Origin of the sequence: Avibacterium volantium, from assembly GCF_049366555.1 — a bacterium.
GTDB lineage: Bacteria > Pseudomonadota > Gammaproteobacteria > Enterobacterales > Pasteurellaceae > Avibacterium > Avibacterium volantium_A.
The window spans coordinates 1-41,796 of the sequence record NZ_JBMMGT010000024.1 but is presented as its reverse complement, the minus strand read 5'-3'; the positions used below and the strand labels follow the sequence as shown (position 1 = coordinate 41,796).

Annotated in this window: 48 protein-coding genes and 1 other annotated feature; of the genes, 33 read left to right on the top strand and 15 right to left on the bottom strand. The window is 43.5% G+C overall.

Features of this window, described 5'->3' with window-relative positions; translation table 11 throughout:
* Window positions 1-75: 75 nt before the first annotated feature.
* The 4 genes from mglC to ACLS0A_RS08500 form a co-directional block, all read right to left on the bottom strand.
* Entirely contained in the window at window positions 76-1,086 is a 1,011-nt protein-coding gene (mglC, locus tag ACLS0A_RS08515) for a galactose/methyl galactoside ABC transporter permease MglC (RefSeq protein ID WP_103853904.1), read from the bottom strand.
* Between the two features lie 18 nt (window positions 1,087-1,104).
* Complete coding sequence (mglA, locus tag ACLS0A_RS08510) at window positions 1,105-2,622, bottom strand: galactose/methyl galactoside ABC transporter ATP-binding protein MglA (RefSeq protein WP_416083085.1); 1,518 nt, start codon at window positions 2,620-2,622, stop codon at window positions 1,105-1,107.
* Window positions 2,623-2,674: 52 nt separating this feature from the next.
* Entirely contained in the window at window positions 2,675-3,667 is a 993-nt protein-coding gene (gene mglB / locus ACLS0A_RS08505; protein ID WP_115248999.1) for a galactose/glucose ABC transporter substrate-binding protein MglB, read from the bottom strand.
* A gap of 145 nt (window positions 3,668-3,812) precedes the next feature.
* Window positions 3,813-4,814: a substrate-binding domain-containing protein gene (locus ACLS0A_RS08500; RefSeq protein WP_416083084.1), complete on the bottom strand. Its 1,002-nt coding sequence runs from the start codon at window positions 4,812-4,814 to the stop codon at window positions 3,813-3,815.
* A gap of 220 nt (window positions 4,815-5,034) precedes the next feature.
* Here ACLS0A_RS08500 and galT point away from each other — a divergent pair, with 220 nt between their 5' ends.
* The 3 genes from galT to galM all read left to right on the top strand — a co-directional run bounded on the left by galT (window position 5,035) and on the right by galM (window position 8,322).
* The gene (gene galT / locus ACLS0A_RS08495) at window positions 5,035-6,078 is read left to right on the top strand and encodes a galactose-1-phosphate uridylyltransferase (protein WP_416083083.1); all 1,044 of its coding nucleotides are present in this window, start codon (window positions 5,035-5,037) and stop codon (window positions 6,076-6,078) included.
* Window positions 6,079-6,142: 64 nt separating this feature from the next.
* Window positions 6,143-7,300: a galactokinase gene (galK, locus tag ACLS0A_RS08490; protein WP_416083082.1), complete on the top strand. Its 1,158-nt coding sequence runs from the start codon at window positions 6,143-6,145 to the stop codon at window positions 7,298-7,300.
* A complete protein-coding gene (gene galM / locus ACLS0A_RS08485; protein ID WP_416083081.1) occupies window positions 7,294-8,322 on the top strand; it encodes a galactose-1-epimerase in 1,029 nt (342 codons plus the stop codon). The genes galK and galM overlap by 7 nt, the downstream gene beginning before the upstream one ends.
* 112 nt (window positions 8,323-8,434) lie before the next feature.
* On the opposite strand, the gene proB is transcribed toward galM, so the two are convergent.
* Complete coding sequence (proB, locus tag ACLS0A_RS08480; protein ID WP_416083080.1) at window positions 8,435-9,538, bottom strand: glutamate 5-kinase; 1,104 nt, start codon at window positions 9,536-9,538, stop codon at window positions 8,435-8,437.
* 158 nt (window positions 9,539-9,696) lie between these two features.
* Here proB and ACLS0A_RS08475 point away from each other — a divergent pair, with 158 nt between their 5' ends.
* The 3 genes from ACLS0A_RS08475 to folA are packed head-to-tail and all read left to right on the top strand — an operon-like array spanning window position 9,697 to window position 11,476.
* The gene (locus ACLS0A_RS08475) at window positions 9,697-10,485 is read left to right on the top strand and encodes a threonine/serine ThrE exporter family protein (protein WP_416083079.1); all 789 of its coding nucleotides are present in this window, start codon (window positions 9,697-9,699) and stop codon (window positions 10,483-10,485) included.
* Complete coding sequence (locus ACLS0A_RS08470) at window positions 10,482-10,946, top strand: threonine/serine exporter family protein (protein WP_103853895.1); 465 nt, start codon at window positions 10,482-10,484, stop codon at window positions 10,944-10,946. Before ACLS0A_RS08475 ends, ACLS0A_RS08470 begins: the two co-directional genes overlap by 4 nt.
* 32 nt (window positions 10,947-10,978) lie before the next feature.
* On the top strand, window positions 10,979-11,476 hold the full coding sequence (folA, locus tag ACLS0A_RS08465; RefSeq protein WP_416083078.1) for a type 3 dihydrofolate reductase: 498 nt from the start codon (window positions 10,979-10,981) through the stop codon (window positions 11,474-11,476).
* 77 nt (window positions 11,477-11,553) lie between these two features.
* On the opposite strand, the gene mutM is transcribed toward folA, so the two are convergent.
* The 4 genes from mutM to radC all read right to left on the bottom strand — a co-directional run bounded on the left by mutM (window position 11,554) and on the right by radC (window position 13,824).
* Window positions 11,554-12,369: a bifunctional DNA-formamidopyrimidine glycosylase/DNA-(apurinic or apyrimidinic site) lyase gene (gene mutM / locus ACLS0A_RS08460; protein WP_416081405.1), complete on the bottom strand. Its 816-nt coding sequence runs from the start codon at window positions 12,367-12,369 to the stop codon at window positions 11,554-11,556.
* Window positions 12,370-12,522: 153 nt separating this feature from the next.
* A complete protein-coding gene (gene rpmG / locus ACLS0A_RS08455; protein ID WP_005542835.1) occupies window positions 12,523-12,693 on the bottom strand; it encodes a 50S ribosomal protein L33 in 171 nt (56 codons plus the stop codon).
* An 11-nt stretch (window positions 12,694-12,704) separates the two neighbouring features.
* Complete coding sequence (rpmB, locus tag ACLS0A_RS08450; RefSeq protein WP_011608297.1) at window positions 12,705-12,941, bottom strand: 50S ribosomal protein L28; 237 nt, start codon at window positions 12,939-12,941, stop codon at window positions 12,705-12,707.
* A 226-nt stretch (window positions 12,942-13,167) separates the two neighbouring features.
* A complete protein-coding gene (gene radC, locus ACLS0A_RS08445) occupies window positions 13,168-13,824 on the bottom strand; it encodes a RadC family protein (protein ID WP_416083077.1) in 657 nt (218 codons plus the stop codon).
* A 173-nt stretch (window positions 13,825-13,997) separates the two neighbouring features.
* On the opposite strand from radC, the gene coaBC reads away from it, so the two are divergent.
* From coaBC to crp, 5 genes are read left to right on the top strand one after another with little or no spacing between them, the layout of a single operon-like run.
* Complete coding sequence (gene coaBC, locus ACLS0A_RS08440) at window positions 13,998-15,209, top strand: bifunctional phosphopantothenoylcysteine decarboxylase/phosphopantothenate--cysteine ligase CoaBC (protein ID WP_416083076.1); 1,212 nt, start codon at window positions 13,998-14,000, stop codon at window positions 15,207-15,209.
* 19 nt (window positions 15,210-15,228) lie between these two features.
* A complete protein-coding gene (dut, locus tag ACLS0A_RS08435) occupies window positions 15,229-15,684 on the top strand; it encodes a dUTP diphosphatase (protein ID WP_126371489.1) in 456 nt (151 codons plus the stop codon).
* Window positions 15,685-15,691: 7 nt separating this feature from the next.
* Entirely contained in the window at window positions 15,692-16,390 is a 699-nt protein-coding gene (gene slmA / locus ACLS0A_RS08430; RefSeq protein ID WP_416083075.1) for a nucleoid occlusion factor SlmA, read from the top strand.
* 21 nt (window positions 16,391-16,411) lie between these two features.
* The gene (locus ACLS0A_RS08425) at window positions 16,412-16,636 is read left to right on the top strand and encodes a YheU family protein (RefSeq protein WP_103853888.1); all 225 of its coding nucleotides are present in this window, start codon (window positions 16,412-16,414) and stop codon (window positions 16,634-16,636) included.
* 18 nt (window positions 16,637-16,654) lie between these two features.
* Window positions 16,655-17,299 (top strand): cAMP-activated global transcriptional regulator CRP, encoded by a 645-nt coding sequence (gene crp, locus ACLS0A_RS08420; protein WP_103853887.1) that lies wholly within the window; start codon window positions 16,655-16,657, stop codon window positions 17,297-17,299.
* Window positions 17,300-17,373: 74 nt separating this feature from the next.
* Here crp and ACLS0A_RS08415 read toward each other — a convergent pair whose 3' ends face one another.
* The 4 genes from ACLS0A_RS08415 to ACLS0A_RS08400 form a co-directional block, all read right to left on the bottom strand.
* Window positions 17,374-18,888, bottom strand: a complete 1,515-nt coding sequence (locus tag ACLS0A_RS08415) for a DHA2 family efflux MFS transporter permease subunit (RefSeq protein ID WP_416083074.1) — start codon at window positions 18,886-18,888, stop codon at window positions 17,374-17,376.
* A gap of 1 nt (window position 18,889) precedes the next feature.
* Window positions 18,890-20,056: an EmrA/EmrK family multidrug efflux transporter periplasmic adaptor subunit gene (locus ACLS0A_RS08410; protein WP_416083073.1), complete on the bottom strand. Its 1,167-nt coding sequence runs from the start codon at window positions 20,054-20,056 to the stop codon at window positions 18,890-18,892.
* 12 nt (window positions 20,057-20,068) lie between these two features.
* Window positions 20,069-20,572 (bottom strand): transcriptional repressor MprA, encoded by a 504-nt coding sequence (gene mprA, locus ACLS0A_RS08405; protein WP_416083072.1) that lies wholly within the window; start codon window positions 20,570-20,572, stop codon window positions 20,069-20,071.
* A 146-nt stretch (window positions 20,573-20,718) separates the two neighbouring features.
* The gene (locus ACLS0A_RS08400) at window positions 20,719-21,729 is read right to left on the bottom strand and encodes a YeiH family protein (protein WP_416083071.1); all 1,011 of its coding nucleotides are present in this window, start codon (window positions 21,727-21,729) and stop codon (window positions 20,719-20,721) included.
* Between the two features lie 187 nt (window positions 21,730-21,916).
* On the opposite strand from ACLS0A_RS08400, the gene ispF reads away from it, so the two are divergent.
* From ispF to ACLS0A_RS08365, 7 genes are read left to right on the top strand one after another with little or no spacing between them, the layout of a single operon-like run.
* The gene (ispF, locus tag ACLS0A_RS08395; protein WP_416083070.1) at window positions 21,917-22,393 is read left to right on the top strand and encodes a 2-C-methyl-D-erythritol 2,4-cyclodiphosphate synthase; all 477 of its coding nucleotides are present in this window, start codon (window positions 21,917-21,919) and stop codon (window positions 22,391-22,393) included.
* A gap of 3 nt (window positions 22,394-22,396) precedes the next feature.
* Window positions 22,397-23,404 carry a tRNA pseudouridine(13) synthase TruD gene (truD, locus tag ACLS0A_RS08390; protein WP_416083069.1) on the top strand — a complete coding sequence of 336 codons (1,008 nt, stop codon included), beginning with the start codon at window positions 22,397-22,399 and terminating at the stop codon, window positions 23,402-23,404.
* A gap of 8 nt (window positions 23,405-23,412) precedes the next feature.
* On the top strand, window positions 23,413-24,153 hold the full coding sequence (gene surE, locus ACLS0A_RS08385) for a 5'/3'-nucleotidase SurE (protein WP_416083068.1): 741 nt from the start codon (window positions 23,413-23,415) through the stop codon (window positions 24,151-24,153).
* Between the two features lie 33 nt (window positions 24,154-24,186).
* Window positions 24,187-24,762, top strand: a complete 576-nt coding sequence (locus ACLS0A_RS08380) for a YqaA family protein (RefSeq protein WP_416083067.1) — start codon at window positions 24,187-24,189, stop codon at window positions 24,760-24,762.
* Between the two features lie 14 nt (window positions 24,763-24,776).
* Window positions 24,777-24,965: a hypothetical protein gene (locus ACLS0A_RS08375; protein WP_115248990.1), complete on the top strand. Its 189-nt coding sequence runs from the start codon at window positions 24,777-24,779 to the stop codon at window positions 24,963-24,965.
* 13 nt (window positions 24,966-24,978) lie between these two features.
* Window positions 24,979-26,166: a murein hydrolase activator NlpD gene (nlpD, locus tag ACLS0A_RS08370; RefSeq protein WP_416083066.1), complete on the top strand. Its 1,188-nt coding sequence runs from the start codon at window positions 24,979-24,981 to the stop codon at window positions 26,164-26,166.
* 1 nt (window position 26,167) lies between these two features.
* Entirely contained in the window at window positions 26,168-26,551 is a 384-nt protein-coding gene (locus ACLS0A_RS08365; protein WP_416083065.1) for a hypothetical protein, read from the top strand.
* A 73-nt stretch (window positions 26,552-26,624) separates the two neighbouring features.
* Here ACLS0A_RS08365 and ACLS0A_RS08360 read toward each other — a convergent pair whose 3' ends face one another.
* Both ACLS0A_RS08360 and ppa read right to left on the bottom strand, forming a co-directional pair.
* Entirely contained in the window at window positions 26,625-27,395 is a 771-nt protein-coding gene (locus tag ACLS0A_RS08360; protein WP_416083064.1) for a M48 family metallopeptidase, read from the bottom strand.
* A 71-nt stretch (window positions 27,396-27,466) separates the two neighbouring features.
* Window positions 27,467-27,994, bottom strand: coding sequence for an inorganic diphosphatase (ppa, locus tag ACLS0A_RS08355; protein WP_103854223.1), 528 nt, complete (start codon window positions 27,992-27,994; stop codon window positions 27,467-27,469).
* Between the two features lie 159 nt (window positions 27,995-28,153).
* Between ppa and ACLS0A_RS08350 the strand changes: the two genes are divergently transcribed.
* From ACLS0A_RS08350 to hda, 15 genes are all read left to right on the top strand, one after another.
* Window positions 28,154-29,404: an aromatic amino acid transporter gene (locus ACLS0A_RS08350; protein WP_416083063.1), complete on the top strand. Its 1,251-nt coding sequence runs from the start codon at window positions 28,154-28,156 to the stop codon at window positions 29,402-29,404.
* Between the two features lie 76 nt (window positions 29,405-29,480).
* Complete coding sequence (locus ACLS0A_RS08345; protein WP_416083062.1) at window positions 29,481-30,224, top strand: class I SAM-dependent methyltransferase; 744 nt, start codon at window positions 29,481-29,483, stop codon at window positions 30,222-30,224.
* A gap of 85 nt (window positions 30,225-30,309) precedes the next feature.
* Window positions 30,310-30,439 (top strand) — a sequence feature (His leader region).
* A gap of 37 nt (window positions 30,440-30,476) precedes the next feature.
* The gene (hisG, locus tag ACLS0A_RS08340; protein ID WP_110479096.1) at window positions 30,477-31,376 is read left to right on the top strand and encodes an ATP phosphoribosyltransferase; all 900 of its coding nucleotides are present in this window, start codon (window positions 30,477-30,479) and stop codon (window positions 31,374-31,376) included.
* Window positions 31,377-31,417: 41 nt separating this feature from the next.
* Entirely contained in the window at window positions 31,418-32,716 is a 1,299-nt protein-coding gene (hisD, locus tag ACLS0A_RS08335; RefSeq protein ID WP_416083061.1) for a histidinol dehydrogenase, read from the top strand.
* A 70-nt stretch (window positions 32,717-32,786) separates the two neighbouring features.
* The gene (gene hisC / locus ACLS0A_RS08330) at window positions 32,787-33,842 is read left to right on the top strand and encodes a histidinol-phosphate transaminase (RefSeq protein WP_416083060.1); all 1,056 of its coding nucleotides are present in this window, start codon (window positions 32,787-32,789) and stop codon (window positions 33,840-33,842) included.
* Window positions 33,843-33,892: 50 nt separating this feature from the next.
* On the top strand, window positions 33,893-34,987 hold the full coding sequence (hisB, locus tag ACLS0A_RS08325; RefSeq protein ID WP_416083059.1) for a bifunctional histidinol-phosphatase/imidazoleglycerol-phosphate dehydratase HisB: 1,095 nt from the start codon (window positions 33,893-33,895) through the stop codon (window positions 34,985-34,987).
* A 116-nt stretch (window positions 34,988-35,103) separates the two neighbouring features.
* Window positions 35,104-35,697, top strand: coding sequence for an imidazole glycerol phosphate synthase subunit HisH (gene hisH / locus ACLS0A_RS08320; RefSeq protein ID WP_416083058.1), 594 nt, complete (start codon window positions 35,104-35,106; stop codon window positions 35,695-35,697).
* Window positions 35,697-36,191: a protein disulfide oxidoreductase gene (locus ACLS0A_RS08315; RefSeq protein ID WP_416083057.1), complete on the top strand. Its 495-nt coding sequence runs from the start codon at window positions 35,697-35,699 to the stop codon at window positions 36,189-36,191. Before hisH ends, ACLS0A_RS08315 begins: the two co-directional genes overlap by 1 nt.
* A gap of 23 nt (window positions 36,192-36,214) precedes the next feature.
* Entirely contained in the window at window positions 36,215-36,964 is a 750-nt protein-coding gene (gene hisA, locus ACLS0A_RS08310; protein ID WP_416083056.1) for a 1-(5-phosphoribosyl)-5-[(5-phosphoribosylamino)methylideneamino]imidazole-4-carboxamide isomerase, read from the top strand.
* Window positions 36,946-37,725, top strand: coding sequence for an imidazole glycerol phosphate synthase subunit HisF (hisF, locus tag ACLS0A_RS08305; protein ID WP_416083055.1), 780 nt, complete (start codon window positions 36,946-36,948; stop codon window positions 37,723-37,725). Before hisA ends, hisF begins: the two co-directional genes overlap by 19 nt.
* Before the next feature lies 1 nt (window position 37,726).
* Window positions 37,727-38,353 carry a bifunctional phosphoribosyl-AMP cyclohydrolase/phosphoribosyl-ATP diphosphatase HisIE gene (hisIE, locus tag ACLS0A_RS08300; protein WP_416083054.1) on the top strand — a complete coding sequence of 209 codons (627 nt, stop codon included), beginning with the start codon at window positions 37,727-37,729 and terminating at the stop codon, window positions 38,351-38,353.
* A 9-nt stretch (window positions 38,354-38,362) separates the two neighbouring features.
* Window positions 38,363-38,866, top strand: a complete 504-nt coding sequence (locus ACLS0A_RS08295) for a chorismate--pyruvate lyase family protein (RefSeq protein ID WP_416083053.1) — start codon at window positions 38,363-38,365, stop codon at window positions 38,864-38,866.
* A gap of 141 nt (window positions 38,867-39,007) precedes the next feature.
* A complete protein-coding gene (gene upp, locus ACLS0A_RS08290; protein WP_103854208.1) occupies window positions 39,008-39,634 on the top strand; it encodes a uracil phosphoribosyltransferase in 627 nt (208 codons plus the stop codon).
* A gap of 99 nt (window positions 39,635-39,733) precedes the next feature.
* Window positions 39,734-40,987, top strand: coding sequence for a nucleobase:cation symporter-2 family protein (locus tag ACLS0A_RS08285; RefSeq protein ID WP_416083052.1), 1,254 nt, complete (start codon window positions 39,734-39,736; stop codon window positions 40,985-40,987).
* Between the two features lie 106 nt (window positions 40,988-41,093).
* Complete coding sequence (gene hda, locus ACLS0A_RS08280; RefSeq protein WP_338418674.1) at window positions 41,094-41,783, top strand: DnaA regulatory inactivator Hda; 690 nt, start codon at window positions 41,094-41,096, stop codon at window positions 41,781-41,783.
* Window positions 41,784-41,796: the final 13 nt, after the last annotated feature.

Sequence of the window (41,796 nt, the reverse complement as noted above, 5' to 3'; positions counted from 1 at the left end):
GAATAACCCCTCTTTGTGTAAAGAGGGGTTAGGGAAGTTAAGTGCGGTAATTTTTTTGCGAATTTTTCACCGCACTTATTTTTTCTTCGCGTATTTAAGCGAGTCAATGGCTACGGCGAAGATGATAATGCTACCCTTGATGATGTATTGCCAGTATGGGTTTACGCCAATGTAGGTTAAACCATAGTTGATCACGGTGAAGATCAATACCCCAGTTACCACACCAAGCACCGTACCTACACCACCAGCGAAGGATACGCCGCCAACCACACAAGCAGCAATGGCATCAAGTTCATACATAAAACCAAGGTTATTAGTGGCACTACCAATACGCCCTGCTTCAAGCATACCGCCAAAGGCATAAAATACCCCTGCAATCATATAAATAGCCACAAGATTACGGGTTACGTTTACCCCTGAAACACGCGCCGCTTCTGGATTTCCACCAATAGCAAAGATGTTTTTACCAAAGCGTGTTTTATTCCATAACACCCACACAAACACAGCACAAATCGCCGCATAAATGGTGATGTAGGAAAGTTTAAAGCTACCTAAGCGAAAAAAGCCTTGGGCAAAGGTAGAGAATTGTTCGTTAAAACCTGCAATTGGTGATGATCCCACTGCATCATAATAAAGAGAGTTGATCCCGTACACGATGATCATCGTTCCCATTGTGGCAATAAATGGCGTTACATTAAGATAAGCGATGACGATCCCGTTTACTAAGCCAATAATTGCTCCCACCACACAGACGGTAAGAATCACCACAGGAATAGGAATTTCACTTAAATTTGGGAAGACGCGATTCATATTATCCATTGCTTGTAGCAATGTGGCTGAAATTACCGCAGCAAGCCCCACTTGGCGTCCTGCGGATAAGTCTGTCCCTTGCGTAATCAGCACGCCAGCCACACCAAGAGCGATGATTAAACGTACAGAAGATTGGGTAAGAATATTACTAAAATTTCTTAAACTCAAAAAGCTGGAATCTTGCATAATGATAATGCCAAGAAGTACCAACAGCACAAAGTAAATAGCGTTTTGCTTAAGGAAATCTAGCGATTTATTTTGTTTTAAAGCTGACATAATTCATTTCCTTCTAAATTAGAGATATTTCGCTGCAAGTTGCAGAATTTCTTCTTGCGAAGTTTTTGCGGTTTCAACAATTCCCGCCACTTTTCCGTTACTCATTACCAAAATTCGGTCGGTTACGCCTAACAGTTCTGGCATTTCAGAAGAAATCATAATAATGCCTTTGTCCTTTTTAGCGAGTTCCATAATTAGTTGGTAAATTTCAAATTTTGCCCCAATATCAATGCCGCGTGTTGGTTCATCAAGCATTAAAATTTCAGGCTGAGTAAGCAACCAACGGCCAATGACCACTTTTTGCTGGTTTCCGCCCGAAAGCGAGCCTATGGTAGTTTTGTGCGATGGCGTTTTCACATTCATTGCATCGATCACCCACTGGGTGTCGCTTTTCATTTTTTCGCCACTTAGCAAACCTAGCCGCCCTAAATAAGATTTCATATTTGAAATCAATGAGTTAAATTCAATATTTAGGTTAGCATAAATCCCTGTGGAACGGCGTTCTTCCGTGACCAACGCAAAACCGTTATTAATGGCTTCAAGTGCGGTGCGATTTTTCATTGTTTTTCCGTGCAATTTGATCTCGCCCGTTTTACGTTCACGCACGCCAAAAATGGTTTCCACAATGTCCGTGCGTTTTGCCCCAACAAGTCCTGCGATGCCAAGAATTTCCCCTTTACGAAGCTGGAAGCTGACATCTTGAATAGAAGGTTGGTTCAGTGCCGTTAGGTGTTCCACTTCTAAAATCACTTCTTGTGGCGTGTTGGTTTTTTCAGGGAAACGTTGTGTAAGTTCACGCCCTACCATCATTGCCACAATTTCGTCCATCGTGCTGCCTTTGACTGGCACGGTGTTGATCCATTTGCCATCGCGTAAAATGGTAATTTCATCGCAAATTTTGAAAATTTCGTCCATTTTGTGCGAAATATAAATAATTCCACAACCGCGTTCTTTGAGCTTTTCGATGATTCTAAATAAATGCTCCACTTCTTTTTCAGATAGCGATGAAGTGGGTTCGTCCATAATCACAATTTTTGCGTTATAAGAAAAAGCCTTTGCAATTTCAATCATTTGCATTTGTGAAACAGAGAGATTTGCCACTTTTTCTTTAGGATCAACATCAATATCCAATTCATCAAAAATGGCTTTGGTGTCACGATACATTTTGGCGTGATCGACAAACACACCTTTTAGTGGATAACGTCCAAGCCAAAGGTTATCCATCACATTACGCTGGCGCACAAGATTGAGTTCTTGGTGAACCATTGAAATACCATTTTCAAGTGCTTCTTTTGATGTTTTGAAATTAACTGGTTGATTTAAAAAGAGAATCTCACCTTCGTCTTTAGCATAAATGCCAAATAAGCATTTCAGCAAGGTGGATTTGCCCGCACCGTTTTCCCCCATTAATGCGTGTACTGAGTGAGAACGCACGGTGAGATTTGCCCGGTCTAAAGCTTTAACGCCCGGAAAGGTTTTGCTTACATTGGTCATTGTAAGCAAGACTTCTTGGGTATTTGGTGTGTGTTCTGTCATAGCCAACCCCATAGAAAAGGGGAAGAAAGCCTTCCCCTATATGCCAATAAAATTATTTTAAGAAATCATTTAAGTTATCTGCGTCAATGCCTACATAAGGAATACGCAATACTTTGTTTTCTAATTTCCAGTTTGTGCCTTCTGCAATTGGTTTACCTTTTGCTAGGTTATCGGCAAATTGCACGATAACTTTACCCTGTGTTACACCATCGTTTAACACTGTACCTGCCATTTCGCCTTTTTTAACTAGCTGTAACACTTCTGGCAAGGCATCTACACCAAAGATTGGTAATTTTTTACCGTGTGCTTTGGTGGCTTCCAACGCGCCCATTGCCATACCGTCATTGTTAGAAATAATCACTTCAATTTCGTTGGCTTTCGGGCTTGATAACCACGCATCCATTTTATCTTTGGCTAATGCCGCGTCCCACATTCCTGTGTCGATAAAGAGTTGTTCGGTTTCAATGCCGTTTTTATTTAGCTCTTCAATCACATATTTCGTACGCGCTTCCGCATCTGGGTGGCCTGGCTCACCTTTCAATAATACATATTGAATTTTGCCATCTTTATTTAAGTCATAGGCAGGGTTAGCTTTCCAGTGTTTCGCAATTAATTGGCCTTGAATCACGCCAGATTCTTTTGGCTCAGTCCCTACATAATAAGCTTGCTCATAACTGCCAATGGCTTTTGCACCAGGGTCTTTATTGAAGAAAATCACTGGCACATCTTCTAACTGTGCTTTTTTGATAATGGTTGGCGCAGCCGCTGGATCCACAAGGTTAATCGCAAGGGCTTTCACCCCTTTAGAAATCAACACATCAACTTGGTCATTTTGCACCGACTGGGCATTTTGCGAGTCGTTCATTAACAATTCAATGTCTTTAAATTGTTTGGCTTCTTTGTCAATTTCTTGACGCATTAATGACATAAAGTTGTCATCGTATTTATAAATAGTTACCCCCACACGATTCGCTGCTTGAGCAACAGTACCAGCAAGCCCCAAGGTTAAAGCAAGTGCGGTGATTTTTAATGAGATTTTTTTCATAGGGATAGCTCCTTAATTGTTTAGTGGAAAATTTACCTCTAGCACAATTAAGCATATAAGAAAATAAACTGTAAGACTGTGATCCCTCTCACACTTACTGTAAACGATTACAAAAAATGTTCAAAAATGTGACGGTGATCATAAATTAATCGCAGGGTTCTGTGGAAAATCGTCTGACTAGGGTGGGATTAAATTGGGTATGAATCGGTGTATTAACGCGAGTATCCACCAAACTTAATGCCAGATTTGCCGCATAAGTTGCCATTAAATCAATGGGATAGCGAATCGTGGTGAGCTTAGGGATCAGATAACGGGCAATGGGCATATCATCAAAGCCGATAATGGAAAATTGTTTCGGCACGTTGATATTGTTTTCATTCAGCACCGAAATTGCGCCTGCCGCCATTGTGTCGTTATAGGCCACCACGGCAGTTAGATCAGAATTGTAGCTCAACAAATGGATCATTGCCTGCTCGCCCCCCTCAAAATCCGGTGAGCTGTGCGCAATGCGATGTTCCGCCATTGGCAAATTGTGCTGCGCAAGGGCATTAAGATAGCCTTGAATACGCTCTTTTTCATCATTAATTTTATGATTTGAACCAATATAACCGATGTGCTTATGCCCAAGGCGGATTAAATTTTCCGTAGCAATAAACGTACCTTTGGTGTTATCTAGGCTTACGCAGCGATTTTCATAACCTTGCACCACGCGATTAATCACCACCATTCCCGCAATGCGGCTTAAATATTGGCTAAGTTCTTCATCGCTCAAGGCTTTGGTGTGAACCACCAAACAGCTACAACGCTTGCGTAGCAAGGTTTCAATGGCATTACGTTCCTTTTCCGCATTATGATAGCCAATGCCGATCAAAATGCTTTTGTTGTGCTGTTCCGCCACTTTATCCACTGCTTTCACTAAAATCGCAAAGAAAGGATCGGTAACGTCCGTGACCACCACGCCAATGGTGTCAGTGTTTTGCAAGGCAAGGGCTTGCGCATTAGCATTCGGGTGATAGCCCAATTCCTGCACAGCTTTTTGCACTGCAAGGCGTGCCTTTTCACTGGCGGAAGAATGATTATTCAACACGCGCGAAACCGTTGCCACTGAAACGCCCGCTTGTTTTGCTACATCACGAATAGTAATCATCTTCTCCCCTAAAAACTCTGCAAATTTACACCGCACTTATCATATAAAGAATTTTCTGTGATTGAAAACGCTTACTTTAAAAAATGAAAACTACATCACAAAAAAAATCACACTTTTTTCTCAATTTGTGATCTAGTTAATAGTTTATTTTTGGCAATCTGCTATTTTATAGCAGTTTATTTTTGTAACCGCTTTCATATTTTCACTTAAGGAGAACATTATGTCTGAACAATTTGTTGCGGCAGATCATCCACACCGCCGCTATAATCCGCTTATCGATCGCTGGGTATTGGTTTCTCCCCATCGCGCAAAACGTCCATGGCAAGGTCAGCAAGAAAAAAATGAAGAAGAACAAAAACCTTGCTACGATCCAAGCTGCTACCTTTGCCCAAGCAATAAACGCATTACCGGCGAACAAAACCCTGACTACCGCAAACCCTTTGTGTTTAAAAATGATTTTTCCGCCTTGTTAGAACAAACGCCAGCCCCCGCGCCGAGTGATGATCCCCTTTTCCAAACTGCCGCTGCTGAAGGGGAAAGCCGCGTGATTTGCTTTTCACCGGATCACAGCAAAACCTTACCATTACTCACGGTGGAAGAAATTGTTGATGTGATTGACGTATGGCAAGCTCAACTTAACGAGCTAGGGCAGCGTTATCCTTGGGTACAAATCTTTGAAAATAAAGGTGCGGCAATGGGCTGTTCAAACCCTCACCCACACGGACAAATCTGGGCAAACAGTTTTCTGCCGAATGAAGTGGCGCAAGAGGATTTAGCCCAACAACGTTACTTTGAAAAATACGGTTCAGTGCTATTGGTGGATTATGTGCAACGTGAATTAGCGCGGAAAGAACGCATTGTGGTGGAAACCAAACACTGGGTTGCCCTTGTACCTTATTGGGCTGTATGGCCTTTTGAAACCTTATTACTGCCAAAAGTTCATATTAAAAATTTCGCCCAACTCAACCCTGAACAACAGCAAGATTTGGCGCTTGCCTTGAAGTTGCTCACCACCAAATATGACAACCTGTTTGAAACTTCTTTCCCATATTCAATGGGTTTCCATTTTGCCCCATTTAATGGCAAAGAAAATGATCATTGGCAACTGCACGCGCATTTTTATCCCCCATTATTACGCTCCGCCACGGTGCGAAAATTTATGGTGGGCTATGAAATGCTAGGCGAAAGCCAGCGCGATCTCACCGCAGAACAAGCGGCAGAACGATTACGTGCCTTAAGCGATATTCATTACAAACTACGCTAGGATCTGTTAATAACTCAAATGCACAATGAATTATCGACAACCACTAAATCGAAGGAGACAACTGATGAACCCACAACAACGAGCAGAACAATTATTTTCCGAAAAATTCCACCGCACTTTTGATCTGCGTGTTTATGCTCCTGGGCGTGTCAATATTATCGGCGAGCATACGGATTACAATGACGGCTTTGTAATGCCTTGCGCGATTAATTACGGCACAGCAGTATGTGGCGCAAAGCGAGATGATAGCCTTTTCCGTGTTTATGCCGCCGATCTTGATGAGTTTGACGAATTTGATCTTGCCAAACCCATTGAGCCTAATCCCGCCCACAAATGGACAGGCTATGTGCGTGGCGTGGTGAAATTTATTCAAGCGCAATGTCCCGACTTCAAACAAGGGGCTGATTTAGTGATTAGTGGTAACGTCCCACTTTCTGCGGGCTTAAGTTCTTCAGCTTCTCTTGAAGTGGCGGTGGGAAAATTCTGCCAGCAGCTCGCACAACTTCCACTCAGCGATACCCAGCTGGCGTTAATCGGGCAGCAAGCAGAAAACAAATTTGTGGGCGCGAATTGCGGCAATATGGATCAGCTGATCTCTGCCCTTGGACAAAAAGATCATTTATTAATGATCGATTGCCGCAGCCTTGAAACTCAGCCAACCCCTGTTCCCAATGATGTGGCAGTGATGATTGTCAATTCGCACGTTAAACACGATTTAGTGGCAGGTGAATACAACACACGCCGCGCGCAATGTGAACAAGCGGCAGAATTTTTTGGCGTGAAAGCCTTGCGTGATGTGTCCGTAGCACAATTCGAAAAAATGGAAGAAAAACTCACCGCACTTGATCCTATCGTGGCGAAACGCGCTAGACACGTTGTTAGCGAAAACGCTCGCGTGCTTGCTGCAGTAGAAGCCTTAAAACAAGGCGATCTCACAAAACTTGGACAATTAATGGCACAATCCCACGATTCAATGCGCGATGATTTCGAGATCACCGTGCCACAAATTGATTACTTAGTTGAACTGGCTCAACTTGCCGTGGGTAACACAGGCGGTGCAAGAATGACAGGCGGTGGCTTTGGTGGTTGTATCGTGGTGGTAGCGCCGTTGGATAAGGTGGACGCCGTGCGTAAGATCATCGCAGAAAACTATGAAAAACAAACAGGATTAAAAGAAGATTTCTATGTTTGCACCGCCTCACAAGGGGTCGCCGTATGTTAAGACAATCTCACACAGGGCTTGCGCCAGACGGCAAGCCCTTCAACCTATTTACCCTAACCAATCAACAAGGAATGCGCATTCAATTAATGGATTGGGGCGCAACTTGGCTTTCTTGCCAAGTACCTGTGAATGGTGGCTTACAAGAAGTGCTATTGGGCGCGCAAGTGCCTGATTATCTAAAACAACAAGCCTATTTAGGTGCAACCGTGGGGCGTTATGCCAACCGTATTGCCAACAGCCGTTTTCGTTTAAATGGCAGAACGGTTTACCTTAACGCCAATCAAGGCAAACACCAACTTCACGGCGGCGAAGGCTTTGATAAACGCCGTTGGCAAGTGGAAAAGTGCGGTGATAATTTTGTCCAATTTTCCCTATTCTCGCCAAATGGCGATCAAGGTTTTGTCGGCAATGTGCAAGTAAAAACCACTTATCGCTTAACGGAGCAAAATAGCGTTCGCATTGAATTTGAAGCCCTAACCGATGAAGACACACCGCTTAATCTCACCAATCACGCCTATTTTAATTTAGATAATGCAAGCCAAGGCACGGACGTTCGCGGGCATTTTCTGCAACTGAATGCGGACTATTTTTTACCAGTGAACGAACAAGGCATTCCGAATGCGCCACTCAAAGCGGTGCAAGGCTCAAGTTTTGATTTCCGCCAAGAAAAAACGCTCGCACAAGATTTCTTACAACAAGAACAGCTGTTCACCAAAGGCTATGATCACGCCTTTTTACTCAATGGCACACAACCTTGCGCGGTACTGACTTCCAGCAACCGCCAGCTTTCCCTTGCCCTTTCCACCTCGCAACCCGCATTGCAAATTTACACAGGGAATTATCTGGCTGGCACGCCAAATCGCCTAGGCTATGCTTACCAAGATTATCAAGGCATCGCCCTTGAACCTGAATGCCTGCCTGATACCCCAAATCACCCAGAATGGCAAAAATACGGCGGCATTGGTAAGAAAAATCGGCCTTATAAGCAATGGATTGAGTATCAGTTTGGGGTAAACAATTAAATGTCTTAGAGTATTTTTAGAACTGTAGCGGCAGACTTATAAGCCTGCCGTTCTGTTAAAAATCGCACATATTATGATAACGATGTGCCCATTCGTTTCTGTTAGGGCTTATCTACAACACCACCATATCATCACGATGCACCGCGACAGCGCCGTATTCATAGCCCAAAATTTGCGGAATATCTTGCGATTTTTTGCCTTTGATTAAATTCAACGCATCGCTGTTGTAGCGTGGAATGCCAAGGGCGATAACTTTACCGTTAGGTTGTTGAATTTTCACCACTTCGCCGCGCGAGAAGCGCCCTTCGATTTGCGCAATGCCTGCTGGAAGCAAGGATTTATGTTGAATTAGCACCGCACTTGTTGCCCCTTCATCAATGATGATCGTGCCTGCAGATGGTGCTGCGAAAAGCCATTGCTTACGGCTTTCAAGGCGGTCTGTTTGTACGGTAAATTTTGTGCCGATATTTTCTCCATAAGCCAGATCCACAATCACATTTGCGCGATTGCCGGGGGCGATAATGGTTTCTACGCCCGAACGGGTGGCAACGTCCGCGGCGATCACTTTGGTGGACATTCCGCCTGTGCCAAGGGTTGTGCCACTTCCACCGGCAATTTGGCGAATGTTATCAGTGATTTTTTCCACCACGGAAAGCAATTTGGCTTGCGGATTTTTTCTTGGATCGCTATCGAATAAGCCTTGTTGGTCAGTGAGCAAATAAAGTTGCTCCGCTTGTGCCAAAATGGCCACCAGCGCCGATAAATTATCGTTATCGCCCACTTTAATTTCGGCGGTAGCAACGGCATCATTCTCATTAATTACAGGAATAATACCGTTATCTAACAAGGCGTTAAGGGTATCCCGCGCATTAAGAAAACGCTCGCGATCTTCAATATCAGCACGGCTGAGCAAAATTTGCCCGATGTGAATATCATAAATAGAAAACAGCTGTTCCCAAGTTTGAATTAGCTGGCTTTGCCCCACGGCGGCTAATAATTGCTTTGATGCAATAGTAGGCGGAAGTTGTGGATGATTGAGATAATCGCGCCCTGCCGCCATTGCGCCAGAAGTAACAATAATAATGCGAAAGCCTGCTTGGTGCAGTTGGGTGATTTGGCGCACAATTTCCATCATATGTGGACGATGAAGCTTGGTTGTGCCTTGTGTTAAAGTGCTTGTGCCAAACTTCACCACGATGGTTTTCTTTTGTTCCATACGAAATTTTCCTGTTAATGTTGAATGCCCGAAACCCTACCATTAAATGAGAAAAATTTCATTAAATTTTCACCGCACTTTCTATGATTTAAAACAATCTTTATTACCTAAAAAGCGTTATAATATCGACATTTTTTAATCAACTCATCTTAGCCAAAATGTCAGAGCAAAGTCGTATTGAGCGCCAACGTGAAGTAACAAGGTTATGTATAAAAGTCGCATTAATGCTACTTCAACACGGGGCAGAAAGTGCTGTGGTGGTACAAATGTCGCATAGATTAGGGCGCGCTTTGGGAATGGATAGTGTGGAATGTGCATTAACGCCCAACGCTGTGATTATCACCACGCTATATCATAATCATTGCATTACCACCGCACGCAAAAATGTGGATCAGGGCATAAATATGCATATTGTTACAGAAGTGCAGCGGGTGGTGATTACTGCCGAGCGCCGTATTTATGATATTCATCAAGTGCGTAAACGCCTTGAGAAAATTAAGCCGTTTAAATATAACCGTTATCTCGTGGTGCTTATGATTGGCTTGTCTTGCGCCTGTTTTGCCCATTTATCTGGCGGCGATATTCGGATTTCACTCATCACCTTTGTCGCTGCAGCTGTTGCGATGTTTATTCGTCAAGCCCTTGCTCATCGACATTACAATCCGATTATTGTGTTTTCCATTACCGCCTTTATCGCATCAATTATTTCAGGAATGGCGCTGAAATATCAGTTAGGCAATGATCCGCAAATCGCCCTTGCTTCTAGTGTGCTTTTGCTCGTGCCGGGCTTTCCATTGATTAATTCGCTGGCGGATATTCTCAAAGGGCACGTTGGTATGGGCTTAGGGCGTTGGACGATTGCCACCATTCTCACCTTTGGCGCGTGTTTGGGCATTGTTTTTGCCCTTGCGCTGTTGAATATTCCCTATTGGGGAGAATTAAAATGACCTTATTGCTGAATTTATTCGATGATATGCTATTCGCCGCCATTCCTGCGGTGGGCTTTGCTTTAGTTTTTAATGTTCCGCCTAAGGCCTTGAAATATTGTGCCATTTTAGGTGCATTAGGACACGGATTGCGAACCTTGTTAGTGCATTTTGATGTACCGTTAGTGTTTGCTACCTTTGCTGGCGCAAGTTTAATCGGTTTTATTGGCGTGCATTTATCCCATCGTTATCTTGCCCACCCAAAAGTGTTTACCGTCGCAGCGATTATTCCGATGATCCCGGGTGTTTATGCTTATAAAGCGATGATCGCCATTGTGCAAATTCATCATTATGGCTTTTCCGATGTATTATTTGCCCAAATGATTGATTATTTTATTAAAACAGGCTTTATTTTAGGCGCATTGGTTTTTGGCTTGGCGCTACCTGGCTTATTGTTCTATCGACAAAAACCTGTAATATAATAAGCAAGTAAGGTAAATAGAAAGGAAAGCAAATGACGCTCAGTTTAATTGTGGCAATGACGAAAAATAATGTGATCGGGAAAGATAACCAAATGCCGTGGCACTTGCCTGCGGATCTTGCGTGGTTTCGCCAAAATACGCAAGGCAAGCCCGTGATTATGGGGCGAAAAACCTTTGAGAGCATTGGTCGTCCGTTGCCAAAACGTACCAATATTGTGCTTTCCCGTTCCCCTTTTCAGCACGAAGGCGTGATTTGGAAAAGTGATTTTGAAAGTGCGGTGGATTTTGTCAAAGATTTTCCCGAAATAATGCTTATCGGCGGCGGTGAGTTATTTAAACAATATCTTCCCATTGCAGATAAACTCTATCTTACTGAAATTCAAGCAGAAATTGACGGCGATACGTTTTTTCCAAAAATTGATTGGACAGAATGGCAAATTGAATTTGAACAATATCGCTCTGCTGATGAAAATAATCCTTATGATTGCCGATTTTTAATTTTGCAACGAATTAATAGAACGCATCCATAACAAAAAAGGAAGGTCGATTTGGCTTACCTTCCTTAATTGATTAGCTTTATACAAATGCGGTGCTTTTTTAGCTATTTTTATGCTTTTTTCTGACATTTTGGGCAGAAAAAGCTATTACGTTGCCCGATGACTAAACTTTCAATTTTTGTCCCGCACGTTGGACAAGGCTTATCTTTATTGCCGTAAACACGTAGTTCTTGAGCGAAATAACCGGGGCGACCGTCAGGTTGCAAGAAGTCTTTCAACGTTGTACCACCTTGCGCAATGGCGGTGGCAAGCACTTGTTTAATGGTTTGAACCAGCAATTCACATTGGGCTTTGGTTAAGTTTTTAGCCAATTTCAACGGATGTAAACCGCATAAAAAGAGTGTTTCATTGGCATAAATATTGCCCACGCCCACTACCACGGCATTATCCATTAAAAAGGTTTTAAGTGCGGTCTGTTTTTTACGAGATTTTTTGAACAAATATTCCCCAGTAAATTCTGCTGAAAGGGGTTCTGGGCCAAGTTTGGCAAAAAGATGAAAATCCGCTAAATTATCCGTCCAAAGCCACGCGCCAAAACGGCGAGGATCGTTATAACGCAGCACCTTGCCATTATTCATCACAATATCTAAATGATCGTGTTTATCGATGGGGCTGTCTTGTGGCACAACACGCAATGAGCCTGACATTCCCAAATGCCCTATGATCGCCCCCTTTTCCGTATGAATGATCAGATATTTGGCACGGCGGGAAAGATGGCTCACTTTAACCTGCTTAAACTCACTTAATTGCGGGCTGACTTCCCAGCGTAATTTAGGATTGCGTACCACGATTTTTTCAATGGTAAATCCTGTTAAATAAGGGGAAATCCCATTTTTAGTGGTTTCAACTTCGGGTAATTCAGGCATTTTTTCTCCGTGCGAATGATGTGTAGTTCTAATAAAAATTTCTCTGCGTTACACTATAAATAGGGGCAATCAATAAAAATCCAAGAAAAGCGCCTATAAAAGAACGTAAAAAAACCCGAACAAGTCGGGTTTTTCTAATTCATCAAAGCCAAATTATTTGATTTTAGCTTCTTTGTAAATAACGTGTTTACGCACAACAGGATCAAATTTTTTGATCTCCATTTTTTCTGGCATATTACGTTTATTTTTTGTTGTTGTGTAGAAATGACCGGTTTCAGCTGTTGAAACTAAACGGATTTTTTCACGAGCACCTTTAGCTGCCATTTTTTAGCTCCTTAGATTTTCTCGCCACGAGCACGGATTTCAGCTAACACCGCATCAATGCCCTTTTTATCAATAATACGCATACCTTTCGCTGTTAAGCGTAAAGTTACGAAACGTTTTTCAGACTCAACCCAGAAACGGTGAGTGTGTAAGTTAGGAAGAAAACGACGACGTGTCGCGTTCATTGCGTGTGAGCGGTTGTTACCAACAGCTGGACGCTTGCCTGTTACTTGACAGACTCTAGACATATTAATCTCCAATAAATCAAATATAAGCTCGAGCTTAGGGTTCGGATTACTGCAAACTAGGTTTGCAAGCCACCTCGTCAGGTCGCTGTAACCGACCCGCATACTATATTAAAGGTGGCAAATTATACTCACTTTATTTGCTATACTCAAGCCTAAATCACTTAATTAACGCAATAAATGACAAAAAAATCAGCAATTCCACCGCATCATTCTTGCAGAATGGCTATTATAACCACCCTTTTTCACTAAAAGAAACATAACAGCCTTTGCCGATCACAAAATGATCCAGCACGCGAATTTCTACTAATTCTGCCACTTTTTGGATCTTTTCCGTGATGATCCGATCGGAATTGCTCGGCTCTGCAATGCCTGATGGGTGATTATGAGCCAAAATAATCGCCGCCGCATTACAAAAAAGTGCGCTTTTAACAATTTCTCTGGGATACACTGCGGCTGTGTTGATCGTACCTAAAAACATTTCTTCTTTTTTAATCAGGCGATGCTGATTATCTAAAAAAAGTACCAAAAAAACTTCCCGTTCTTTATGCTCTAGCTCCGTTTGCAAATACATTCTCACCAACTCAGGGCGAGTAAATGCCTGTGTCATTTCCAATTCTTGCAGTAAATAACGCTTTGTCATTTCCGTACTAGCTTGCAGTTGAATAAATTGCGTAATGCCTAAGCCTTTAACGTTACAAAAGGCTTTTTGATCCGCACTGATTAATTGCCGCAACGATCCAAAATGTTCAAGAACCACACGAGATAATTCCATTACCGAACAATTCTTGATTCCCGTGCGTAAAAAAATAGCTAATAATTCGCTATCATCAAGGGCTTCAGCACCAAATTTTAGCAGTTTTTCCCGTGGCATTAAGATGGTCATTTGTGGCGATCATTTCATTTTTAATATCAAATTGCGGATCTTTTTAACATAGACAGCTGTGTTCTGACAGGCTTCTCCACGACTTTTGCGATCCAGATCGAAAAATTGAATTTTTTATTGGGGAAAATTACAGTAAAATTAACCGCACTTTTAATTTGGATTGATTGGAAATAATGCAAGATCTTCAAGGAAAACGTATTGTTGTTGGTATAACAGGCGGGATCGCTGCTTATAAAAGCATTGAGCTAATCCGTTTGCTGCGCAAAAACCAAGCGGAAGTGCGCGTGGTTCTCACCCCTGCTGCGGCAGAATTTGTTACGCCACTCACGTTGCAAGCTATTTCAGGCAATGCGGTGGCGCAGTCATTGCTTGATCCTCAAGCGGAACTGGCAATGGGGCATATTGAACTAGCAAAATGGGCAGATCTCATTGTGATCGCCCCTGCCAGCGCAGATTTTATGGCACGCTTAAATACAGGAATGGCCAATGATCTGCTCACGACTATTTGCCTTGCTACCGCTGCGCCGATTTTGCTTGCGCCAGCGATGAATCAGCAAATGTTCCGCCAACCCATTACCCAACAAAACTTGGCCAGTTTAAAAGCCCGTGGCATTGCAACCATTGGGCCTAACAGTGGTGAACAGGCCTGTGGAGATATGGGCTTTGGGCGAATGTCAGAACCTGCGGAAATTTACACCGCACTTTGTGAAATCTTGTTACCACCACAAGATCTTAGCCACTTAACTATTGCAATCACCGCTGGCCCAACTCGCGAAGCCATTGATCCCGTGCGTTATATTAGCAATCATAGTTCGGGCAAAATGGGCTTTGCTATCGCTGAAGCCTTTGCCAAACGTGGGGCGAAAGTCAAATTAATTGCAGGGCCAGTGGATTTGCCTACGCCTGCTCAAGTGGAACGAATTGATGTGATTTCCGCGCAAGAAATGGCAGACTCCTCTCTTTCCATTGCACCACAAGTGGATATTTTTATTGGTTGCGCTGCAGTGGCGGATTACCGTGTTGCGCAAATTGCTAAGCAAAAAATGAAGAAAACCGCTGATAGCGATACGCTCACCTTAGAATTGGTAAAAAACCCTGATATTATTGCGGCGGTGGCGGCGCTGAACGAAAATCGCCCATTTGTGGTGGGGTTTGCGGCAGAAACGCAAAATGTTGCACAATATGCACAAGACAAATTAGTGCGTAAAAATTTAGATTTGATCTGCGCCAATGATGTGTCTAACGGGCAAGGCTTTAATGGCGATGACAACCAGCTCCAGCTGTTCTGGCGTAATGGCAGCGTGCAATTACCGCGTAGTAGCAAAAAAGATCTGGCGGTGCAACTTGCCCAACAGATTGTAGAACGCTTTCAAGCTCAAGTTTGAACGAAGGAATAAACGAAAAATGAAAAAGATTGACGTAAAAATTTTAGATAGCCGAATTGGCACGGAATTTCCCTTGCCGGCTTATGCCACAAGCGGTTCGGCAGGTTTAGATCTGCGCGCGTTGGTGGAAGAAAGTTTTGAAATTCAACCGGGGGAAACCAAATTAATCCCAACTGGGCTTTCTATTTATATCGCCGATCCTAACCTTGCGGCAGTGATTTTGCCTCGTTCAGGGCTTGGGCATAAAAATGGGATTGTATTGGGCAATTTGGTGGGCTTGATTGATTCCGACTACCAAGGGCCGTTAATGGTATCAATGTGGAACCGTGGCTCGCAGCCTTTTAAAGTGGAAGTAGGCGATCGCATTGCACAGCTAGTTTTCGTACCAGTGGTGCAAGCAGAATTTAATATTGTGAGTGATTTTGAACAAACAGAACGTGGTGAAGGCGGATTTGGCCATTCAGGCAAACAATAGAGGAACTATGGTCGAAGAACAACTGGAAATTGCAGGCATTGAGCCTGCGCCTGAGCAAACTAAGCCAAATAACCCAACTAAGCTCAGCGAAAAAAATACAGAAAAAGCACCGAAAAGCGACAAACGCAGCGTAAAAGAACGCCGTCAGCAAGTGCTAACTGTGCTCACTCATATGCTTCATTCTGAACGTGGAATGGAACGAATGACCACCGCACGCTTAGCTGAAGAAATCGGTGTGTCCGAAGCGGCGTTATATCGTTATTTCCCAAGCAAAACCAAAATGTTTGAGGCTCTCATTGATAATTTAGAAAGCAATTTATTCAGTCGCATTAACCATTCGATCAAAAACGAAACTAACACAATGAACCGCGTGCGCGATATTTTGCAAATGATCTTAGATTTTGCACGCAAAAATCCGGGGCTAACTCGTGTGCTAACAGGCCACGCCTTAATGTTTGAAGATCCCAAATTACAAGCGCGCGTGGCGCAATTTTTCGATCGCCTCGAATTTCAATTTGTGAATATTTTACAAATGCGCAAACTGCGTGAAGGGCGCGCCTTTAACCTTGATGAACGCATTATCGCCAGTTATTTAGTCAATCTCTGCGAAGGGCAGTTTATGCGTTATGTGCGGTCGAATTTTCGCCATAATTCAAACCAAAACTTTGAACAACAGTGGAAACTTATTGCAGTACACTTTGCATAATAGTAATTTTTAGGTAAGATGATGATTATTCCTTGGCAAGATTTAGAAGAAGAAACGCTCATTAATATTGCAGAAAGTTTCATTCTGCGTGAAGGGACGGATTACGGTGAACAGGAGCTTTCTCTGCAACAGAAAACTCAAAACTTGCTGACCAACATACGTCAAGGAAAGGCTGTAATTGTTTGGTCGGAATTACACGAGTCCATTGATATTAAAGATAAAATGGAATTTCTTAATCATAGATGATAAATGTAGGAGGACACCGTGCAAGAACAACAAGGGCAACACACTCCACCAATGGATCCAACCTTAGAATGGTTTTTATCCCATTGCCATATCCATAAATACCCAACCAAAAGCTCAATTATTCACGCAGGTGAAAAAGCGGAAACCCTTTATTATCTCATCAAAGGCTCTGTAGCGATTTTGGTGAAAGATGAAGACGGCAAAGAAATGATCCTAACTTACCTAAATCAAGGGGATTTCTTCGGCGAAGCGGGATTATTTGAAGAAGGTCAGGAACGTTCCGCTTGGGTGAAAACGAAGACGACTTGTGAAGTGGCAGAAATTTCGTACAAAAAATTCCGTCAGCTTATTCAAGTAAATCCTGAAATTTTAATGTATTTATCAGGGCAGCTTGCACGTCGTTTACAAAATACATCAAGACAAGTGCGCAACCTTGCTTTCCTTGATGTTGCTGGTCGCATAGCACAAACCTTGCTAAATCTAGCAAAAATGCCTGACGCAATGACCCACCCTGAAGGAATGCAGATCAAAATTACACGACAAGAGATTGGTCAAATGGTCGGCTGTTCTCGTGAAACCGTAGGGCGAATTTTGAAAATGTTGGAAGATCAGCATCTTATTTCTGCTCACGGCAAAACCATTGTGGTTTATCATTCAAGATAAAAATATCTATTAACGAAAAGAGCGGTGGAAAATTTAGAAATTTTTCACCGCTCTTTGTTTTTTCACTTTCACCACTAGTGCTTGTTTCCAAAAGGTGGTTTGGCGAACCACACTACAATAAACAGCAACATAAACATTATGGCGGACAACCAAAAAATTTCATTGGCACCAATGATAAATCCTTGCGCGGTAATATTTTGTGCTAAGGACATTGATGTTTGTGTATCATTCAAACCAACTTGTGCCATTGTGTCGTAATAGGCTTGTGCATTGGGGTTATAAGGATTAATCGCTTCGGTAAATTGGGTGTGATGCACTGCTTCACGGTTATACCATAAAAAGGTGGTAAGCGATGTACCGATTGAACCTGCAAGGGTACGCAGAAAATTAAATAAACTTGATGCAGACGCCATTTTTTCTGGCGGTAAACCTGATAGCGTAATGGTGGTGAGCGGCATAAAAAAGCACGCTACGGCAATCCCTTGAATCAACTGCGGCAGAGCAACATCAGCAAAAGTCATCGCAGGTTCAAAGGTTACAGCGCGCCAATGGAAAGTTAGCGCATACACCATAAAACTGATTGTAACCAAAATACGCATATCAATTTTGTAGCCAAAACGTCCGATGATTGGCGAAAGCAAAATTGGGAATAAGCCCACTGGCGCAGCTGCAAGCCCTGCCCAAGTGGCGGTGTAGCCGTAGACTTGCTGTAACAATAATGGAATAAGCACCACTGAGCCAAGATAGATGAGAAAGGCAAGGCTAGTACACAAACAACCCACACTGAAATTGCGTGATTTGAACAGTGAAATATCCACCACAGGGTTCTCGTCCGTCAATTCCCAAATAATCAACGCAATTAAGGCAATGGCGGAAACGATTGTTAGCACCACGATTTCAGTGGAATTAAACCAATCCTGCTCGCGCCCTTGATCGAGCATTAATTGCAAACAGCCAACACCTACTACAAGTAAAATTAAGCCCATCATATCAATAGGTTGTTGGAAAGTTTTGGTTTCTCGCTTGCCTAAGATTTTCCAACTGAGAAAAATCACACATAGCCCAATCGGCACATTAATGAAGAAAATCCAGCCCCAGTGCAGGTTATCACTGATCCAACCGCCAAGAATCGGGCCAAAAATTGGTGCAACCACCACAGTCATAGACCAAAATGCCAGCGCCATACTACGTTTTGCAGGGGGATAATTATTAAGCAATAAACTTTGTGAAAGGGGAATAATCGGCCCTGCTGCTAGCCCTTGGAAGATGCGGCACAAAATCAACATTCCTAGGCTATGAGAAATGCCACATAGCCAAGAAGCCAGCACAAATAATCCTGTGGCGATTAAAAACAAGCGCACTTCGCCAAAGCGTTTAGCCAGCCAGCCTGTAATGGGAATAGATACCGCATTTGCCACGCCGAATGAAGTAATCACCCAAGTGCCTTGACTGAACGATGCACCCAAATCCCCTGCAATGGTGGGAATTGCCACATTAGCAATGGTGGAATCCAGCACTTGCATAAAGGTTGCCAAGGATAGGGCAATGGTCATCACCGCAAGGGCTGCGCCCTGAATCGGTTTTTGCATTTTATTCACCTGCATTGGCTTGAATAATTTGTTCGGCTAATTGATGTACAGGGCTTAAATCGTAATCTAGCACCTTGGTTTCATATAGCACTTGGTTTGGACGAGATTCACGCAGCACCTTACCTTGCGTGTCTGCCACATTCACTTCCACCGTAGCAGAAAGCCCTATGCGCAACGGATATTTTTCCACTTGTTCAGGATCGAGATCAATGCGTACTGGCACACGTTGCACCACTTTGATCCAGTTCCCTGTGGCGTTTTGTGCAGGTAAAAGAGAGAATGCACTGCCCGTTCCCATTGAAATGCCGCTGATTTTACCGTCAAACTTCACATCATCACCGTATAAATCAAAGACTAATTTCACAGGCTGACCAATACGCATTTTGCCGAGCTGGGTTTCTTTAAAGTTCGCGTCCACCCACATTTGTTGATTGGACACCACCGCCATTAACGGGCTGCCCACCGCGACTTTTTGCCCCACTTGCACATTACGGCGCGCCACATAACCATCAACAGGGCTGACAATTTGGCTGCGTTGTAAGTTCAACCAAGCAAGGGTTAAAGCACTCACCGCATTTTTCACTGCAGGCTGTTCCCGCAACGGCAAATCTTTTAATAAGGCTTGATTGGCAGCTAATTGATTTTGCGTGGCTTGCAGATCTGCTTGCGCCATATTCACCGCTTCTCTGGCGTGCTGTAAGGTTTCTTTATCAATAGATCCCGTTTTGGCTAATTGCTCACGACGTTGCAAATCACCTTTGGCTTTATTAAGTGCGGTGCTTTTTGCGTTCAAAATGGATTGTAATTGTTTCACCGTAAAACCTAACTGCTCAATTTGGCGCACGCTGCTGGCGAGATTATCTTGCGCCTGTTGGAAATGCAGTTTGAGATCCGTATCATCAAGTTGCAATAACACATCGCCTGCGTGGACAAAATCCATATCGTCCACATTAATTTTGCTCACATTGCCACTCACTTGTGCCGAAATCATCACTTGGTTGCCTGCTACATAGGCATCTTCCGTTTCTTCATAATTTCGCACAAAGAAAAACCAATACACTCCCGTGATAATCGCGATCAGCAACAAAATCGTAATGAAATAGCCAAGGGCTTTTTTACGTTTGGCTTTTGGCGAAGCCGGTTTTTTGTAGTCTGTTTGTTCGGTCATTTTATTTACCCATTAAAGATTTTCTAAATTGCTGAGCAGTTTGAGCAATAATTGTTTTAACTGCTGTTGTTCTTGCTTGTCTAACACGGAAAAAATGTCATCGACTTGTTGCCATTGATTTGGCAACAGTTGCTCCAAAAACTGTACACCTTGCGCCGTGAGTTTTAAGGAAAAAGCACGGCGATCGCCCGCTACTGCCGTGCGTTCTAACCATTCCCGCTTCACCAATTCATCAGCAATGCGTGTGGCATTGGTTTTAGAATAACCAAAAATCTCACTTAATTTGCTTGGCTGCAAAGAATGATTTGGCTGACAATACAACACGGCCAGCGCCATAAATAGGGTGTCATTGAGCTGATATTTTTTTAATAACTGATTGCGTCTTTCCACATAATGGCTGCTGTTGTGTAGCAACAAACGCGCCAGCAAAATTTGCTCCACAGGCATTGCGGGATTATTTTGCGCAGATTGACGAATTAACTTTTCTTGTTCTGAAAACGAAATCGGCATAGACATAATAATAACTAAGTAGAAAATAAACTGCGTAATAGTAACTTAGGTTACTATTTAAGTCAAAAAAAAATACCGCACTTATTTTCCTTGCATAAATAAAGTGCGGTGCTTTTTCTCAATGTTTTTGGCTTGCTTAGTTCAACCTGAATTTATCCTAAAAGATAAGTGAAAACGAGATTAATCCCTAATCCCCCCATAATTAACCAAATCCAAATGATCGCGCCTAATAATAGCGGTTTTGTTCCTGCTTGTTTGAGAGAGTTAATATTGGTGGTAAGTCCTAATGCCGCCATTACCATCATTAATAAAACACTATCAATCTGAACTAAAAAACTCACCACGGCTTGCGGTAATACATTGAAAGAATTAAAAATTGCTACGCCAATAAATAATAACGCAAAATAAGGAATCACAATTTTACCTTGTTGCTCCCCGCTTTCTTTGCGTAAAAAATAGGACAACGCAAGCAAAAGTGGCGCAAGCATCATCACACGCAACATTTTAGAAATCACCGCAGTATCCGCCACTTGTGAACCTATATTCGCGCCAGCTGCATATACTTGCGCTACTTCGTGAATTGTCGATCCAATATAAATACCAAACGCCTGATCAGGCAAATAGGCTTGCAAATAAGGATACAACACAGGGTAAAGAAACATACTCAGCGTGCCGAAAATCACGATCAACGCCACCGCAACGGATACTTTGTAAGATGGTGCTCTTACAATTGGCTCTGTCGCCATAATTGCCGCTGCCCCACAAATACTACAGCCTGCCGCCGTTAGTTGGACGATCTGACGATCGATTTTCAGCCATTTAATCCCCACCCAACAAGTAAGCAAAAAGGTTAAAATCAGCACGGTGGCATCGGCAAACAGCGCACTTAATCCCACTTGGCTAATATCCTGAAAGGTTAAACGAAAGCCAAACAACACAATACCGCAACGCAATAAAATTCCTTTCGCAAACAACACGCCAGCTTTCATTTGCGGCTCAATATAAGGGTAAAACGTATTACCGCCCAAAATCCCCAATACAATGGCTAAGGTCAAGGCGCTAATATGCCACTGCACCGCCAACTGAGTTTGCGCAACCCAGCTCGCCAGCACACTAATTAAAACAGTTAATAATAAACCGGGAATAAGGGGGAGGTGTTTCATTGGTTTCTCCATACAGCAAGGTTAGCGTTATACAGTAACGGATTTTTCTAAGAAGTAAATATCACAAGCAAATAAAAGTGCGGTCAAAAACTCACAAAAATCCCACCGCACTTAAATTATCCATTTTTGAATAGGGCTTGTGATGCTATAATCTTGCACTATTTTTGATCAGCAATTAGGAAAGAATATGATACGAATTGGGCACGGGTTTGATGTACACGCTTTTGGTGGCGAAGGGCCGATTATGATTGGCGGGGTGGCAGTGCCTTATGAGAAAGGTTTGCTAGCACATAGTGATGGTGATGTGGCATTGCACGCGTTGACAGATGCTCTATTGGGGGCGGTGGCATTGGGCGATATTGGTAAATTATTTCCTGATACCGATCCGCAATACAAAGGGGCGGATAGTAAAGTTTTGCTACAAGAGGCTTATCGCCAAGTGCAGCAAAAAGGATACAACGTTGGTAACGTGGACATTACGATCATTGCCCAAGCGCCGAAAATGCGTCCGCACATTGATGCGATGCGGGCTGCCATTGCTCAGGTTTTAGCTTGTAATTTGGAGCAAGTGAATGTGAAAGCCACCACCAGTGAGAAGCTCGGTTTTACAGGACGGGGCGAGGGCATTGCGTGCGAAGCGGTTGCCCTGTTGATTAAGGGGTAATCAATGCTGGAGCTGGCTTATTTGCAATCCCCGCCGACTCAACAAGTCCATTTGAAAGCAGAATGTGCGGATTTTATCGTTAAAGAAAATTTGGGCTATGAGATGACAGGCGAGGGGGAATTTGTTGCCCTGTATGTACGGAAAACCGATGCTAACACCCTTTTCGTGGGGGAAAAATTGGCAGAGTTTGCGGGCATTTCGCCGAGAAATATGAGTTATGCGGGGTTAAAAGATCGCAAAGCAGTTACGGAACAATGGTTCTGTTTGCATATGGCAGGCAAGCCCACGCCCGATTTCAGCCAATTCCATTTGGAGGGGGTAGAGATCCTCAAGGTTACCCGCCATAATCGCAAAATTCGTACAGGCAGCCTAGATGGCAATCATTTTGAGATTTTGCTACGCGGTGCAAGGGAAACAGCCGATCTTAAAGTGCGGTTAGAAAATTTAGCAAATTTTGGCTTTCCCAATTATTTCACCGAACAACGTTTCGGGCGTGATGGGCATAATCTCACCCAAGCAATGCGTTGGGCGCAAGGCGAAATTAAGGTGAAAGATCGCAAAAAACGTAGTTTTTACCTTTCTGCCGCACGCAGTGAAATTTTTAATTTAGTAGTGTCTGATCGCATTCAAGCACAGCTTACACAGCAAATTTTACTGGGCGATATTGTACAGCTCAATGGTTCGCACAGTTGGTTTCAAGTTGATGAAAATGAAGATTTAAACGCTTTAAAAGAGCGGTTAGAAAATCAAGATATTTTGCTCACCGCGCCTTTAGTTGGGGAAAGCATTCAGTCTGCCAATCCGCGCGAAATGACGATTGTGCAGCAACATCAAGATATTTTAAATTTAATGCAAAAAGAACGAATGAAACCAAGTCGCCGCCCGCTCTTAATGCAAGCACAGCATTTGCATTGGGAATTTTTACCCGAAGGGCTGAAACTGTCTTTTTCGCTCCCCGCGGGCAGCTATGCCACCGCGTTAGTTCGCGAATTAGTTACGCTTATTGAATAGGAAACACAATGAATATTTTACTCTCTAATGATGATGGCATTCACGCCGAAGGCATCAAAGCCCTTGCCAAAGAATTGCGTAAAATCGCACAAGTTACGGTGGTCGCCCCCGATCGCAATCGCAGTGCCGCCTCAAGCTCGCTCACTTTGGTTGAGCCTTTACGCCCAATGAAATTGGATAATGGCGATTATTGCATTAATGGCACGCCTGCCGATTGCGTGCATTTAGCCTTGAATGGTTTTCTGTCTGGGCAAGTGGATTTGGTGGTGTCTGGCATTAACGCAGGGGTGAATTTAGGTGATGATGTGCTGTATTCTGGCACGGTTGCAGCTGCCTTTGAAGGTCGTCATCTTGGCTTACCAGCGGTTGCGGTTTCCCTTGATGGTCGTCAACACTATGAAACGGCAGCCCGCATTGTATGTGAATTAATCCCGAAATTGCATAGTCAGCTATTAAAAAGCCGTGAAATTTTGAACATTAACGTGCCAGATTTGCCTTATGAAGAAATTAAAGGCATCAAAGTCTGTCATTTGGGTTATCGTGCGGCTGCCGCTGAGGTGATTAAACAGCAAGATCCCCGTGGCGACACAATCTATTGGATTGGCCCTGCAGGCTTGGCGGAATATGAGCAAGAAGGCACAGATTTTCACGCGGTGAGAAATGGCTATGTTTCCATTACGCCAATCCAAGCAGATATGACCGCTTATCACTCACTTCAATCTTTACAAGATTGGTTAAAAAGTGAATAATGCAATGTTTTACAACAGCTTGAGGATAGTCGATTGAAAATTTTTGGTACGCTGTACGATAAAGTGATGCAATGGTCAACCCACCGCTATGCAACGGGTTGGTTGATTTTTACTAGCTTTATTGAATCCATTTTTTTCCCTGTTCCGACCGATGTAATGTTGATCCCAATGGCGATTTCTCAGCCCAAACGTGCTGTGCGTTTTGGCGTTTATGCAGGCGTCGCTTCCGCAATTGGCGGGATTGTGGGCTACGCATTGGGCTATTATGCCTTTGATAGTATTCAGCATTATCTCGTTAGCCTTGGTTATCAAGCACAATTTGACACCCTGCTCAGTTGGTTTGAACGTTGGGGCATTATGGTGATGTTTCTTGCGGGCTTTACGCCGTTACCCTATAAACTTTTTACTATCTGTGCAGGTGTAATGAATATGGCATTTATGCCTTTTTTGCTCATTTCCCTCGTTTCACGGCTGGCAAGGTTTATCTTGGTGGCGAAATTATCCGCTTGGGGCGGGCAGAAATTTGCCCATCGGCTACGTCAATCCATTGAGTGGATTGGCTGGGCGGTGGTGCTTCTTGCTGTGATTATTTATTTCATTTTTAAATAAAAGTGCGGTCAAAAATGCAGAAATTTTTAATCTTATTTGCTTGCTTTTCTCTGTTAGGGGCTTGTTCATCAGAACCACAACAGCAAGATGAAAATGCCCTTCCACCGGGAATGATGCAGCCTGTGCTTAGCACTGGTGCAACGGAAGATGCCCAATGGCAACCGATTATTGAAAAACAACCTATGCCAGAATCAATGAATTAATAGAGGAACTCCAATGAAAAAATCATTTTTACTTTTACCTATTAGCGTAGCCGTGCTATCCGCTTGTTCATCGAGCGCACCAGCGCCTGTAGAAAGTGCTGATGGCGCATTACCACCAGGCACAATGCAGCCCGTAGATAGCAACGCAGGCAATACTTGGGAACCACAAATTCAACAACAAAGTATGCCTGCGACAATGACTGCACCAACGGCGCAACCAACTTATCAAGCGCCGCAGGTACAAACGCCACAAGTGCAACGACAAACAAATCAGGTGCAACAACAAACAAACCAAGTGGTTCAGCAAACTAAGAAAACTGCGACTAACACGCAAGCCAAAGTACAACAGGTTTCGCAAAATTTTGAGATTCCGCGTAATCCTAAAACCAATGCGCCAGATTACAGCAAAATCGACAAAGGCTTTTATAAAGGGAATACCTATAAAGTGCGAAAAGGCGATACGATGTTCTTAATCGCTTATATTTGTGGCATTGATGTCAAAGAGCTTGCGGCAATGAATAATATGTCTGAGCCTTACACCTTAAGCGTGGGACAAACCTTGAAAGTGTCTAACGAAACCGCACCAACTCCGGTGAAGACCACTAGCGCTGTAAAACCCGCTGAAAAACCAGCTAAACCTGTTGAGCCTGCGGTAACCTATACACCAGGCCCTAACGGCACACAATATGGCTCTGATGGCTCAATTATTGGCCCAGTCAAATCAAATACTGGCACACCAGCACAAGCCACTGCGCAAGCACCTGTAGCGGTAACCCCAACTGCACCAGTTGTGGCAAAACCAGTGCAAACTCAAGCACCAGCTGTATCAAATGTGGCGTGGCAATGGCCAACCAGTGGTAAAATCGTGCAAGGGTTCTCCACTTCAGATGGCGGTAATAAAGGGATCGACATCAGTGGTTCGCGTGGTCAAGCAGTTAATGCAGCCGCAGCGGGTCGTGTTGTTTATGCTGGAAATGCATTGCGCGGTTACGGAAATCTTATCATCATCAAACATAATGATGATTTCCTCAGTGCCTATGCGCATAACGAAAGCATTTTAGTAAAAGATCAGCAAGAAGTACGCGCTGGTCAGCAAATTGCCAAAATGGGCAGCTCTGGCACAAATAGCGTAAAACTTCACTTTGAAATTCGTTACAAAGGTAAATCTGTTGATCCTGTAAACTATTTACCAAGACGCTAAGATGAAAAAACCTATCACGTTATCCTTGCTCAGTACAGCCCTGATAATGGGCTGTACTTCCCCTTCGTCAATGCCTTTAGTAGGTGCAGACCGCGATGAAAGAGGCTGCATTCCTTCTGCGGGCTACACTTGGTCAGAACTCAAACAGCAATGCGTACAACCTTTTACCATTGCCGATATTCGTTTAACTGATCCTGAAAACCCAACCCTTGCGGTATATGTCATTCTTGCTGAAGAACAAGGTAAAGCAGAAGTTTTCTCAGCGAAGTTACTGCAAAATTTAATTTTAGATGCGGTAAAAGGTGGCTATGCGGCAAAAGATAAAAGCCTTTATTTAATCAAAACCCAAACAGGCTGGGAACTGAGAAAACCAACTGGTTATTAGAAAACGTAAAAATAAGTGCGGTGTAAAATCTCCGAATTTTCCACCGCACTTTGTTTTGTCTATTTGTAAATGATTACTTACTCGTTTTATAAATCGCCACAGCCTCTGGCATTAGGCGAAGTAGATTTTGTTGGCGATCTTTATCGCTTGGGTGAGTGGAAGAAAGTGCAGCAAGCACGCTTTGTGAGCCCGATGACGCTTTTTGCATTTTTTCCCATAATCTAGGCGCGGCTTCTGGGTTGTAGCCCGCTTTTGCCATTAATAATAAGCCTACTTCATCGGCTTCTGTTTCGGCACTGCGTGAATAAGGTTTATCGAGCGCCCAGTCTTTGGTTAAGCCTACCACTAAGCCACTGCCATCAGCGCCAATTTGGGTTGAAAGTGCAACGTGTGCAACCTGTGCGATCACTTCGGTAAATACGCCCATATTTACTTTTTTCTTACCGTGTTCTTTGAGTGCGTGCGCCATTTCGTGCCCCATTACGGTAGCGATTTCATCATCACTGAGCTGCAATTTATTCACTAATCCTGTATAAAATGCCATTTTTCCACCTGGCATTGCCCACGCGTTTAGCTCATCGGATTTAATTACCGTAATTTGCCAGTTGAACGGTTGCCCTGTGTGGTTTTCTTGATTCGCATAAGGGTACATTTTGTTAAAGACTTTATGAATGCGTTTTGCGGTGGTGGAAGTGGTATCCACTGCCCCTTGCTGTTGCGCTTGATTCACCGTTTGGCGGTAATTTGCCGCGGCTTGTTGGTTAATGCTCGCGGAATCCGCACAGGCGTTAAGCATTAATGCTAATACAGAAAGTGCGGTGATTTTTTTCAAGGTTTTTAACATTTTCACTCCTTAAGTTTACGCATAGAAAAATACCGCCCTACAAAAAGGCGGTATTAAAAGTAAAAGAAAAATTATTTTTTCGCACGCTCAAAGGATTCTAAAATCTCTTGACGGGCGGCTTCAACACCTTCCCAACCATCAACTTTCACCCATTTACCCGCTTCAAGGGCTTTGTAGCTTTCAAAGAAGTGTTGAATTTGTGCTTTTAATAACGCGGGTAAATCACCTACATCTTTAATGTGATCGTATTCTTTGCTTAATTTTGTGTGCGGCACAGCGATCACTTTCGCATCTTGGCCTGATTCGTCCGTCATTTTTAACACACCCACTGGACGACAACGGATCACAGAACCTGGTTGTAATGGATAAGGCGTTGGTACTAATACATCAACAGGATCGCCATCTAAAGATAAGGTGTGGTTAATGTAACCATAGTTCGCTGGGTAGAACATTGCGGTTGCCATAAAGCGATCAACGAATAATGTCCCTGTTTCTTTATCCACTTCATATTTGATTGGATCTGAATTAGCTGGGATTTCAATAACAACATAAATATCATCAGGAAGTTCTTTTCCTGCTGGAACGATTTCTAAACCCATTTGGTCTTTCCTTCTAGTTAATGAATGGTAATAAAACTCTTGAATTATAGCTTGATTTTTTTGCTTTTGCCAAGCTAAACGGGCAATTTAGCCATTGTATTTTTATTTTGTACTATTATAATAGTTCATCGATACCAATATTAAACTTTAGGTGAATTTATGAAAAAAAATCCTTCCTTATTCGGCGGTGCAATGATTATCGCTGGCGGCACCATTGGTGCAGGAATGTTGGCAAACCCTATTGCCACTTCTGGCGTGTGGTTTATCGGCTCTATTTTGATCCTTTGCTACACTTGGTTTTGTATGACCACATCGGGCTTAATGCTACTTGAAGCCAACTTGCATTATCCCACTGGCGCAAGTTTTGACACTATCGTTAAAGATTTGCTCGGCAAAGGCTGGAACGTGATTAATGGGCTGTCCGTTGCCTTTGTGTTGTACATTCTCACCTATGCCTATATCACCTCTGGCGGTGGTTTAACGGAAAGTTTTCTGAATCAATTAGTTAGCAGCGAACAAAGTGCGGTGGAAATTGGACGTGTTTCTGGCTCGCTGATTTTCTGTGCGGTACTCGCCTTTTTCGTGTGGTTTTCCACCAAAGCCGTGGATCGCTTTAGTACCGTTTTAATCGCGGGAATGGTAGTCGCCTTTTTGCTTTCTGTAACCAATTTATTGGGAATGGTAAACACCGATATTTTGCTTGATAGCCTAGCCACAGAAGATAGCCAATATCTACCATTCGCTCTTGCTGCTTTACCAGTTTGTTTGGTGTCTTTCGGTTTCCATCAAAATGTGCCGAGCTTAGTGAAATATTATGATCGTGATAGCAGCAAAGTGACCAAATCTATTATTTATGGCACATTTATCGCATTAATCATCTATATGCTATGGCAGCTTGCCATTCAGGGTAATTTGCCGCGTAATGAATTTATCCCAGTGATTCAAAAAGGCGGTGACATTGCAGCATTACTTGAAGCCTTGAATAGCCAAATCCAAACGAATTTTGTGGGCTTAATGTTGCGTTTCTTTGCTTATATGGCGATTGCCAGCTCATTCCTTGGCGTAACCCTTGGTTTATTTGATTACATTGCGGATTTATTCAAATTCGACAACAGCAGCGCGGGCAGAACAAAAACCGCATTAATCACCTTCTTACCGCCGTTGATTTTAAGCCTGCTTTTCCCTTATGGCTTTGTGATCGCCATTGGCTACGCAGGACTTGCAGCGACCATTTGGGCGGTGATTATTCCCGCGCTTCTTGCCAAAGCTTGCCGCGCGAAATATCCAAATCAAACCTACCAAGTTTATGGTGGCAACGGAATGATTTACTTCGTTATCCTGTTCGGTCTACTCAATATCTTTATTCAACTGGCTGATCTCTTTGGCTTGTTACCAGTATTTGGCAGATAAACCTAAATCGCTTAAAATAGGCTTAAATTTCAACCATTAGCACGGGAAACCGTGCTAATTTTTTCGCATAACAATAATGAAAACCTCCGTTTACGATAAAGAAAGCTTTTTTGAGCTTTACCAAAAATTACGTCAAAATCCTATTAGCCTGAATGAAATTGTGGAAAAACCCACAATGCTAAGTTTACTGCCTGATTTAACAGGCAAAAAGCTGCTCGATCTGGGTTGTGGAATGGGTGAGCATTTGCAACTTTATTTGCAAAAAGGCGCAGCATTTGTGGTGGGAATGGATTTATCTCAAGCAATGTTGCAGCAGGCGGCAAAAAATCTCGCCGAAAAACAACCGCACTTTGCGTTACATCAGCTTGCAATGGAACAGCTGAATACCTTGCCTGATGACAATTTTGATGTAATTACCAGCTCTTTCGCCTTTCATTATGTGCAGGATTTTCCCCAGCTTCTCGCGGATATTTATGCCAAGCTCAACACTAACGGTACGCTTATTTTTTCACAAGAACACCCCATTGTAACGTGCTATCAAGGTGGCGAGCGTTGGGAAAAAGATCACCATAAACAACAGCTTGCTTATCGTTTAAATTATTATCGTGATGAAGGGGAACGGGATCGAAATTGGTTTAAACAGCCTTTTAAAACCTATCACCGCACCTTGTCCACTATTGTCAACGATCTCATCAATGGAGGCTTTCAAGTGGAAAAAATGCTTGAACCAATGCTAGCGGATCAGCCACAATGGCAGCAAGAATTTAAAGATTTACAACATCGCCCCGTGCTGCTGTTTATTAAAGCGAAAAAAAGCTAAAAATTTGCTTGCATAAAAAAATTTTTTGCGTAAATTAATAAGCAATCAATTTTGGAGAAACTCAAATGAATTTTAATTGCAATACTCATCACCACCATCACCCTGAATAATCTTTCGGGCGATGGCGATTGCTTGGAAGATAAGACTTCCGAGTGAGTACTGCAAATCACAACCCTAAAAACCTCTCGGAAGCCAACTTTCGAGAGGTTTTTTTATAGCTTAATTTTAATAACATTAATAAAGGAAAAACAAATGGCAAACACAACAAGATTACGCATTGCGTTACAAAAAAAAGGTCGCCTAAGCAAAGACTGTGCGGAGTTGCTGAAACAATGCGGGGTAAAAATTAACTGGAACGAACAGCGTTTGATCGCTTATGCGGAAAATATGCCCATTGAAATTTTGCGTGTGCGTGATGACGATATTCCAGGTCTAGTTTTTGATGGCGTGGTGGATCTCGGCATTATTGGCGAAAACGTGTTGGAAGAGGAAGAACTCGGTCGCCTTGCTACAGGCGAAAGCGTAGCTTACAAGAAATTACGTACCTTAGATTTCGGTGGCTGTCGTTTATCCTTAGCCATTGATCGCGATCGGGCTTACAACGGCGTGCAAGACTTTGCCAACTCTCGCATTGCCACCTCCTATCCCAATTTATTAAAACGCTATATGGCGGAGCAAGGCGTGCCATTCAAAAGCACCTTATTGAACGGCTCGGTGGAAGTCGCCCCCTCTGCGGGCTTAGCCGATGCCATTTGCGATTTGGTGTCATCAGGGGCAACTCTTGAAGCCAATGGCTTAAAAGAAGTAGAAGTGATTTATCGCTCGACAGCGTGCTTAATTCAGCGTCAAGAGCCATTAAGCGATGAAAAACAAGCCCTTGTGGATAGGCTCTTAACCCGCATTCAAGGCATTCAACAAGCAGGTGAATCCAAATACATTATGCTACACGCACCGAAAGCCCAACTGGAAACCATTATTTCCCTGCTTCCTGGGGTGGAAAACCCAACCATTTTGCCTCTCGCTCACGATGAAAGCAAAGTGGCACTGCACGCAGTGAGCCAAGAAACCTTATTCTGGGAAACAATGGAAGAATTGAAAGCACAGGGTGCAAGCTCGGTTTTAGTGCTACCCATTGAAAAAATGCTCGCTTAAAGTGCGGTGAAATTTTGCAACAAATTTTAAGGAAGAACACAATGCAAACCCTAATCTGGAAAAACTTAACCCAACAAGAAAAACAACAAGCCTTAATGCGACCTGCCATTTCGGCAGCACAGTCCATTAAAGACGCTGTGGACGCCATTCGTGAAAAAGTGCAAGGTGAAGGCGATAAGGCGTTATTTGAATTAGGCGAAAAATTCGACAAGGTCAAACTAGACAGCCTCGTTATCTCGCAAGCGGAAATTCAAGCGGCAGCGGCTCGCTTACCCGATGAATTAAAAACCGCCATTCAAAATGCCAAAACCAACATTGAACGCTTTCACCAAGCACAAATCCCCCAAGCGGTGGACATTGAAACCCAAGCGGGCGTGCGTTGCCAAGTGGTAACTCGCCCGATTAATCGGGTGGGCTTGTATATCCCCGGTGGCTCTGCCCCACTTTTTTCCACCGTCTTAATGCTTGCTATTCCAGCCAAAATTGCAGGCTGTAAAAAAATCGTACTTTGCTCTCCGCCACCTATCGCTGATGCGATTTTATATGCGGCAGATCTCTGCGGGGTCGAAACCATTTACCCTGTTGGCGGCGCACAAGCTATCGTCGCAATGGCATTCGGCACAGAAACCGTTGCTAAAGTGGATAAAATCTTCGGCCCCGGCAATGCGTTCGTTACCGAAGCCAAGCGTCAAGTGAGCCAAGCGGTGAATGGTGCGACGATCGATATGCAAGCGGGTCCGTCCGAAGTATTGGTGTTAGCTGATGAAAATGCCGATCCCGATTTTGTGGCTAGTGATTTGCTTTCCCAAGCAGAACATGGGGCGGACAGCCAAGTGATTTTGGTTACCCCAAGTGAAACCTTAGCCAAAAACACCGCACTTGCTATTGAACGCCAACTGGCAATGCTCCCGCGTGCAGAAACCGCTCGCCAAGCCCTCAGCCACAGCCGTATTTTTATCGCCGAAAACTTGAGCCAAGCCATTGAAATCAGCAATGAATATGCACCAGAACATTTGGTCGTTCAAGTGGAAAATGCACGTGGCATATTGGATCAACTCGATAATGCTGGATCGATCTTCCTTGGTGCATACAGCCCTGAAAGTATGGGAGACTACGCCAGTGGCACCAACCACGTTCTGCCCACCTATGGCTACACTCGTACCACGTCCAGTTTAGGCTTAGCGGATTTTAGTAAACGAATGACCGTGCAAGAACTCAGCCCACAAGGCTTCCAAGATCTCGCACCAACAGTGATCCAAATGGCCACCGCCGAACAGCTCGATGCCCATAAAAATGCCGTGTTAGTGCGGTTGGAAAAGTTGCAAAAGAAAAATAGCTAACGAGTTGTTGCAAAAAATGCAACATCTCAAAACTGCGGTCAAAAAACAAAAATTTTTAGAGAGAACAAAAATGACAATCACAACATTATCACGCAAAAATATTCAAGCCTTAACCCCTTACCAATCGGCGCGCCGTTTGGGGGGCAAAGGCGATGTGTGGCTTAATGCCAATGAATACCCGCTTTCCCCTGATTTGAATTTACAGCAGCGCCAATTTAATCGTTACCCTGAAGCGCAGCCTGAAAAACTGGTGAATGCTTATGCTGCTTATGCGGGGGTAGCACCTGAAAATGTACTTGTTACACGTGGGGGCGATGAAGGCATTGAGCTGATTATTCGTGCCTTTTGCGAAGCGAACGATCAGGTGCTTTATTGTCCGCCAACTTATGGAATGTATGCCGTGAGCGCAGAAACCTGCGGTATCACAGCAAAAACCGTGCCATTAACGGCAGATTTTCAGTTAGATTTAGCCAATATTGCAAATAATCTTGCCAAGGTGAAAGTGATTTTCGTTTGCAGCCCAAATAACCCCACTGGTAATCTTTTACGCCGTGCGGATTTAATCCAATTATTAGAAATGACCAAAAACCGTGCAATCGTAGTAGTGGACGAAGCCTATATTGAGTTTTGCCCTGAAAGCACGATGGTGCAAATGATAGCAAACTACCCACATCTTGCCATCATTCGCACCCTTTCCAAGGCCTTTGCTTTGGCTGGGTTACGTTGCGGTTTTACGCTTGCCAATCAAGAGCTTATCGGCGTATTACAAAAAGTTATCGCCCCTTATCCAATTCCCGTGCCGGTTTCGGATCTTGCCACGCAAGCCTTGTTTGCACAGGGTTTGAACGAAATGCAAAATAATGTCGCGCAAGTAAAAGCTCAACGCCAATGGCTAATTGAACAATTACAACGCTTACCACAAGTACAAGATATTTTCCCGAGCGAAGCCAATTATATTTTAGTGAAATTTAAAAATGGTAACGCCATATTTCAAACACTTTGGGAACAAGGCATTATTTTACGCAATCAAAATAATGCCTTAGGGCTAGAAAATTGTATCCGAATTACCGTGGGAACGGCCGAGGAAAATTTACAGGTGGTTGAGGCGATTAGCTCGCAAAAATAATGAAAAAAAAACCACCGCACTTATTTATTACAAATAAAAGGAAAACCAAAATGACACAGCAATCAATCTTATTTATCGACCGTGATGGCACATTAATTGACGAACCGAAAACCGATTTTCAAATTGATCGTTTAGAGAAATTAAAATTTGAAAAAAATGTGATTCCTGCACTATTAAAATTGAAAAAGAAATATCGTTTTGTGATGGTTTCAAATCAAGATGGCTTAGGCACAGATTCCTTTCCTAAAGAAGATTTTGATAAACCGCATAATGCAATGCTTGATCTTTTCCGTTCACAAGGCATTGAATTTGATGATATTTTAATTTGTCCGCACAAGCCTGAAGACAACTGTCAATGTCGTAAACCCAAAACGAAATTACTGAAAAAATATATTGAAAAGCAGTTATTTGATCCTGCCACCAGCTTTGTAATTGGCGATCGCGCTACCGATGTGCAACTGGCAGAAAACTTAGGCATTCAAGCCCTGCAATATCACCCAGAAAAACTCAATTGGGATCTGATTGCCGAAAAACTGTTGAACGAGCCTGTAACCAATATTGGCGAGCGCCAACCGCGCTATGCTGAAGTGGTACGCAAAACCAAGGAAACCGACATTAAAGTGCAAGTTTGGCTAGATGAAACAGGCGTAAATGAAATTCAAACAGGCGTGGGATTTTTCGATCATATGCTTGATCAAATTGCCACCCACGGCGGTTTTAGAATGAACGTAAACTGCAAAGGGGATTTACACATTGACGAACACCACACCGTGGAAGACACCGCACTTGCGCTCGGCACGGCGTTGAAACAAGTCATTGGCGACAAACGCGGCATTGCACGCTTTGGTTTCGTGTTACCAATGGACGAATGCAAAGCAGAATGTGCGTTGGATCTTTCAGGGCGTCCTTATTTCAAATTCAAAGCCAAATTTAAACGAGAAAAAGTAGGCGATTTCAGCACGGAAATGACGGAACATTTTTTCCAATCCCTTGCATTTACAATGCTCGCCACCTTACACTTAAAAACCAGTGGCGATAACGATCACCACAAAATCGAAAGCCTGTTTAAAGTGTTCGGACGCACCTTAAGACAAGCCATTCGTATTGAAGGCAATGAAATGCCGAGTAGTAAGGGTCTTCTTTAATTATTATGGATAAAATTGCGACCGCACTGCGGACGTAATTGAATACCGTTTATTACTAGTAAGAAATCGAAAATTTTGAACAAAAACAACAAGAAAGCTAGGAAATTCAGAAAACAATGCAAACCATTACTATCATCAACACAGGCTGTGCTAATCTTTCTTCAGTGAAATTTGCGTTTGAGCGTTTGGGCTATCAGGCGGAAATTACGGACAATCACACCACAATTCAGCAAGCGGAAAAACTGGTTTTACCCGGTGTTGGTACGGCACTGGCGGCAATGCAAAGTATGCAAGCTCGCCAATTAACGGACATTTTAACCCAGCTCAGCCAGCCCGTTTTAGGCATTTGTTTGGGAATGCAATTAATGACCGATTATTCAGCGGAGGGTGAGATCAGCACGCTCAAACTCATTCAGGGAAAGACGGAATTATTGCCAAACAAAGGCTTGCCGCTACCGCATATGGGCTGGAATAAGGTACATTATCAGGATCACCACCCGCTATTTGAGCATATTCCGCAAGACAGCTATTTCTATTTTGTGCATAGTTATGCCGTATTGCCGAATGAAAATACCATTGCCACTAGCGATTATGGCGTGCCATTTTCTGCGGCGATTGCAAGAAATAACTTCTACGGCGTGCAATTTCACCCCGAGCGTTCAGGCAAGGTGGGCGAGCAATTATTGCGGAATTTTATGGAAAATCTGTAATGAATAAAATCAAAAGGGCGGTGAAAAATCTGCTCATTTTTGCCTTATTATTTGGCGCGATCTCTTTCGCAATGGATTATTGGCAGCGACCTAATACCCCAGAAAATGCTTTGCAACAGACTTTGCTTGCATTGAATGAGGAAAGCGTTCAGTTAGCTAAGCTCAGCAAAGAGAAACCTGTCCTACTCTACTTTTGGGGCAGTTGGTGCAGCATTTGCTCGCTCACTTCGCCAAGCATTGCAAGCCTTGCCAACGATGGCGTGCAAGTGGTGAGCGTGGCTTTAAAATCAGGCAATGATCAAGCGGTACAAGACTACCTACAGCAACACCAATATGATTTTTTGACCGTAAATGATCCAAAAGGGACGCTTTCCGCCCAATGGCAAATTCAGGTTACGCCAAGTATTATCATTATTAAAAACGGTAAAATCGTTCACACTACCACAGGCTTAAGCAGCCCATGGGGCTTGAAATTACGTTTATGGCTTAGTTAATAAAAACAAAAGAGAACACAACAATGAAAAAAACATCACAAATTATCCCCGCACTTGATCTGATTGATGGCAAGGTCGTGCGCTTATACCAAGGGGATTACGCACAGCAAACACAATACAGCGACAACCCCATTGCACAATTTCAACATTATTTATCGCAAGGGGCGAAGCAGTTGCATTTGGTGGATTTAACCGGCGCGAAAGATCCAAGCCAACGCCAAACTAAACTTATTGGCGAAATCATTGCCACCACGCAAGCTCATATTCAAGTGGGCGGGGGCATTCGCACAGAGCAAGATGTGGCGGATCTATTGCGTGTTGGGGCAAACCGTGTGGTCATTGGATCAACGGCGGTTAAGCAGCCTGAAATGGTGAAGCAATGGTTTCAAAAATACGGTGCGGAAAAATTCGTTTTAGCCTTAGATATTCATATCGTGGACGGTGAAAAACGCATCGCCATTCACGGCTGGCAAGAAACCAGTCCGCTGACCTTAGAGCAAGTGATTGACGATTTCCGCCAAGTGGGCTTACAACACGTTTTATGCACCGATATTTCTCGTGATGGCACATTGCAAGGCTCAAATGTCGCCTTATACCAAGAAATTTGCGCTGCTTTTCCGAAGATTGAATTTCAATCTTCAGGCGGCATTGGCTCGTTGGCAGACATTGCTGCGTTAAAAAACACGGGCGTGGCTGGCGTGATTGTGGGTCGTGCGTTACTAGAAGGAAAATTTGACGTGGCGGAGGCAATTCAATGTTGGCAAAACGCATAATTCCTTGCTTAGATGTTCGTGATGGACAGGTGGTGAAAGGCGTACAATTTCGCAATCACGAAATTATTGGCGATATTGTTCCCTTGGCGAAACGCTATGCGGAAGAAGGCGCAGACGAACTGGTGTTTTACGACATCACCGCCTCATCAGATGGGCGCACAGTGGATAAAAGCTGGGTGGAACGTGTAGCGAAAGAGATCAATATTCCGTTTTGTGTGGCGGGTGGAATCAAGACCATTGCGGATGCCGAGCAAATTTTTACCTTTGGCGCAGATAAAATTTCGATAAATTCCCCCGCACTTGCCGATCCCGAGTTAATCTCTCGCTTAGCGGATCGCTTTGGCGTGCAAGCGATTGTGGTGGGGATCGACACTTGGTATGATGCCGAACAAGATAAATATTGGGTCAATCAATACACTGGTGATGAAAAACGCACCCGCCAGACCCACTGGCAAACCCTGGATTGGGTGCAAGAAGTGCAAAAACGCGGCGCGGGCGAGATCGTGCTGAATATGATGAACCAAGACGGTGTGCGCCAAGGCTATGATTTAGTGCAGCTTAAAAAAGTGCGTGATGTGTGCAACGTGCCACTCATTGCTTCAGGCGGCGCAGGCGAAATGGCCCATTTCCGCGATGCCTTTATTGAAGCCAAAGTGGACGGTGCGCTGGCAGCGAGTGTGTTTCATAAGCGGATTATTGATATTGGCGAATTAAAACGTTATTTACGCAATGAGAATATTGAAGTGAGATGTGAGGAATAAAATGGCAAATCAAGTATTAACGAATAAAATCAACTGGCAAAAAGTAGGTGGTTTGCTGCCTGTTATTGTGCAAAATGCCCGCACTTGTGAAGTGTTAATGTTGGGCTATATGAATACGGAAGCCCTTGAGAAAACGCTTGCAGAACAACGTGTTACTTTTTATTCACGCACAAAACAACGCTTATGGACAAAGGGGGAAAGCTCGGGGCATTTCCTCAATGTGGTGGATATAAGTTTGGATTGTGATAACGATACGCTATTAATCCTTGCCGATCCTATCGGTGAAACCTGTCATACAGGGGAAGAAAGTTGCTTCCACCAATTTGAAAATAAAAACGAGCCTGATTGGATCTTTTTTAGCAAATTAGAACGCTTGATTGCTAGCCGTAAAGGGGCTAATCCTGAAAGTTCTTACACCGCACATCTCTATGCACGAGGCACAAAACGCATTGCACAGAAAGTGGGGGAAGAAGGCGTGGAAACTGCGCTGGCGGCAACCGTGAAAGATCGCGAAGAAACCATTTGCGAGGCGGCGGATTTGGCTTATCACTTAACCGTGTTATTGCAAGATGCCGACTTGAGCTGGGCGGATATTATCGCTAAGCTGAAAGAACGTCATCAAAAATAAGTCTAAAAAATGGATTTTGAACGTTATCGTGAATTACTCGCTCGCCCTGATTGGCAAACATCAGGGCATTTTGCTGCGCCTGAAATTGCCCAATGGGTGCAACATCAAGGCTCGCTCACGCAGAAATTACAGCAAGCCTGCCAGCAACTTCGCGTAGAAGTGATTCATCAAGGCTGGCAAGAAAATTTAAGCGAAAAAATTTCGCCAAAAAGCACCGCACTTGAGAAAATTTGGTTACGCGAAGTATTGCTGAAAGGCGATGGCACGCCGTGGATTTTTGCGCAAACGACACTTCCTCAAACCACCGTGCAGAATGTGGCGCAATATGTGCTTCAACTGGGTGAACAGCCCATTGGTTTGTGGTTATTTAAACAACCTATGCAGCGTGTTTCGCTATATTGGCGGCAAGATCCTGAAACGGGGCTTTATGCGCGCTATTCTGATTTTGATCTCAAAGGGTATCCTTTACAAATCAAAGAGTTATTTCTCGCAGATTTCCGTTTTCCAACTTGATCTTTCCTTTATATTAAAAAAATCAGTGAAAACGCACCGCACTTTTTTTCACTGATTTTGCATAATTTCGCTGTTCATTTTCGTTACTTTGATTTAGAATTTGTCGATTTTATTTTTACGGGTCGAAATAAGGGGTTACAGATGAAAATTGTTGAAGTCAAACATCCATTAGTCAAACACAAACTCGGTTTAATGCGTGCCGCTGATGTTAGCACCAAAGATTTCCGTGAATTAGCCACGGAAGTGGGTAGCTTGCTTACTTATGAAGCAACGGCAGATTTAGAAACGGAAAAAGTCATCATTGACGGCTGGTGCGGCCCTGTGGAAGTGGATCGCATTAAAGGTAAGAAAGTAACCGTTGTGCCAATTCTGCGTGCAGGTCTAGGAATGATGGACGGCGTGTTAGAGCATATCCCAAGTGCGAGAATTAGCGTGGTGGGTATGTACCGTGATGAAGAAACCCTTCAACCTGTGCCTTACTTCCAAAAATTAGCCAGTGATTTAGAAGAACGCTTAGCAATCGTGGTAGATCCAATGCTGGCAACAGGCGGTTCGATGATTGCAACCATTGATTTGTTAAAAGAAAAAGGCTGTAATCAAATTAAAGTTTTAGTGCTAGTGGCTGCTCCTGAAGGGATTGCGGCGTTAGAAAAAGCGCACCCAGATGTGGAATTATATACCGCTTCTATCGATCAAAAATTAAATGAGCAAGGCTACATTATCCCGGGCTTGGGTGATGCAGGCGATAAGATTTTTGGCACAAAATAACCTTTTTTAGAAACGGCATTTATGCCGTTTTTTTCCGCGCGTTTTATGCAAATAAAGCGTTTTTTTAAAGTTAATTCAGACAGAGAGTTGAAACTTAAAATGACAAAAACCAATCCAAATGCACCTGTCGAGGTGGAAAGTAAAGCGAAGCAAGCTTTTGTCGGCTTGCAAATGTTGTTTGTGGCCTTTGGTGCGTTAGTGCTTGTGCCGTTAATTACCGGGCTAGATGCCAACACCGCCTTATTAACCGCTGGCGTGGGAACATTGCTGTTCCAATTATGCACGGGAAAACAAGTGCCAATTTTTCTGGCATCTTCTTTTGCTTTCATCGCACCAATCCAATATGGCGTTACCACTTGGGGCATTGCGGTAACCATGGGCGGACTTGCCTGCACGGGCTTAGTGTATTTTACACTGAGCACCTTAGTTAAATTAAGAGGTGCCGAAGCGCTGCAAAAAGTGTTTCCTCCTGTGGTGGTTGGCCCTGTGATCATTATTATCGGTATGGGTTTAGCACCTGTGGCGGTGGATATGGCATTGGGCAAAAATTCTGCCTATGAATACAATGATGCAGTGCTTGTTTCAATGGTTACCTTGCTGACTACCCTTTCTGTTGCGGTGTTCGCGAAAGGCATTATGAAATTAATCCCGATTATGTTTGGGATCACCGCAGGTTATGTGCTGTGCTTATTTTTAGGCTTAATCAATTTCCAACCTGTACTAGACGCACCTTGGTTCAGTCTGCCAAATATCACCACACCAGAATTTAAACTGGAAGCGATTTTATATCTTTTACCTATCGCCATTGCTCCTGCGGTTGAACACGTTGGCGGGATTATGGCGATTAGCTCGGTAACAGGTAAAGATTTTCTAAAAAAACCAGGATTACACCGCACTTTGTTGGGTGATGGCGCGGCAACCACTGCGGCTTCATTATTAGGTGGCCCACCAAATACCACTTATGCCGAAGTAACAGGCGCGGTGATGCTCACCCGCAACTTCAATCCAAATATTATGACTTGGGCAGCTGTATGGGCGATTGCCATTTCTTTCTGTGGAAAAGTGGGCGCATTCCTTTCCACCATTCCAACTATCGTGATGGGCGGTATTATGATGTTGGTGTTCGGCTCGATTGCTGTTGTGGGAATGAGTACCTTAATCCGTGGCAAAGTTGATGTTACCGAAGCGCGCAATCTGTGCATTATTTCCGTGGTGATGACCTTTGGTATCGGTGGAATGTTCGTGAACTTCGGCGAAATTTCACTAAAAGGCATTAGTTTATGTGCGGTTGTGGCGATTATTCTTAACTTGATTTTACCGAAAGCGAAAGATCAGGTAGAAATTCAAGAATAAAATTCCACCAAATTCAACGCAGAAAATAGGGGTAGGCTTTATTTATCCCTATTTTTTTTGTATATTCTTACCGCACTTTAGTTTACGAACACATTGGTTATTAGATTTGCAGTTACCGCTTCCCATTCATCAAATTGATGAAGAAACCCTTGAGAATTTTTATGCCGACAATAATTTATTGTTGCTGGACTCCTTGCATAAAAATTTTGCTGATCCGAAACAGCAGTTTTTCTACGTTTGGGGATCGGAAAGTAGCGGAAAAACGCACTTGCTAAAAGCCTGCTCAAATGAATTTTTAGTGCAGCAACGCCCTTCTATTTATGTGCCATTGAGCAAATCGCAATATTTCTCCCCTGAAGTGCTGGAAAATTTAGAACAGCAAGATTTGGTTTGCCTAGATGATATTCAATCGGTAATCGGCAATGATGAATGGGAACTGGCCATTTTTGACCTGATTAACCGTATGCGCGAACAAGGACGAGGCATTTTGCTCATCAGTGCTAATCAATCGCCAAATGCACTGCCAGTGAAATTGCCTGACTTACGATCTCGCTTGTCTTGGGGAGAAAGTTACCAGCTTGCGCCTTTAGATGACGAGCAGAAAATCAAGGTGCTGCAACAAAAAGCCCATTCCCGTGGCATTGAACTGCCTGATGAAACCGCTAACTTTCTGCTTAAACGCCTTGATCGCGATATGCACACCCTATTCCAAGCGTTGGCAGATTTAGACAAAGCGTCTTTACAGGCGCAACGTAAACTCACCATTCCTTTCGTGAAAGAGATTTTGCAGCTATAAAAAAGGGAAGTAA

Coding starts and splice junctions, on each gene's coding strand:
- mglC (WP_103853904.1), bottom strand. CDS start 1,086: ATGTCAGCTTTAAAACAAAATAAATCGCTAGATTTCCTTAAGCAAAAC.
- mglA (WP_416083085.1), bottom strand. CDS start 2,622: ATGACAGAACACACACCAAATACCCAAGAAGTCTTGCTTACAATGACC.
- mglB (WP_115248999.1), bottom strand. CDS start 3,667: ATGAAAAAAATCTCATTAAAAATCACCGCACTTGCTTTAACCTTGGGG.
- ACLS0A_RS08500 (WP_416083084.1), bottom strand. CDS start 4,814: ATGATTACTATTCGTGATGTAGCAAAACAAGCGGGCGTTTCAGTGGCA.
- galT (WP_416083083.1), top strand. CDS start 5,035: ATGTCTGAACAATTTGTTGCGGCAGATCATCCACACCGCCGCTATAAT.
- galK (WP_416083082.1), top strand. CDS start 6,143: ATGAACCCACAACAACGAGCAGAACAATTATTTTCCGAAAAATTCCAC.
- galM (WP_416083081.1), top strand. CDS start 7,294: ATGTTAAGACAATCTCACACAGGGCTTGCGCCAGACGGCAAGCCCTTC.
- proB (WP_416083080.1), bottom strand. CDS start 9,538: ATGGAACAAAAGAAAACCATCGTGGTGAAGTTTGGCACAAGCACTTTA.
- ACLS0A_RS08475 (WP_416083079.1), top strand. CDS start 9,697: ATGTCAGAGCAAAGTCGTATTGAGCGCCAACGTGAAGTAACAAGGTTA.
- ACLS0A_RS08470 (WP_103853895.1), top strand. CDS start 10,482: ATGACCTTATTGCTGAATTTATTCGATGATATGCTATTCGCCGCCATT.
- folA (WP_416083078.1), top strand. CDS start 10,979: ATGACGCTCAGTTTAATTGTGGCAATGACGAAAAATAATGTGATCGGG.
- mutM (WP_416081405.1), bottom strand. CDS start 12,369: ATGCCTGAATTACCCGAAGTTGAAACCACTAAAAATGGGATTTCCCCT.
- rpmG (WP_005542835.1), bottom strand. CDS start 12,693: ATGGCAGCTAAAGGTGCTCGTGAAAAAATCCGTTTAGTTTCAACAGCT.
- rpmB (WP_011608297.1), bottom strand. CDS start 12,941: ATGTCTAGAGTCTGTCAAGTAACAGGCAAGCGTCCAGCTGTTGGTAAC.
- radC (WP_416083077.1), bottom strand. CDS start 13,824: ATGACCATCTTAATGCCACGGGAAAAACTGCTAAAATTTGGTGCTGAA.
- coaBC (WP_416083076.1), top strand. CDS start 13,998: ATGCAAGATCTTCAAGGAAAACGTATTGTTGTTGGTATAACAGGCGGG.
- dut (WP_126371489.1), top strand. CDS start 15,229: ATGAAAAAGATTGACGTAAAAATTTTAGATAGCCGAATTGGCACGGAA.
- slmA (WP_416083075.1), top strand. CDS start 15,692: ATGGTCGAAGAACAACTGGAAATTGCAGGCATTGAGCCTGCGCCTGAG.
- ACLS0A_RS08425 (WP_103853888.1), top strand. CDS start 16,412: ATGATTATTCCTTGGCAAGATTTAGAAGAAGAAACGCTCATTAATATT.
- ACLS0A_RS08415 (WP_416083074.1), bottom strand. CDS start 18,888: ATGCAAAAACCGATTCAGGGCGCAGCCCTTGCGGTGATGACCATTGCC.
- ACLS0A_RS08410 (WP_416083073.1), bottom strand. CDS start 20,056: ATGACCGAACAAACAGACTACAAAAAACCGGCTTCGCCAAAAGCCAAA.
- mprA (WP_416083072.1), bottom strand. CDS start 20,572: ATGTCTATGCCGATTTCGTTTTCAGAACAAGAAAAGTTAATTCGTCAA.
- ACLS0A_RS08400 (WP_416083071.1), bottom strand. CDS start 21,729: ATGAAACACCTCCCCCTTATTCCCGGTTTATTATTAACTGTTTTAATT.
- ispF (WP_416083070.1), top strand. CDS start 21,917: ATGATACGAATTGGGCACGGGTTTGATGTACACGCTTTTGGTGGCGAA.
- truD (WP_416083069.1), top strand. CDS start 22,397: ATGCTGGAGCTGGCTTATTTGCAATCCCCGCCGACTCAACAAGTCCAT.
- surE (WP_416083068.1), top strand. CDS start 23,413: ATGAATATTTTACTCTCTAATGATGATGGCATTCACGCCGAAGGCATC.
- ACLS0A_RS08375 (WP_115248990.1), top strand. CDS start 24,777: ATGCAGAAATTTTTAATCTTATTTGCTTGCTTTTCTCTGTTAGGGGCT.
- nlpD (WP_416083066.1), top strand. CDS start 24,979: ATGAAAAAATCATTTTTACTTTTACCTATTAGCGTAGCCGTGCTATCC.
- ACLS0A_RS08365 (WP_416083065.1), top strand. CDS start 26,168: ATGAAAAAACCTATCACGTTATCCTTGCTCAGTACAGCCCTGATAATG.
- ACLS0A_RS08360 (WP_416083064.1), bottom strand. CDS start 27,395: ATGTTAAAAACCTTGAAAAAAATCACCGCACTTTCTGTATTAGCATTA.
- ppa (WP_103854223.1), bottom strand. CDS start 27,994: ATGGGTTTAGAAATCGTTCCAGCAGGAAAAGAACTTCCTGATGATATT.
- ACLS0A_RS08350 (WP_416083063.1), top strand. CDS start 28,154: ATGAAAAAAAATCCTTCCTTATTCGGCGGTGCAATGATTATCGCTGGC.
- ACLS0A_RS08345 (WP_416083062.1), top strand. CDS start 29,481: ATGAAAACCTCCGTTTACGATAAAGAAAGCTTTTTTGAGCTTTACCAA.
- hisG (WP_110479096.1), top strand. CDS start 30,477: ATGGCAAACACAACAAGATTACGCATTGCGTTACAAAAAAAAGGTCGC.
- hisD (WP_416083061.1), top strand. CDS start 31,418: ATGCAAACCCTAATCTGGAAAAACTTAACCCAACAAGAAAAACAACAA.
- hisC (WP_416083060.1), top strand. CDS start 32,787: ATGACAATCACAACATTATCACGCAAAAATATTCAAGCCTTAACCCCT.
- hisB (WP_416083059.1), top strand. CDS start 33,893: ATGACACAGCAATCAATCTTATTTATCGACCGTGATGGCACATTAATT.
- hisH (WP_416083058.1), top strand. CDS start 35,104: ATGCAAACCATTACTATCATCAACACAGGCTGTGCTAATCTTTCTTCA.
- ACLS0A_RS08315 (WP_416083057.1), top strand. CDS start 35,697: ATGAATAAAATCAAAAGGGCGGTGAAAAATCTGCTCATTTTTGCCTTA.
- hisA (WP_416083056.1), top strand. CDS start 36,215: ATGAAAAAAACATCACAAATTATCCCCGCACTTGATCTGATTGATGGC.
- hisF (WP_416083055.1), top strand. CDS start 36,946: ATGTTGGCAAAACGCATAATTCCTTGCTTAGATGTTCGTGATGGACAG.
- hisIE (WP_416083054.1), top strand. CDS start 37,727: ATGGCAAATCAAGTATTAACGAATAAAATCAACTGGCAAAAAGTAGGT.
- ACLS0A_RS08295 (WP_416083053.1), top strand. CDS start 38,363: ATGGATTTTGAACGTTATCGTGAATTACTCGCTCGCCCTGATTGGCAA.
- upp (WP_103854208.1), top strand. CDS start 39,008: ATGAAAATTGTTGAAGTCAAACATCCATTAGTCAAACACAAACTCGGT.
- ACLS0A_RS08285 (WP_416083052.1), top strand. CDS start 39,734: ATGACAAAAACCAATCCAAATGCACCTGTCGAGGTGGAAAGTAAAGCG.